This window comes from Paenibacillus sp. 2RAB27, assembly GCF_052115445.1.
In the GTDB taxonomy this organism is placed as follows: domain Bacteria; phylum Bacillota; class Bacilli; order Paenibacillales; family NBRC-103111; genus Paenibacillus_E.
In genome coordinates, this window is sequence record NZ_JBFRGR010000001.1 from 403,701 (window position 1) to 461,371 (window position 57,671).

The window sequence follows — 57,671 nt, forward strand, 5'->3', positions numbered from 1 at the left end:
GGATAGCCAAGCGAACCTTAGTCGTTGGTATACGAAAAACGTTAAAATTCGAGACATCCAAGCCATCCGCCGAATACGCGATACCGATCGCAACAGGCTGCATGGGACATTGTCATTATTGTTATTTGCAAACAACGATGGGTGCGAAGCCGTATATTCGGGTCTATGTCAATATTGACGATATTCTCGGGGCAGCTAAGAACTATATCGCGGAGCGTGAACCTGAAATTACTCGTTTTGAAGCCGCGTGCACCTCAGATCCTGTAGGGCTTGAGCACATTTCAGGCTCGCTCAAACAGTTAATCGAATTTATGGGTGAACAAGAGCACGGCCGCCTACGATTTGTTACCAAGTACCATCACGTAGAGCCTTTATTAGATGCCAAACATAACAAGCATACACGTTTTCGCTTCAGTGTGAATGCAGATTATGTAATCAAAAACTTCGAGCCTGGTACATCTCGATTTCATGAGCGAATCGAAGCGGCAGGCAAAGTTGCCAAGGCTGGATATCCACTTGGTTTCATCATTGCACCTATTATTTGGCATGAAGGCTGGGAGGAAGGTTATGCAACACTAATTGAGAAGCTCTACAACACCCTGCCTGCTGAAGCCACACATGATCTTACTTTCGAGATGATTCAGCATCGTTTCACGAAAACAGCCAAGAATATTATTGAAAAGCGATACCCCAAAACAAAGCTGGAAATGGACGAAGAAAAGAGAAAGTACAAATGGGGCAAATATGGGAAAGGTAAATATGTGTACAAAGATGAACAAGCTACCGCGTTGAGAGAATATATCACAGAACAAATTTTCGAGAAATTCCCTCAAGCGAAGATTGAATATTTTACATGAAACGCCTAAAACTTTAAGAAATCTGGTGTAATGGAGTTCAACCAAAGGGTGATTTGCGTCATTTTACCTGTATAAAGAAGAATGGCGATGACGATCATCAAGCCTCCACCAATTTTCATAAGTAGGTTGGAATAGCGAAGAATCCATTTGGTTGAACCGATGAAAAAGGAAAGAACGAAGAAAGGAATCGCGAATCCAAGCGAGTATGAAGTGGTTAGTTGAAACCAAGTTCCTGGTTCAGTTGCCGCCAAAGCAAGAATGGCTGACAGAATAGGCCCAACACATGGTGACCAGCCTGCTGCAAAACCCATACCAACAAAGACTGAGCCAATATATCCAGCTGGTCGAAATTTGATCGACAGTTTGCGTTCTCTCATTAGCCATTGCGGTTGAAAAATACCGAGTAAAAATAATCCCATTACAAATATTAAAAGTGCAGCGAATTGACGAAGCAAGTCCCGATAGTCAATAAAGAAACTGCCAACAAAGCCTGCTGTCAGCCCTAAAGCATAAAAAATAATGGAGAATCCAACGATAAAACTTAAGGTGTGTAGCATGGTTTGACGTCTAACTTGTACAGTTGTTCTACCTGACTTAAGTTCACTGACCGAAATACCTGTTATGTAGGATAAGAACGAAGGATATAAAGGCAAACAACAAGGTGAAATGAAAGATGCTATACCCGCCCAGAGGGCGATCCATACATTAACTGAATCCATGACTTATATCCTCAATCCTCTTTTTAAAATAATCCCAATTAAAATAGCGATAAGGCTCAGCACAACTGTCCCTCCTGGTGCCAGATCCCAAATCCCAGCTACAACAAGACCAACGATGACAGCAATTTCCGAGAATAAAATCGCTAAGAAAACGGAATGTTTGAAGCTACGAGCAATTAACAGACTGCAAGCGACTGGAATTGTTAACAAGGAGGAAACCAATAAGGCGCCTACAATTTTGATAGCGACTGAAATGACAAGTGCCGTCAGCATTGTAATCATCATATTATAAAATTTCAAAGGAAGTCCACTTACACTCGCTGCATCCTCGTCAAAAAACATCAAGAAAAATTCTTTGAAATGAAAAGCGATTACTCCGATAACTAAAACACATACAACAAGTACCACCCATAAATCAGTGGAATCTAGTGTATAAATACTGCCGAACAGGTAGCTCATGACATTCATATTAAACCCTTTGCCAAGGGTAAAAAGTAATGTTGCCAACGCAACGCCACCTGACATAATAATGGCTATGGAGAGCTCAGCGTAGGTTTTATATGCCTTGCGCAGTCGTTCTATTGCAAATGAGGCCAATAAGGCGAACACAAGTCCCACACCTAGTGGGTACACATTGATCAAGAAACCGAGTGCTACGCCAGCAATCGAAACATGAGCTAGCGTGTCCCCTATCATAGATAGACGTCTTAGAACAAGAAAAACGCCCATTAATGGCGCAGTTAGCCCGATCAATAATCCACCTATTAATGCACGTTGAAAAAAGTACTCTGTAAATATGTCCAAAACGCCCGCTCCTTACTGAACTCCGATCATCTCTCGAATCTGGCCGAGTGAATGGGTTAGATTCGTCTCACGGCAATCCTCGGGATCATGGGTATGCTTCACATAAAACTTGATGCCTCCGCTCACTTGCTGCGGCTCTGTTCCCAGATACGACTGAATCATGTCCATATCATGAGAAACCATAATGAAAGTCATATGATGATGCTGGTGCATATGCTTGATCATTCGGAAGAAACCGATCTGCGTTTCGGCATCAATCCCTACCGTAGGCTCATCAAGAATGAGCAGCTCCGGGTTGTTCACAATCGCACGAGCTAAGAAGGCTCGTTGCTGTTGACCTCCAGAGAGCTGGCCAATACGACGATCGGCTAGATCCTCGATGCGCATCGCCAGCATCGCGTCTTCAGCTTTTTGCAAATCAGCTTTAGAGAGTCGGCGATACACGTTCTTTTTGGTATACATGCCAGAGAGAACTACCTCCCTAACTGTTGCTGGGAATAACGGATTGAAGGCATTCTTCTGTGGTACATAACCGATTCGTTCCCAGTCCTTGAATTGACTCAATGGACGATCAAACAATCGGATTTCTCCACTAGTTGGTTTCAATAGGCCAACTAACATTTTCAGAAGTGTCGTCTTACCAGCACCGTTAGAACCAATCACACCAACAAAATCACGCTCAAACACATCAAACTGGAGATTGTTAATCACTGTCTTATTTTCATATGAAAATGAAATCTGATCGATTGAAACGATTTTCTGATGGCATAACATTTTATTACTAGTATCCATCTGATTACCCCTGACTTACTAAGAATGGTCCTACTTCCTTTATTGTAACGCTAGAAGTAGGTTTTTCAAGTTTTTGTCCATAATCGAAATATAATCTTCGCCTGCATCAATTTGCTTTTCGGTTAGACCTTCTAGTGGATTAAGTACGAGGGTGTTCACCTTTGCATCTTTAGCTAACGTTTTTGCCAGCTTATCCGAGACAAGTTCCTCAAAGAATATATATTTGAGCTGATGCTCTCTAATAAAGGTGTTGATTTGTTTGAGATCTTGCGCTGTTGGCTCTGCATCCGGTGATAAACCCATGATGGACATTTGAATCAAGCCGTAGTCTCTACATAGATATGCAAAAGCATGATGAGATACAGCAATTTCTTTTTTTGTAGTAGTAGCAAGTTCTTTTTTGTATCTAGCATCTAACTCCGATAATTTAGCGTTGTATGTCTGATAGTTTTGCTCATACGCATCCTTATGAACTGGATCCGCTTCGATTAAAGCCGTTTTAATATTATTAGCCATTTTCTGTGCATTTAACGGGCTTAACCAAGCATGAGGATCAAATTCTTTTTTATTATCATCTGTTGTGATCAAATTAGCACCTTGACTTGCTTCTACGACGCGCACTTTAGATGTACTTGATAGACTTCCTAGAAAATCTTTTACCCAACCTTCAAAGCCTGCGCCTTGATATACGAAAACTTGGGCCCCTGACATATTTTTGATATCCCTGCTTTTTGGAGACCAGTCATGTGGCTCCACRCCAGCCGGGACAAGATTTATTACATTTACATAATCGCCACCAATTTGTTTCGTGAAATCATATAAGGGATAAAAACTAGTCACAACATTCACTTTTCCCTCTACTAATCCAGCTTTCGAACTGCTGCAGCCAACAATGCAGCAAGCAACAATTAACAATAAAGCTATGTAAATATATCGCTTCGCATGTCTTGTCATTTGAATAAACACCCACTCTAAATCGTAATTTTTTTTATTAACGTTTTGATTATACGAGGTGGGTTTATTGAAGTCAATATATCTGGAGAGGAAAGTCAAAAAAGCCAGCTGCAACGTTCACAGCATGGCCATTTCTAATTCAACTTTGATTTCCCTATATTTTAATGCGAGATTGATTATTCTTCAGATCCTCCAGAATCGCTTGAATTTCCTGAATCACTCGAGTCTCCGGAGTCCCCAGAATCACCTGAACCTGAATCGCCAGAGCCTTCTTTCCCAACTTTAGCTTCTTTGGCTTTTTGTTTTTCCTCGCTGCTACCTTTTATTGGTTTGTCTGATTCTTCTTTCAACTTCTTATAACGCTCTTCCGATTCCTTAATGAGTTTAGCATCCTGCTCTTTTTGATATTTGATCACTTCGTTGTACATCTGATACTGCTTTTTCAGTTCTTGATCAATCACACTCTCATTTTTAGCATCAGCTTGTTTTTGTTTTTTTTCTTCTTCCTTTTTCTTCTGGCCTCCACCGAATAACGAACAAGCTGATAAAGTGATGATCAATATTACTAGAGTTATCCCTTTTCCTATACGTTGTATAAGCATCTTATTCACTCCGTGGTTAGTTTCCTTTAGCTTGCCCTTTGTCGTCAAAAATACCCTTAACATAGTCACAAAAAGCAAAAGACCCTTTCCCAGAAAATCTGGGAAAGGGTCTTTGTGCATAAAGCTATTATTTCACGATCGCACCGTTCGGCATTGAATCTGGAACGGTCGCTAGCGTGAGCTGATCGCCATGTGAAGCGGCGAGAATCATACCTTGAGACAGCTCGCCGCGCAGCTTCGCGGGCTTCAAGTTCGTGACGCAAATAACTTTGCGTCCAACAAGATCATCGGGCGTGTAGAACTTCGCGATGCCCGAAACAACCTGACGCTGCTCATAGCCGAGGTCGAGCTGCAGCTTAAGAAGCTTTTCGGCGCCTTTCACAGGCTCCGCCGAAATCACTTGTGCCACGCGCAGCTCCACTTTGCCAAAATCGTCGATCCCGATTTCTTCTTTTGGCTCCGGCGTTGGCACAGAAGCAGATGCAGCGGACGCTGGCGCTGCAGCTTTTGGTTCTTCGGTGCTCTCCGAAGCACCGCCACCCATGGCCTCGACGATGTAGGCGACTTCTGCCGCTACGTCGAGTCTGGGGAACATCGGCTCTCCCTTCTGCACCTTGGTGCCTGTAGGGAGATGCCCAAAGGACTGCACGCTCTCCCACGCAGTCAAGCGCGGTAAATCGTCCGCAGCTAAGCCTAGCTGCGCCCAGATCAGTTCTGGTGTCTTCGTCAAGAAAGGACGAAGAAGAACAGAAGAGATGCGCTGAGATTCCGCCAGCACATACATGACCGAGCCTAGCGTATCACGCTTGGCTTCGTCTTTCACCATCGACCATGGCTGTGTTTCGTCGATATATTTGTTCGTGCGGCTAATCATCTGCCACACCGCGGATAGCGCGATGGAGAACTCCATTTTCTCCATGGATTCCTCATACTTAGCTACAGTTGTACGAACTGTCTCCAACAGACTTTCGTCAAATTCAGTAGCTCCGGGAATATAGGCAKGAATTTTACCTGCAAAATACTTATCGATCATCACAATCGTACGATTCAATAAATTCCCCAAATCATTAGCTAGATCATGATTTACACGTTCCACAAAACTCTCAGGAGTAAATGTACCGTCTGCTCCGAATGGCACTTCACGCATGAGGTAATACCGAAGTGCATCCAAACCATAACGATCAATAAGTGTAACAGGGTCCACAACATTCCCCTTGGACTTGGACATTTTGCCATCCTTCATAAGCAACCAGCCGTGGGCAAATACTTTTTTCGGCAGAGGCAAATCAAGCGCCATTAACATAATCGGCCAATAAATCGTATGGAACCGCACAATCTCCTTACTCATTAAATGCACATCTGCTGGCCAATACGTTTTGAAAATCGTCTCATCATCAGAACCATAACCAAGTGCTGTAATATAATTGGAAAGAGCATCAATCCATACATAAATGACATGCTTTGGATCTCCAGGAACTTTAATTCCCCAGTCAAAAGTCGTTCTCGAAACTGCCAAATCCTCTAAACCTGGTTTAATGAAATTATTCAACATCTCATTCTTACGTGATTCCGGTTGGATGAAATCAGGGTTCTCTTCATAATATTGAACGAGTCTATCCGCATACTTACTCATCCGGAAGAAATAAGTTTGCTCCTTCATCTTCTCCACAGGACGCCCACAATCAGGACATTTTCCATCGACTAACTTACTCTCCAAGAAGAAAGATTCATCTGGAATACAGTACCAACCTTCATACTCACCTAAATAAATATCACCTTGATCAAGTAAACGCTGAAAAATCTTAGTTACCGCATCCTTATGTCGATCTTCCGTTGTACGAATAAAATCATCATAAGAAATATCCAGTTTCGCCCAAAGTTCTTTAATCCCAGAAACGATATTATCCACAAAAGCTTGTGGTGTTGTTCCTTTTTCTTGCGCCTTACGTTCAATTTTCTGACCATGTTCATCTGTACCTGTTAAATACCTAACATTATAGCCTTGTAACCTTTTGTAGCGCGCCATTGCATCTCCAGCAACAGTCGAATATGCATGCCCAATATGCAGCTTGTCACTTGGATAGTAGATCGGTGTGGTAATGTAAAATGTTTTGGATTGTTCAGACATTTTTCGTTCCTCCAATAGCGGTTAGTTGAAAACACAAAAAACCCTCATCCATCTTGGGACGAGAGTTGAACTCACGCGGTACCACCCAGGTTCCCCCGCCTTTCACAAGCTCGGGGCTCAGTAAGTCTATTACGACTTGCCCATTAACGCTGGGACACGAGACCAGCTTACTCTCTGGCAAAGTTTGTGTAAGCACTGGCTATACACTCTAATGCTGAGTAGCTCGAAGGCCTATTCTCCGGGACCATATTCCAAACATTCTCCTATACCGGCTTTCACCTACCCCGGCTCTCTGTTCATAGGCATCTGATTGTACTTATCCGTTCATCGAAATAAACAATATTTAGCATCTTAAGCACAATATATCGAAAAAAACAGCCTCATGTCAAGCCGACAGATTCACTATATTAATTTCCGCTCTTTGCTGGCACATGATCCACACCACCTGGGTGAAAAGGATGGCATTTGCAAATCCGTTTCACGGATAACCAAGAACCTTTCATAGGTCCGTGAACCTCAATGGCTTCTAACGCATATTGCGAACAAGTTGGATAGAATCGACATGTTGGGGGTTTGAGCGGCGAAATAAACTTCCGATAAAAATGGATAGGGGCTTGCACAACCCTTTTCATCAGTATTCTCCTAATTCTTTGTAAAGTTGTAACCAACACTACCATCTTGACTGAAAATAAGGATCCCGTCAAATCCTCTTACTATGACTGTGACTTCCAACTCCTTTAGAACTGAAAACACTTCAGGAATCTTGAATATAAATGAATGGATACAAAAGTTTTCATCACTGATTGCTGCGTAAGTTTAGATAATTTGACTTCTATATATGTTTTGAGATCAAATGGATCACACCAATTATCGATGATTTTCGGCATAGGAAACTTTGATTTAGTTGATTCAGAGCGAATAGCCTTCCTTCTCAATTTACGCAATGCAAGTAATCTGCTCTCTTCAACCTTAATTGCAAAACAAATTTTATCAATCAACAGCTTAGCACTTCTATAGTTAATATCCAGAATCTCTGCTAATCCGTATCCAGTAACTTCAACACCGCTCATACATATAAGCTGGATAGCTTTGAACCAGGTTAACAAGGAAAGTTTAGATTTATGCATAATTGTACCCGCGGTTATCGAAATCTGCATTCTACACTCTTTGCACTCCAACAATCTACGAGTACGAATTTGAAAAGCTTCATGGTGATCACACCGAGGACAATGAAACCCATTAGACCAACGCAAGTTCATAAGAAAATCCTCACACGCCACTTCTGTTTCACAAGTTGACGCTTCACTAGCAAGTGATTTAATATTCATCGCCTCTCAACCCCTTACGAGAACCTATGTTCTATGTTTTTATTATATCAAACAAACGTTCGTATGTATATGTTTTTTATAATATTTTCCATATACAGTGTCGTTGTCTAGAGGCTATATATTCGCAATAAAACAAATTCTGTGATATGTACAAGTTAAAATACAAGGAAGTTAAAGGAAGTTAAAGGAATTAAATAGGAAAATAAATAAGTAAATAAAGAAATATGCAAAGAAAAAACATAATAAATATATAAGTAAAATATTTAGTAAAGTTATAAAGATATTTTGACAGAAAGACAGAAAGACAGAAAGTCAGAAAGATAGATAGAAAAATAGAAATAAAAAAAATAGAAATAAAGAAATAAGGATTTAAGGGGATTTAAGGTTCTAAAGAATTATGGTTCAAAGGTTCTAGGGATTTAGGGATTTAGGGATTTAGGGATTTAGGGATTTAGGGATTTAGGGATTTAAAGAAGAAATAAAGAGAAATAAAATAGCTTAGAAAGCACATTTCAACCCGCCGTACTGCGACTTGTAGATAGCACAGAATTTATATTTTGGCGGGATACTCCCCCCTCCCAGATACTAGTGATAATATGTTGGTTTAAATTTTATGCTGCTATCTGTTTTTAATTTAATCGATTGTAGATATTACAGATTCGCATGAAAAAAAATCAAGAGTAGTTTAGCAAAAAATTTTGGTGATGCGTCAGTATGGTTTCGGGGGGCAGGGCTTGGGGCTTGGGGCTTGGGGCTTGGGGCTTGGGGCTTGGGGCTTGGGGCTTGGGGTTCGGCGATCGGTGTTCAGGGCTTGGGATTTGGAGGTTGGGGTTCGAGGTTCGAGGTTCGGGGCTCGGGGTTCGGGGTTCGGGGTTCGAGGTTCGGGGCTCGGGGTTCGGGGTTCGAGGTTCGAGGTTCGGGGTTCGGGGTTCGGGGTTCGGGGTTCGGGGTTCGGGGTTCGGGGTTCGGGGTTCGGCGATCGGCGTTCAGGGCTTGGGATTTGGGGTTGGGGTTCGAGGTTCGAGGTTCGGGGTCGGGGGGGCGGAGTTGTGTAACCGAAATGGGCGCAGTGTGTCGTTCTTCTGATGTTTCAGCTCTCTTGATAGGTCAATTTATTTGAATTCTGTTCGTATTGCAAGTTAGATATCGGTTTGTGTTACATGGTGACATTTATCATCTTTGGGTTATAATGTTGAATGGAGCTAAAGCAATGATTGAAGGAGTATATTCGAGATGATAATTGAGATATTTCAAGATTTAGTATGTCCTTGGTGCCGCATCGGGAAGAAGAATTTGATGGATGCGCTAGAAGATTTTACAGCTGAACCTGTTGAGCTGCACTATCGTGCGTATCAACTTGATCCTTCGACACCGGTGGAAGGTGCAGATTTCGCGACACTTATGCGTACTAAATTTCGTGCTGATGAAAGCAAACTGCAAGCAATGCACCAACAAGTGACTCAGGCTGGACAGGCATCAGGTTTACATTTTGATTTTGGGCAAATCACGAAAATGCCAAATACGTTAAAAGCGCATCAGCTCATTGCGATCGCACCTGAAGAAGTCAAACAGCAGCTTGTTGACGACTTGTTCAAAGCTTATTTTGAGGATGGAAAAGATATTGGTCACATCGACTTTCTACTTGAAGCTGCAAGTCTGCATGGCATGGATCCGCATCAAACTCGTATTCAACTTTCTGCTAAAGAAGGTCTGGAGCAGGTTGAAGATGACCTTGCTTTTGCCAGTCAAGCCGGCGTAACAGGGGTCCCCTTTTTCGTAATAAATCGTAAGTATGCGTTAACAGGTGCTCAACCCRCAGCTACGTTTCTGCAAGCGTTAGAGCAAATTAGTGCAGTGGGTTCGGACGAAACATGATCTAAGGTTCAATATCGCCCGGCATCTCCACGTGGAGAGTCGGGTTTTTATAAGCTGATAACTAGGAGTTTTACGAATGACTATTTTACTGAAGGCACTCAAGCAGCTGCCTACTCGCGCAATGATTTTTATACTTCCTTTTGTATTGATGTGCATGGTTGAATTTTTGGAGAGGGGTACTTATAAGGAATTTCATCATTGGATCACAACGTATCCTTTGGCCATGGTGCTTGCTTATTTCGTTGTTGGATCTTTGTATTTGTTTCTTATTGCTATTACTGGTCGTTCTAGGCTGTCGTTTTGGCTCCTTTGTGCCATTTTGTTGCCCCTTGGGGCGATTAGCGGCAGTAAGTTAAAGGCTATTGGCGCACCTTATTATCCATGGGATCTTTATTTTAACAACCAACTTATGGAGTACAAGAAGTTTTTGAGCGAATACTTTAATAATCGTATTGTTGGTTATACCATGCTGTTTATCGTTATTGTTGCTTGTYTGTTTCACCTCATTTTACGCAATCGCAAAATGAAGTTTCATTGGATCGAACGCAGTGTTTACGGTGTAATCGCTGTTGTAATCGCAACTAGTTTGTACGCGGATAAGCCCCTTTCGTTTACTAAACTATATGGGGTTTACACGGTTCCTTGGGATCAAACGATTACCTATGATGAAAATGGTTATTTGTATGCTACAGTTCAGATGCTTAACTTTTTACATGTAGCGAAACCAGATGGTTATAGTAAGAAAGCAATTACGTCTCTTCTGGATCAAATCCCAGAAAAACCAGCTACAAATGATAAAAAACCAAATATTATCGTTTTGCTAGGAGAGTCCTTTTTTGATCCAACGATCATGAAAAACGTCACTTTTAGCCGCGATCCGATTCCGCATTTGCATGAGTTACAAAAAAAATTCACTGGCGGCAACATGTTATCTCCACAATTCGGGGGTAGTACAGCAAATGTTGAATTTGAGGTTTTATCAGGGAACTCAATGCGTTTTTTCGGAAAATCACCTGATAAAATCATTCCCTATATCGAATATATGAATCACGGTGTTGACTCCTTAGCAAGCATTACAACAAGACAAGGGTACACGGCAACCGCGATTAATCCATTTTTCAGTTATTTCTTTGATAGCAGAAAAGTGTATAAGCATTTCGGGTTTTCCCGATTTATCTCAAGTGAATATTTCCCGAATGATTTYTCAGGACCCAATTATGCGGATCATGCTGTTGTGAACAAAATTATTGAGGAAACAGAAAAAAGTGCTGGACCTGATTTCATTTTTGCTAATACGATGGAAAATCACCATCCTTACCCTCCCAATAAATTCAATACAAATACGATTCAGGTTACTGGTGATATTTCGGCAGAATCGAAAAGTATTCTAGAAACTTATGCACAAGGTATTACAGCTACGGATCAGGCTCTGCAATCTTTGGTTGATTATTATTCGAAAAAGTCAGATCCGACGATTATTTTGTTTTTCGGGGACCATTTCCCTTTCTTTGAGGAAGATTATAAAGTATATCGTGATGCCAAATATGTGGTGCCTAATGACCCCGATCTGTATACGAAAACACATTACACGCCTTTTGTCATTTGGAATAACTTCGTACCTGCTGATCAAGAGAAGCTGAATTTATCTTCAAGTCCTTCTTTTTTGGGGCCGATGCTGCTGCACTTGGCAGGTGTAAAGGGAAGTTATTATACGGATTATTTATATGAATTATCAAAGAAAATACCTGTCATTCCTCCGCAAGACATGTGGTCGTCATTTAACATAAAGGCGAGCGATCTCGCGGATTATGAGAAGATGCAGTATGACAATCTGTTTGGGGCCAGATACGGCTATGAAGCTAAAGGCTACAAAGACACGATAGTACAACCTAAGTATACGTTAGGATACGGTGATCCTATCATTTCAAAGGTCACGATAGCAGACAAAAAAATTAAAGTAACGGGTTCACCATTTTTCTCGTCCTGTAATGTGTATATTAATGGGCAGGAAGTCAAATCTAATTTCGATGGAAAAGATACGCTTTATGTTGATATCGCTTCGAATCCTGTGATTGAATTAGGTAAGCCGCAACAAGTTGAAGTGCGCGTATATGATGATAAAAAGATGAAAATCGGTCAATCAAATCTTTATCCATTGCCATCGTCATGACAAAAGCCCCCTATGAATAGGATGAAGCATATCCTACTCATAGGGGGCTTTCGTGTGATGAGGAGCATTCCACCAGCTCACGTTCATTTCTTCACAACGGTAACTTCGGAAGAATTAGGGCACCATCATCTTTTGCGTCTGTATACTTTCAATGTAAATGGTACTTCTTACGACCAACATGTCCATCAATATCAAGGTATTTCAGGGATAAAATATGGTCACTATCACACTTATTATGGCACTACAGGCCCGCCCATTCCTGTAGAAAACGGAGCCCATATTCATTTACTGCAAGGCGTTGTGGACCCTAATCTATATAACACTGGAAGACGAGGTGCGCTTGCAAAATCCGCTCAAATGGAAGGGATCATTGTAGAGCTCCATCAACATGCCTATCAAGGTTATTCCACAATAGGGTTTGGATATGAACCTTGGTAGATTACTTCGTTTCTATATGAATCGCCCAATGGAAAGTAAAAGTCTCACCTGGCTCCAAGCTTTGAGCACCTGAGATTTCAGCAGGATAGGATTCATTGAACACGTTCATGATGCTCGTGTACGGTTCAAGTGACACTGCGTTGCTCCATGGTGCTGTGAATAGAACGTGAATTGGGAATTTGTCCCCCATTTCAAAGATAAGTTTCGTGTTGCGAGCCTCATACGCAATCTCGCATACTTGAGCCCCAGGCGCGATGCTAAGCATCTGTGAACCGCCAGGATATCCTGGCAACGAGGAAACCTTCTCGCCGCTCTGTAAGGCAGCTGTGAGCGCCGTCGGCACAGGTTCCCCTGCCGCAAACCCACCCGTGGACAGCAGCCATTCTGCCGCCGTGGGAATAGTTACCCGCACGCGGTCGGCTTCGCCCTCCGCGAACGCGAAGTACGGGTGAAAGCCAAGAGAAAGCGGCATGGTATTGCCGCCTCGGTTGGCGATTTCACCGCTGAGCGACAGTGTACCGTCCTGCAGACGGTACGTAAAGCGGAAGCATGCGGCGTGTGGGAAATACGCCAGCATGTCCGGTGTCTCCGCGATGTCAAACTCCGCGGAGACGTAAGCCCCGCCAGCAGCGTCTGCGCCGCTGGCAACGACCTTCCACGCCCGCTCGCGCAGCTGGCCGTGGGCGTGATCAGGCTCCCGATTCGCCGGGAGCCGATATTCGCGGCCACCGAAGGTGAAGGCCGCATTTCTTACACGGCCCGGCGGGAACAGAATGGGCACGCCGTAGCGCGAGGAATTGACGCGAAGCTCCGACAAGTCGTCGGGCTTCGCGATGTAGCCATGGTTCCGCACATCGAAGCGGAACAGGTGTAGACCGACGGCCGGAATGATTTCGGCCACCGCCTCATTCATGTGGTCGACGAGTTTGAGCGTCGACTCCCCTTCCCATTCACTATGTATAACTTCATACTGGCTCACAGATGAATCCMCCTATTTTAAATGTTGTCTTTCAAATTAGGTTGCATTGTATGGCTATAACGATTACGGGTTTGATAATAGTTATAAATCATTATGATGCCAAGTACAAGAATAAAGCTCGTAATTAAACTTCCTTCTGCCCCAAAAGCTCCACCAGACACGAAAATAGCACCTTGCGTTTCTGTCGCAATGAATGACGACATTGGAATCCCTGAAACATCAAAACCGAACACACATCCCTGCATGAAATTCCACGCTAAATGCAGTCCTATTGGCATCCATAGACTCCCTGTCAACTCACGACATAACCCCATCAATAGGCCTGCCAATAGGATATTGATAAAAGGTAGCGCTGTCGTCCACATCCCTGGATTAAAGCTATGCAGGAGGGCGAAAACAATCGTCGACACCCCTACAGCTATTTTCGGGCCGAAACGGCTTTTCACAAGACCCTGTAAATACCCGCGCGCAAATAGTTCTTCGTTGATCGCTACCCCAATAAAGAGAAGAAAGCTCCCGCCTATCGCAGTTCCCTTCGATAAACTCCAATTCACCTGCACAAAATGGATGCCTCCGAATAACCATATCACTAAACTGCTAAGGGTTATCAGCACGGCCCCCCAGAGAAAACCTTCTCCGAACCGACGGGCGAACTGAACAGTTTGCAGCCCTAATTTCCATCCCTTTTTCCGCTCAAATATATAAAAACCCAAACCAACACCAGTTATGAAACCTACAATCTGTGCCMATAATGAGGCTTTAATAAAAAAGGGATTACTCGTAACAGCTTCCATACTCACGATAAGATCAGGATTTAACCTCACGGCAAGTACAGCTGCAGCTATGGATAAAATGACCGTGATGACGATGATGAAAATGAGGGTTAGCAGTACTTTACCTACAATCTGAAGGATTGGAAATGATCTTCTCTTCTTCACTTCAATATCGGCTCACTCCTTTCGTATATCAACAATTCGTGAACCTATGCCCAAATCCTCCCATTTAATTAGAAAGGAAACTCTTGTGCAAACGATTGCGTCATGCCACAATAAGACTATCTATTGACATTACCTAAGGGGGAACATATGCTTTTTGTCCTATTTGCCCTTTGGTTCATCGCATCAGGACTACTTATTGTAGATCCCGGTTCACGTACCATGCGCTGGATGAGCGCAGTGGCTTTTACAGGCGGTTCTGGCGCGTTAGCAGMTGTCATATCCGCGGATATCATCCCCTATTTTCAGGTAACTTCACCAAACCCATCACTAAGTGCATTCTTTTATCGTGTGATGAGTATCTGCTCCTTGCTTTCCTATTACGGCTTACCCTACGCTTTCGCAATGCTATCATTAGCCTATCATTCTACTTGGCAGAAGCCACTCTTGCGTACATGGTTACCGCTTATTTTGCTAGTACCGCCTATTGCTTGTCTGATCTTATTACCAGGGTATACCGAAGAAATGCCCATAGAATTCCGCGTAGTCRCGACCTGGGCCTTCCCATACATCCTCATAGGTACCTTACTGATTGCACTCAAAAAAGAACATCTCCCAGCCATGCGGCGAACACATTTGTTCACCTGCCTTGCACTTTTTCCGCCCATGCTTTGCGTTGGCGTGCTGAATTATGTCATGCCCAGCTTCGGTTTCTATCGATTGTGGATCTATCATGTGTGGATTTTGGCCTTTGTGGTCCCTTTCTTTGTATTTACGTTTTTCAAATACGGCTTTCTTGGTATCCGGCTGCTCATTGAGCGCCGCAAATTGGATTCCACGCTCCGCGCCATTACGTCTGGTACGGCCATTCTTAACCATGCCATCAAAAATGATGTAGGAAAAATGCGGTTATTTCTGGAGAAGATGAACCAACACGCAACAGACACAGGTCAAACCGAGCTTATACAGGACATTCATGTCGTCATGAACGCCTCCAGGCATATTCAGGATATGATTAGCCGTGTACATGAACAAACACAAGAATTGCCTCTGCGTATTTCACAGGTTGACGTACGCCAGTTGCTGCAAGATGTGCTAGAATCCCTTGATGTCTATTTAGGAAAGATCCGAGTACATGTTGAGTTGCCTGATCGGCTCGAACTTCAACTTGATCAGATCCAAGTCACTGAAACACTAACGAACATTCTTATGAATGCCATTGAAGCGATGAGCAGCGGCGGGGAGCTTTTTATTAAAGCTTTTTCAAGCAAAAAAAATATGGTCCTAGAAATTAAAGATACAGGTATGGGTATGGAGAAATCCGTCCTCAAGCAAGCTGTAGAACCTTTCTATACAACAAAAAGCGGCAATCGGAATAACTTTGGTCTTGGTCTAGCTTATTGCTATAGCGTCATGAAAAAACACGGTGGTAGTTTGGAAATTAGCAGTGAACCCGGTAAAGGCACAAGTGTCTATCTGACATTTCCGGGACAGCGTTAGACTTGCAGAGGAGAGGAAGTATCGGAATGGATTCAATTCGCATACTCATCGTGGAAGATGATCTAGACTGGCTGCGCGGCCTGACGGATTATTTGAATCGTCAAGGAGATATGACGGTCGTGGATAGCCGATCTACAGCAGAAGAAGCTCAAGCGTTATTTGGGAATGCCACACCTTCCGCTGATGTCGTACTTATGGATATTATGCTTCAAAATGAACCCGCGGGCATAAGTCTTGCGGAGCAAGCCTTCTTATCTTGGGGAGCCAAAGTCATCATGTTAACCTCGATGGAGGAAAAGGATTTCATTTTCCGTTCCTTTCAGGCAGGGGCAATCGATTATCAAATTAAGTCGCGTTTCGAGGAGCTCCCAGCCATTATTCGGGCGGCACATGCGCGCCAGTCCGCGATTAATGCAGCTGTTTCTGAGCAAATGCGCGAGGAATTCCGTAGACTTAAACGGCTGGAACAGCAATTCAAGATCAAAGAAGTGAGGGATCTCATCACCCCAACGGAGCTTCAAGTTCTTGATATGATCGATCAAGGCCATACGCAGACGGAAATTGCGAACCGCTTCTTCATTTCATTACGAACAGTGAAAATTCATGTTGGGCATATTTTGAAAAAACTCGGAAGCCCGAGCAGCAAGGATGCTGCTCAGCAGCTAAGAAATTTAGGCATTTTCGAGCGAGGTTCTTCACAAAAGGATAAAGAAATCAAGAAGGAGAAATCCGATTAGTGGTTTAATGGATATCTTTCTTCTTGAATCTTCCGCCTTTGACATCGTGGATATTGCCAACTGCAAGAAATGCTTTGGGGTCAAGTCCATCCACGATGGATTTCAACTTGGCTTCTTCCAACCGTGTAATCACACAGAAGATGACTTTCTTGTTATCTCCAGAGAATCCGCCTTCACCTTCTAAATAAGTGACGCCGCGTCCTAAGCGATCCAGAATTGCTCCGCCAATCTCTCTAAAGTGGTCACTAATAATCCATACAGACTTCGACTCATCGAACCCTTCTATGGTGACATCAATCATTTTATAAGCGATAAAATATGCGATTAACGAGTACATGGCACGGTCCCACGTATAGACAAACCCTGCACTTCCAAGAATGAATAAGTTGAAAAACATAACGATCTCGCCGACCGAGAACGGAATTTTTTTCGAAACGAGAATCGCAATAATTTCTGTACCATCCAATGATCCCCCGAAACGAATAACCATTCCCACGCCAATACCAAGAATGATCCCGCCGAATACTGCGGCTAGCAACGGATCGTTCGTAAGTTCTTTCACAGGATGAAGCAAGGCTGTACCTGCCGACATAACAAGAATAGCAAAGAGGGTAGATAAGGCGAAGGTTTTACCAATCAATTTATAACCGATGAATAAGAAAGGGATATTTAATAATGTCAAGAACACACCAATTGGACCTTGGGTCAAATACGATAAAATGATCGAAATTCCCGTAATGCCTCCATCAATAATTCGATTAGGCACTAAAAAAATTTCCAACCCAACAGACATTAAAACGGCACCAATGAATAAGAATAATCCACGTCGAAAAAACGCACTTTTTGTCATTTTCCGGTGTTGTAGCTGCATAACTGCTTCTCTTTTTAGTTGCATTTGTTCTTTAGCCATACGTGATCCCCTCCTAACTTATATCCTCTTTATAAGTATTCTTGATATAGCCACGATTTTCCTGCAATCAATCTATTTTTCATAGAGATACCATCGAATAATGTCGAAAGGCATGGTATAATATCAGGTATTCAAAGGACTTTTAACTTATTTTTGTACAGGAGAATCTATGAAACAACACATTGAACGATTGTTATTGGTAATTCGGCCAAGACTACCACTTTTACTTCTTGCACTAATCCCTGTTCTGATCATGGAAATCTTGAGCCGTGGGAACTACACTGAAATGATGTCTTGGAGCTTCAAGCATTTTATAGAGCTTCTTTTCAACGAATGGATCGTAGTAAGTCTTCTATTGTTATTCGTTGCCATCATAGGGCGAACTCGAATCGCGTATTGGGTGATCGCCGGTTTCCTCATTATTTTGGCCCTTATTAGTGGCGTAAAGCTCAAAATTCTAGGCGTGCCTTTGACGCCATGGGATTTAGTCGTAGCTGGCGAAGCCTCGGATATGGTGAAATATTTATCTAACATTTTGACTTTTAATGTCTTATCTGTCATTCTCCTGTTCCTTGTTGGCAGTTATTTCATCCTCTACCGTACAACCATGTTTATTAAAAAAGCAGCCTTAAAAGAACGTGCAATTCTTGCTGGAATTGGTTTAGTTATGTTTCTAGCTGTTTATACGGATCTGCCTTTGCCTGTTCAGAAGTGGTTTGGCATCGAAGCCGCAGTTTGGAATCAGGTGCAGAACACCAAAACAAACGGATATGCGCTTGCAACAGTACTGAATACCAAAGAAATGTTCTCAAATAGCCGAGAAGGTTATAATGATAAAGCCGTTGAAGCTATCGTGAATGCATCTCCGACGCCACCGATTAAAGCGGGAGATTCCTACACAAAACCAATTAAACCTAATGTTATTGTTATTTTAAGTGAAGCTTTCTGGGATCCAACCCTTATCCCCGGCGCGAAGTTCGACAAAGATCCGATTCCTTTCTTCCATAAACTACAGAAGACTGGAACGAGCGGAACGATGCTTTCACCTCAGTATGGCGGTGGAACAGCCAATGTGGAATTCGAAGTTCTTACAGGCAACTCCATGCGCTTCTTACCACAAGGCTCCATTGCCTATAATCAATATATTTCAAATGAAGTCGATTCATTAGCGAGTATTTATGCACGTCAAGGTTATACTTCGACTGCGATTAGCCCCTTTTATAATTGGTACTTTAATAGTAATAAAATCTATCAAGATTTCGGCTTTTCCAAATATATTCCGATTGAGTATTTCAAACCGACATACTCTGGGCCTTATATTGCGGATAGCGAAGTTGCTGCTAACATTATTCATGCAACTGAGCAAAGCGCAGGCTCTGATTTCGTGTTTGCGAACACAATGGAAAATCATTTTCATTTCTACCCTGGCAAATTCCCGAAAAATACGTTTAACGTAACAGGCAACTTCTCCGCTTCCTCGGTTGGTATGCTTGAAACGCTTGCTCAAGGTATTAATGGGTCGGACAATATGTTGAAGCAATTAGTGGAATACTACGAGAAAAAAGGCGAGCCTACGATTATTGCATTCTGGGGCGATCATCTGCCAGCGCTAGGTGATGATTACGCAACGTATATTGACACGAAGTATATTAGTGGTAAAGATGATCCTGATTTCTTGAAAAAAATGTACAGTGTACCATTGGTCGTATGGAACAATTTCGATACAGAACGTAAAGACAATTTGAATATTAGCCCTTCCTTCTTAGGTCCATATTTAATCGAATTATCGAAGCAACAAGGCAATTATTATACAAATTTCTTAACGGAATTGGCTAAAAAGTATCCAGTCATCCCGCCTAAGGATCATTTTGCTGAAATGAATATTAAAGAAAGTGATTTGAAAGATTACGAAACTTTGCAATATGATATTCTCTTCGGAGATCGACACGCTTATAAGAACTATTTAACACCGATCATCGATCCGAAGTACATGCTCGGTTTCGGTCCAATTAGCCTAGATAAAGTGGAAGCCGACTCACAAGATATATCAGGTCGCACGAATTTAACACTTACTGTCTCCGGTAATAATCTTCCCCCACTGGGTTACGTAACTTTGAACGGGAAAGTGATTCCGACGACTTGGAAAGACGAGCATACGGTTACCGCATCAGTGGAAGGAACTTTACTTAAAACAGGACTTTGGGATATCCAAGTACAGGTTAAAGACTCCAAAGAAACGATTGTCGGCAAATCGAATTCGGTTTCCATCGATATTGGTGGACGTTAAAAAAAATATTGCCAGTCCCTAATTCTCACTTTGAGAATTGGGGCTTTTTCTTTTTAACATGCTGATGAAAATAAGTAAGAGCTCATCCCGTTATAGGATGAGCTCTCGTTACTAATCTATAAATTAAAGATTAATGATTTTACCAGTCGCTTCGGATTCGAATGCTGCCAGAATCACTTTCAATGCTTGGTAACCCTCTTCGCCAGAAATGCGAGGCGGTTTGTTATCTAGAATGCTAGTAACGAACTCGCTGATAACTCCGCTAGATGTTTGTTTCTCATTCGTTGCTACTTGACCTACCTTGTAACGCTCAACTGTACCATTACGAAGCTCAACGATTACTTGATCGTTAGGGTCTGTATCAATTTTGATAACACCATTCTCACACCATAGAACGGTGGAGTTGTCTTGACCTTTGTAATAAGTCCAGCTTGCTACTAGGGAACCTGTAGCTCCACTTTTCATACGAAGCAAGCAAGTCGCATTATCATCAACGTCTGTACCCTCTTTGTGAAGTGTACCAACGAATGCTGCTACCTGAGCAACTTCATCATCAAGCAACCAGCGGATAAGATCTGACTTGTGTACGCCTAGATCGCCCATAGCGCCCATAATGGCTTCTTCCTTACGGAAGAACCAGCTCTCACGACCATCAATGCTCCAGCCCTCAGGACCTGGGTGACCGAACGATGTACGGAATGTAAGAACTTTCCCAAGCTTACCTGACTCCAAGATTTCTTTCGCTTTCACATGTGGAGGCATTAGACGTTGGTTGTGACCAACCATCAAGAATACGCCATTTTTCTTAGCAGCTTCAATCATCGCTTCGGATTCAGCAGCTGTAGTGGCCATTGGCTTTTCAACTAGCACATGCGCGCCAGCATTAGCCGCGGCAATGGAGATTTCAGCATGAAGGTAGTTTGGTGTACAAACGCTAACAGCATCAACTTTCTCAGCTTTTAACATGTCAACATAGTTGCTATAAGCTTTACCGCCATGCAATTCAACGTAGTGCTGAGCTCTTTCAATGATCGGATCAACGAATGCAACTAGCTCAACATTTGAATTGTTTGCGTATTCTGGAATATGTCTATGTTTGGAAATGGAACCACAGCCAATGACGGCTACTTTAATTTTACTCATGTGATAAATGCTCCTTCAATTATAAGAATAAATTAGTTATGAACGTTTAAATAATGCTCTTTAACCCAGTTGAAGCTGTTTTCAATACTAGTTAAAGGTGCTTTCTGGCAGTTATCTTGTTCTACGACAAGCCACTCTACACCAGCTTGCTCGGCAGCAACGATAACTTTATCTAAAGGAACATCGCCTAAACCTAGCTCCAAAGTAACTAGTTTACCATCAGCATCTTTCGTGAAATCTTTGAAATGCACTAATGGAAGACGTCCTGCATATTTGGCAATGTATGCCAGTGGGTCTTGACCTGCGAATTGTACCCAACATACGTCCATTTCAACTTTAATAGCATCGTTATTTGCATACATTGCATCGAAAACGAACTCATCTTCCACTTTGTAATGGAATTCGAAGTCATGGTTGTGATAAAGGAATTGCAAGCCTTGTTTTTGCGTCTCAACCGCAAGTGCCTGGCACTCAGCAATTAGAGATTTCCATTGTTCAACGTTTTCACGCTCTTCTGCACCAACATAAGGGCAAATGGCATATGTAGCACCGATTGTTTTCAAATAATCGATCTCGCCTTGAAAATTATCTCGGAATCTTTGCAAGCTGATATGGCTTCCGAAACATTTCAATCCAAGTTCATCTAGCAAACCTTTAAGCTTATCTGCAGGCATGTCATAATAGCCAGCAAACTCAACACCCTCATATCCTAGCTTCGCAACATGGCGAAGTGTACCTTCCATATCACGAGCCATATCATCTCTCAATGTGTACAATTGAAGTCCAATTCCTAAACGTCCCATTTGTTCTCCTCTTTTCTCATAGTGAAATCATTAATAGTAATCTTGGCATAAGTATAATCGAGATTAGCCTATTATGACCATTCACGATATAATTAAAACATCTCTTATTTGGCTACGAAAGGCGAAATGACATGGAAGCTGAACTATTAACTTGTGGGTATTCTTTTCATATGGACCCGTTTTATAATAATAACAAATCAGGGCTACTTTATTATCTTTTTCGATTACAGACAGAAGGCAGTTGTGAAGCCCTTGTTGATGGTCGTATGATCCCGATTGAAGCAGGCCATCTGCTTTTGTTTAAGCCCGGCGATCCTTACGAGTTGCGAATCGAAAAAGCGAAGACGCAGCCTGATCAGAAAATCGCCAGCGGTGATTACTACTTATTTTGCAAAGGTGATTGGATTGATGCATGGTGGAAACGCAACAACAAACCTACTTGCATGCGCATCGACCTCGACCCCAGATTGATCTCACTATGGCGGCAATTAAGCCTAGAGAAACGCAGAATGGAAGAAGAGAATCCCGAGCTAAGCGGTTATTTGCTCCAAGCACTGTGCCTTTATCTTGAACGCGCTGCGACAGAAACAGTGCAGGGTCGCCCTTTCACCGGCACTCGCATGAAACGATTCATTGAGGCACATGCTACTGCCGCGTTCAAAATTGAAGATGTTGCAGATCATGTAGGACTTAGCATTTCCCGAGCTGTCCATTTGTTCAAAGAATATTTTGGTAAAACAATGATCCAATATGCCACAGAAGTACGTCTATCCAGCGCGGTTGAGCGTATGCATGATAGCTCCATGTCCTTAGAACAAATCGCTCTTAGCTGTGGATTTGGCTCTTACCCTTACTTTCATCGTGCATTTAAACAACGTTTCGGTACCTCACCCAAAGCCTATCGACAAAACATGCAGTACACTTAAACCTATTCATTTAAAATAAATTCACACAATATTCAATTTTCCTAACCAATATATGAAACAATTTTAGCTCCTAAATCGTATTATCTATATACGAAAATACATAGCAATCTCTTATTTGTCTTAAAATTGTAAAACTATTTTAAGGTTCTATTAATAATAATCCGATATGCTAGTACTATATCCAATTCTTAGGATGGTGGAACTCATGAAAATGTTTATAACGATTCATAACAAACCTGTACCCGTATACTCCGATGAGAAAAATAAAAAGAAGTTCAATTTACTGAAGTCAGCACTTGAGGCCAAGGTTACCAAAGGTAGAGCAACACTCAAGAAATGTCTGGATTCAATCATTAGCATCGAAATTGTCGGGTGCGAAGCAATTCTTCATTCCCTGAATGAACGAGATTCGTTAGCTTTATCACTTTACTAAAAAAAGCCTGAAATCCATCCGTGGATTTCAGGCTTTTTTACTTATAAGTACTTCTGCTCTACGATGTTAAGATGATGCTGGGCATGTCCTGCGATCACGAAGGCAATCGCGCGGGCAGAAATGGCGAATGTATTCGCTGTCCCAACGCGTGTCCATGCTGTTTCAGTAATTGTAGGCAATAAGGCCAACGTAGCTTGTCTCTCCGCTTGGAAATCTTTCACCAAATCCGTTAAGGCCATATCGTCGAAAGTTGTATTGGCAATAAAAACATCTTGATCAAAGCCAGGTAAATCCATCGTGTCTCCGCGAGCAATGCGCAGTAATCGATAGCTCATAATGCGCTCTGTATCCGTGATATGAGCCAGCACTTCCTTCAAACTCCACTTCCCTGGTGCGTAGCGAGATAAAGCCTGCTCCTCTGTTAACTGTGAAAATAGAGATACGAGTGCCTTTTCTTGACTGTTCAAAATGGAACCATAGTCCCCTTCGGGCACCAACCCGATATAACCCGTATAGTAGGATGAATATTCGTCATGACTTGGTCGTTGCAGCATGTTAGAAATGTCTCCCTTCACTTATATGATGGTTTGAATCTTTCTATCATATCGCAAAATTCCCGAAAAATGAATCTTCTTCAAGTGTAAGTTCAGCCGAATCATTTTCATACCAGTCCAGTGAACTACAACATCGCCTCATCTATTTCACAGAAACAATTTTCTGTGATATCTACAAGATTATTATTTATGTCTCGCGGCTGAACTACAGCCTGTTTAATTTCTTCACGTTCCCCAAATTTAATAATAGTTGTTGCAAATACGACAGAAGATTATTTTTGCTGAGTTAATCTCTGAGCAAACACGCGATATGCGAAAACCCCCATTTTCCCAAAAAGGGAAATGGGGGTTACTCACTGTCTTATAAATTACTGCTGCTTAGCATTCAGCAGCCAGATTTTGCTTTGGAAGTCGGTATGCAATCCGACGACAGGAATACCGGCGTATAGCAAATGGTCGCCGGGGAAGAGCCCTTCTGAGCCTTCGATTTGATAATCGAAGTCAGGGTTGAGTCCTTTTAAGCGTAACGTCTTCAACGGCGCATATGGTTCAGCAAGCACGCGGATGAACACAACCATGGCTTGTGTCTTGTCCTCGGAGACAATCATCCACGCGGTGTCGTTCCCCTCGAACGGGCTCAACAGGCGATACATATCGCCAAATTGAACAAGCGGTCGAAGTTGTTTGTAGTCGGCAACCTGACGTTTGACGAGCTCCTTCTCTTCTTCCGTGAACTTCGTTAGATCAAGCTCATAGCCGAAGTTACCTGACATGGCTACATGGCCGCGGGTTTCCAAGGACGACATGCGATGTACTTGATGATTAGGAACAGCAGAGACATGCGATCCCATGGAACTAACAGGGTACACGATACTCGTGCCATATTGGATTTTCAAACGGCATACGGCATCCGTATTATCGCTCGTCCACGTTTGCGGCATGTAATACAGAATACCTGGATCGAAACGCCCACCGCCGCCGGAGCAGCTTTCAAACAAGATATGCGGGTATTCGGTAGTAATGGCTTCCATCACGCGATACAAGCCAAGCATATAGCGATGCGCTGTCTCTCTTTGGCGTTCAGGCGGCAAGGCCGCGGAGCCAATTTCGGTCATATTCCGATTCATATCCCATTTGACATACGTGATCGGAGCACTGCTTAGGATTTTTCGCAGCATAGACATCACGCCTTCACAAACCTCTTCGCGTGAAAAATCAAGAATCAGCTGCCCACGTCCTTCCGTGCGGCGACGATCTGGTACATGCAGGCACCAATCTGGATGTTTGCGATACAAATCACTCTCTGGCGATACCATTTCAGGCTCAAACCATAAACCGAATTCCAATCCAAGCTTGTTCACTCGCTCTACCAAATCTTCAAGTCCATTTGGAAGCTTCGCCTTATCGACAACCCAGTCCCCAAGTGAAGTCGTGTCATCATTTCGTTTTCCAAACCAACCATCATCCAATACGAAAAGCTCTATACCAAGCTCTTTTCCGGCACGAGCAATACTCTCAATTTTATCAGCATTAAAATCGAAATACGTCGCTTCCCAGTTGTTAACGAGGACAGGTCGTACACGATCACGGAACTCACCACGGCACAGTCGCGAACGGTAAAGGCGGTGGTAGGATCTGGACATTTCACCAATCCCCTGACCGGAGTATACCATAACAGCCTCAGGCGTTTGGAACTGTTGTCCTGGCTCCAGCAGCCAGCTGAAATCAAACGGATTAATCCCAATGGATACACGTGCTGTTGCAAAAGGATCGACTTCCGCATGCGCTGCGAAATTCCCGCTGTATACTAGGTTAAAACCATACACATCACCGTAGTCTTCATTGGCATCTTTGGCAAGTAATGCGACAAACGGATTATGTGAGTGACTGCTAGATCCACGACGGCTTTCAACGGTTAATTTGCCTGGAGCCAAGGCTCTTCTTTCAATATGACGTTCACGCGCCCAACTCCCTGAAAGCTGCAACAGATCCCAATCAGCATGGGAAAAGTCTACGCTCATACTTAATGCTCGCAAAAGCTTAAGATCAGCAGTTCCTTCATTAATGAAACGAACAGAACGCGTGATAGCAGCATGATTGGCGAAAATCGTATAGGACAGAATTGCTCGCAAGCCAGCAACTTTGTCAACAAGCTCTATTTCTAGCGTTTCAGCTTCATGATCCGCTTCTACATACGTAGATGGTAAGCCATCCAGTACCGGTTTCCCTTGCACGATACGATGCTTGTCATAGACAAGCTCAGTAATCGTCGAGCCATTAGGTTGCGCAACTTGATACGCAGGCTCACGGAAATCGCTTGTCCCATAAGCAGGGTATTCCTGCGGGAGTGTATCAAAAGAGATCGTTTTATTACCCTTAACCGGATTCGGGCTAAAAGAAGCTCGTTCCTTATATTGAATCACCGTGCCGAGTTGACCAGATCGTATAGAGCGGCCCCAGTACACGTGGGCTGGATAGGAACCATTAATAAGTTGAATCACATAGCTCATCTGATTATTTTGCAAATGGAATATACCTTGTACAGGTTCAAAAGAAATCGACATTATAAATCCCTCCTATTCTCTATTATCGTGTCCTGAAAGAAACAAAACTATGGAGAAACTACACCTACATATGGAGGAATGTCGTTTTTTCGCAAAAAAATAGAACCAAGACCTCCAATCGGTCTCAGCTCTATTTTCATCAACATGTCTCAATTAGCCGTACTTATACGTCATTCCATGGCCACCCTTAGGATACACCCAATCGATGTTATAAGAAGGACACGCAATGCGACACGTACCACATTCAATACAATTCTCAAATGCGACAGTCGTGATCTTTAGCTTTTTTTCCCACTCATACACATCGGAAGGACAAAAATAATTACAATCCTTTGTTACACAATTCAAGCAGGTTTGTTTATCTTTAATGACAAGGTGGGATTTATCATCGCATTTGTAACGAATGGTGAACAGTTTATCTGAAATATCACTTTGGCTCATCCGTTCATCGCCCTCCATCCCTTATAGCCCAGCTTCATCAAGTTTACCGTACCGCCTGCGGCATTTTTGATGAGCTTCATGGCCATTCTTTGCTTTTCGGCTTTCGTTATCCCATCCACGAGGAACATATTGTAAGCGGCTTCGTTTACAGCACGTGGCAGTCGATCGAACAATAACTCAGGATCCTGCTCTTTCAAAAATTGGTGCATTCCTTTGTACTTCTGTAGATCTTTGTGCACAAAAGATTCTTTGATTTTATTATCGTAAAGATGCATCGTTGGGGCTGTAAAATCCCCGCGAGCTTTCGCTTCGATAATAGCCTCCCCTGCCAAACGGCCCGAGGTCATAGCGAGATTCGTCCCCTCCCGGTGGACAAAGTTAATCAACTGCGCGGCATCACCACAGACACACCAGCCATCACCAGATAGGGTTGGGATTGAATGAAAGCCCCCTTCTGGAATAAGATGACCGGAATATTCCTTGGTCTCCCCGCCTTGAATCAACTTCCGAATCATCGGATGCTGTTTAACCGCGTCAAGTACAGCGTATGGCTTCACCTTTTTATCCCGCAAATGGTTGACCATCACACCGACCCCTAACGAGATCGTTTCTTTATTCGTGTATAGAAAGCCCATACCCGCCATACCGAGTGACGTTTCGCCCATAAATTCGATGGTGACACCTTCGTCCCCCTCAAGACCAAAGCGGTCCTCAATCTTCTCTCTTGGCAGCGCAATAACCTCTTTGACCGCTAATGACACCTCATCCGGCATCCATTCCTTATGGATCCCCATGGCCTTACCGAGCAAGGAGTTAACGCCATCAGCAATGACGACAACATCTGCATATAAATCGCCGTCATCACGGTCGGTTCGTACGCCTACAACCTTATTTCCTTCACGAATAACATCCAATGCCACCGTTTCATAAATCGGAATGGCGCCTGCTGCTACAGCTTTTTCAGCGAACCATTGATCGAATTTGACCCGCAGACCCGTGAAGCAATTGTAAGGTTCTTTGTAAGCCTCATTGCGATGGCCAAACGTGACCATAGACTCTTTGCCCATCATCCAGATCCGCTGTTCAACAATATAGCGCTCCATCGGAAAATTCTTCTCTGTCCAAAACTCAGGAACAAGCTCCTCGATTTGCTTACGATAGAGGACACCGCCAAAAATATTCTTGGCGCCTGGAAACTCGCCTCTTTCAAGCAGTACAACCGATAACCCCGCTCTGGCCATCGTTAGTGCTGCAGCCGCCCCAGCGGGACCACCGCCAACGACGATCGCGTCGAATTTTTCATTCATTTCGCTTCACTCCTTTCTCGGGCGAAGGTCGCCTCTGACTGCGTCTGTGTAGTGGATATGGAGGCATCAACCACCTGAGGATGAATACCGAAAAGCGTACGTCGTTTCCTGAATTCCTCTGTAATCGCAGGAACAATTTTGAATAAATCCCCAACAAGACCGTAATGGGCAAATTGGAAAATAGGCGCTTTCTCATCTTTGTTGATCGCGACGACGACATCGGCATGACTCATCCCGACCGTATGCTGCACGGCGCCAGAGATGCCGATGGCGAAATAGAGCTTCGGTCGCACCGTCGCGCCCGTCTGCCCTACCTGATGCTCGTGGCTAATCCAGCCCGCATCAACGGCAGCGCGCGACGCGCCAACGACACCGCCTAGCGCGTCCGCTAGCTCGGCGAGAAGCTTGAAAGCATCGGGCCCACCAAGTCCACGGCCCCCAGCAACGATAATCTCGCAGTCCTCGAGATTGAGTTTCCCTGTTTCGCGCAGGAAGTCGAGCACCTGCGCGTCAATCTCTTCCTCCCGCATCGTAGCTTCGATACGGATGATCTCTCCTTGGCGCTCCGCGTCTTTCGGCAGCGCTTGGAATACACCGGCGCGCGCTGTCGCCATCTGCGGCCGGTACTGCTTACAGAGGATGGTGGCCATCATCTTCTCGGAGAAAGCCGGCCGGCTGGCCAGCAACAGCCGCGACGGCGGCGGCTCCACGTCGAGCTGCGTTGTGTCGGCCGTCAGCCCCGTCGGCAGGTGCGTTGCAATCGCACCTGCTAAGTCGCGACCTGTCGCCGTCGCGCCGAACAGCACGATCTCTGGCTTCGCTTCCTCAATCAGCTTCAGACAGACCCGGCTATATGGCCGGGTCCTGTAGTTGCGAAGCTCCGCGGCTTCGCAAAGGTAAACCCGATCCGCGCCGTAGGCCACGGCTCCATCAGCGAGATGTGCGACATTCTCGCCAATGACGAGCGCCATGAGCGGCGCTTCCAGCTTTGCTGCCAGCTTTTTGCCTTCTCCTAGCAGCTGCCAGGACACCTTTTTCGCGATGCCCTCGCGCTGCTCAACAACGATCAAAACCCCACGATATGCCGACCAGTCCGGCATCGACGGATCAATCTGTTCTGTTTCTCTTGCCATCGTGTCATCCTCCGTTCCTAACTATTAAGCCCAATCTAATAGGCTTTGCATGTCCTTCGTCAATATCTTGTCGGCCAGCTGAGCTGCGCCAGTTTCTGGACTATCGAAAGCGATCATTTCCGTTTTCACCGCTTTGATCTCGGGTACCCACGTTTTGGCAACAATCGTTGGCGAGCCTTTGAGTCCAATCTTTGCCCGCTCCAAATCTGGAAAATCTGCCGTAGTCCATACAGTAGGCTTATATCTAGCCGCTCGAATCATGCCCGGCAATGATGCTCGTCGCACTTTATTCAGCTCTTTCAGTGCGGTGATCAGTACTGGCATGCTTGTCTCTACCACTTCAATGCCATCCTCCAGCAAACGATGAACACGTACTTTGCGTTTTTCTTCATCGACCTTAACCACTTTATTGACATAGGTAAGTTGTTCCAAATCCAATCGGCAGGCTACGCCTGGGCCAACTTGTCCAGTATCACCATCTAGCGTTTGTTTTCCACAAAATACGATATCCACCGGCCCCCACGTTTCCGCAATTTTGCGAATTGTTCGAGCAACAACGTACGAGGTCGCTAGCGTATCCGCTCCAGCAAAACCACGATCCGTCACCAACACGGCGTCATCGGCGCCTAAAGAAATACATTCCTTAAGTCCTTTTTCTGCGGGCGGCGGTCCCATAGTAACAACTGTAATGCGCGCACCTTGCTCATCTTTTATGCGCAACGCTTCTTCCAAACCATGCATATCGTAGAAATTCACAATACTGGGAACACCTTGACGAATGAGCGTATTATTCTTGGGATCAATGCGAATTTCTCTAGAATCCGGTACTTGTTTAATACAGACGACAATATGCAGCATCTCTGCACCCTCCTATTTCTGCGGGGAACTGGCTTGCATGTTAAACAACTGTTCTGAGTGGGCCTGTCATCATTGTGAATTTTGTCACGTAAATGTCGATGCGTAATCGCTTTCAGCTCATTCTGTGACCTTTCGAACAAGCATATGGATAAGAATCTAAAACAGTATATGCGCGAAGATAAGGAACTTGACTAAACCGTTGAAAAAATTCAGTTACTTGCTCTCATTCGACGAGCTATTTCACTGAAAGTCATTTTCTGCGATATCTACAAGAGTCATTGAAGTAATTTAATTACTGACTTAACTGACTTAAGAGCAACTAGAATCAATCTTTTATTGAAAACCCTGTTCTCCCTCCCGTTCGAAAAAACTCATAGTGTGATTTCCCTTAATGAGAATTTTGAATCTATTTTTTATTGTAGATACCACAGAAATTGTTTTTCTCGATAGATTAGGGGGAGCACAGTGGGTGAGTCTGCAAAGTTGCGTGAGTTGAGTTAGAATGAGCAGATTATGTTGAGGGTGTGGTGTGCTTGGAGTAGTACACGGGGTAGCGTGGATTGGGTGAATTTAGTGAAAAGAGTAGAATGCGTGAATCGAGTGAATTGGGTGAATTAGTTGTGGATTGAGTGAATTTCGTTGTTTGAGTAGATTGACCGGATTGTTTCACGCGTATCGTTTGGGAAGGGATTGAATKGGATGTATGGTTAAGTTAGCTGCTATGTTTTGGATACGTTAATTGTACTAAAAAACTGCCCACTGGCTTTTCAGCCATATGGACAGTCTTACAGATACCTAGTGAAACAACGTTAATATACTGTGATGAATCGATCAATGTGCATAGTGTAGACAAGGGGGAGTACTTACGCCTCCACATTCACCTTGGTATATCGATTCGCTGGAACTGGTATACCTAGATTCCCGCGAAGCGTATCTGCTTCATACTCTGTTCTATACAATCCGCGCTCTTGTAGAATGGGTACTACGTAATCAACGAAGTCGTCCAATCCTTTTGGCAAGGCAGCGGCGATGATAAAACCATCAGCGGCATTTTCTTCGAACCACGCTTGCACACGATCTGCAACGTATTCAGGCGTGCCTGTGAATTCGTTACGAGGCGTAGCTACATTTAAAGCGACTTGGCGCAGTGTTAGGTTTTTCTCTTTGGCTGTTTGCTTAATTTTATCGGTTCCGCTACGGAAGCTATTGCTGCCAAAATCACCTAGGTCAGGGAATGGCTCATCCAACGGATACTGAGAGAAATCGTGATGCTCGAAGAATCTCCCTAGATAATCGAGCGCTTTGTCAATTGTGACGAGGTTCGCGACTTCTTGATATTTGCGCTCGGCTTCTTCTTCTGTGAGTCCGATTATCGGGGCAATGCCCGGTAGAATAACGACTTCATCCGGATTGCGGCCTTCCGAGGCTGCTCTTTTTTTGATATCAGCATAGTAAGCTTTCGCTTCGTCAATCGACTCATGTCCTGCAAAAATCGCATCCGCCACTTTCGCAGCAAACGCTCGGCCATCCTCTGAAGCGCCTGCTTGGAAAATGACCGGTTGCCCTTGTCTTGAACGAGCAATATTCAAAGGCCCCTGGACGGAGAAATATTCACCTTTGTGGTTCAAGGTATGAAGCTTGCTTGGGTCAAAAAACACACCGCTCTCCTTATCACGCACAAAAGCATCATCTTCCCACGAATCCCATAGCCCGCGTGTCACTTCCAAATATTCATTAGCGATCCGATAGCGCTCGGGATGTGAGGGGTGCTCCGCTTTGCTATAGTTTTTGGCTGAACCTTCCAGTGGAGAGGTAACTACGTTCCAACCGGAACGTCCGTCACTGATTAAATCAATGGATGCAAACTGACGGGCCACGGTGAAAGGCTCACTATATGACGTTGATAACGTCCCCACCAGGCCAATGTGCGAGGTGACCGATGCTAACGCGGAAAGAATGGTAATTGGTTCGAACCGATTAAGAAAATGTGGAATCGATTTTTCGGTAATATATAAGCCATCAGCAATAAATACAAGATCGAATTTACCGGATTCGGCTTTCTGTGCTTGCTGTTTATAAAAGCCAAAATTCACACTGGCATCCGTAATCGCCTCAGGATGTCTCCAGCCTGACACATGACCACCTACCCCATGAATGATGGCACCTAGTTTGATTTGCTTTTGTTTTGTCATCGTTTCTCTCCGTCCTTTCACAATATCGCTGCAGTCTGTATGTGCAGCCGATAGCTTTTCACGAGTATTTCACCTTTTTGGATATCCTTATCGTAAGCACGTTCGAAGCCTAAACGTTCATAAAGCTTCACAGCCGATTCCATCATATCCGAAGTGTGCAAATGAAGTGTAGCAGCACCTAACTCGGCAGCGCGTCTCACATTTTCTTTTATTAGTGCGGTAGCGATTCCCTTGCCTCTGGCACTTGGCGAAACCGCTAGCAAACGAAGGATAGGTGACTCAATCTCAAGCTCAGGCGCTCCGTATGCGGCTTCGGAGGATTGAAACAACTGTGAGCTACCCACAACTTCATCATCGATTAGTGCAATAATACGCGCGATTGGCTTGCTACTATCCACGGAGGCGATAATATTTTCCTTATATTGATCCCATCCTTCAGGAGGTAGTACATCCCGATATTGACCATAGGCATCTTCCAGAACTCTGCGGATCGCTTCGCGGTCACCATCATTGGCTTCCCGAATGTGAATGTCTTTTGCATCCGTCATACTGAATCCCTCCCTAAACGCGCGCTTCCAGCGCATTCTTGATTCGTGCAATTTGTGCCAAATGAACCTGCACATGTGCGATAAAGGAGTCGACCACATCTTTGAGTGTGAGTGTTTGTCCTTTGAAATTAACGCCTGTTTTCTCCCAATCATCGGGTGTTAATCGTCCAAAAAGCTCATGGTTATATACGAGTAAAGACTGAAATAAAACTAAAATATCGGAAGCTAAGCCTTCATTGGCTTTGGCGCTGCTGACCCATGGATCTTGATCAAAAGCCGGCAATATGGCCGATGCACCCGAAATAATAGCGCGGATTCGGAAGGAAACGACAATATTATGGTCAGCCAAATGAGAGAGAACCTCCGTTACACTCCATTTATCCAGCGCTGGCTTCCAAACTAATTGCCCTTCGCTCAGTCCCTGGATAGCTTCCTGAAGTTGTTGATGCGTATGCAAATAAGCTGATAAATCGGGAGTCGTTGTGCTCATATGGATACCTCCACTGGGTTGTCGGATGATAGGTCTTCTAAGGCTTTCTGAGCTAAAATAGCAAAATATCGCGCACTAATTGGCAAAGCTCTTTCATCAATATCAAAACCAGGATGATGCCACTCTTGTGGACCTGATGTGCCCATAAATACGAAGACTCCAGGAATTTCCTTCTGATAAAAAGCAAAATCCTCGCCTGCTGGTGACGGTACAGGAGTAATAATATCCAGACCAGCTTGATCTGCAGCTTCTTTCGCCAACTGAGTTAATTGTTTATCATTGAACACAGATGGTGGTCCTTTGATCCATCGAACAGCAGCTTGCGTCCCATAAGCAGAGGCTACACCATGCACAACCTGCTCCAATCGCTCGATCACTAGTGCGCGGACATTCTCATCAAATGTGCGCAGCGTACCATCCAGAGTGGCTTTATCAGGAATCACATTCCACGCAGTTCCACTATGAATGCGTGTCACACTAATGACTGCACTTTGCAATGCACTAACATTGCGGCTAACGATAGATTGAAGTGCCGTGATGATATGTGCTCCCGTTACAATCGGATCGATTCCCGCTTCCGGGACAGCCGCATGGGTGCCGCGTCCTTCCACTTCGATCACGAATCCGTCAGCCGCTGCCATCAGAGGCCCATCTTTGATCCCTATCGTCCCGACAGGAAGATCAGGCTTGTTGTGCATGCCATAAATCGCGCGAACCCCTTCTAGTGCGCCGCTGCTTATCACCTGCTCCGCGCCTTGCGCCTTCTCCTCCGCTGCTTGAAAGATGAATCGAACTGTTCCCTTTAGCTCACTCTCGTGTTGTTTGAGCAATATCGCAGCGCCTAGCACAGCAGCCGTATGAAAATCATGACCACAAGCATGCATCTTACCTGCTACTTGCGACGCATACGGAAGCCCAGTATCTTCTTGAATCGGAAGGGCATCGATATCAGCCCGTATAGCAATAATCGGCCCTTCCTGCAAGCCGCCGACCTCTGCAATAAGCCCCGTTTTCAGCTTGAAATCCGCAATACGAATCCCAGCTTCCGAGAGCCAGCCACGAATCGCAGCCGTTGTTTGTATTTCCTCATGCGATAGTTCAGGATACTGATGTAAATGACGTCGGATCCCCACCAGCTTTGGTGCCAATGTTGATGACGTCTGTTGGAAAGTTGTTGCACACATATCACATGCCTCCTTCGAACCTACACCAACAATTCCGCGAAAGCTTCACTCAACAGTTCAAAGGAACGCAGACGTTTGCTAAAATCTTTCACGGATGTCGTTACAATAAATTCATCGATGTTATATTTTTGTTGAATCTCGAGCAGTTTCTGACGTACGATCTCTTTGGTACCCTTCGTAATTTCCGCCTGCTTCTCTTCAACGGTAAACTTGGCCTGCGTTTGGCGACCATATTCCTCCGCTTGCTCAAGCGTGCCGACGGTTAACGTCTTGCCATTTTCCAAATGAATTTTGACATTCTTGTATTCGCCTGCAAGCTCGGCAGCTTCTTCTTCCGTATCAGCTACGATAAGCGAGAGTGCCAAGAGAAGCTTGGGTTGTGTGCCTTTTTCGGTGTTAAAATGTTGATGATAAGCTTCAAAAGCTGCTTCAGCAATTGCATGATCCCCATTGATGAATTGGGCAAAAACATAGGGTAAACCGGCCTCAGCAGCGGACTGTGCGCTCGCGGCACTTGCGCCGAGGATATAAATATCCACAGGCACTGTAGGAATTGGCGAGACTTTCAATCCCTTCAAGGGATGCTCATCATGCAGTTGATTTTTTACGAATTGCTGCAGATCCTCCAACTTATCCGACAAGGTAGCTGCTTCTGTAATTCCCTGTTGCAATGCTTTCGTTGAACGAGGTAATCCGCCTGGAGCACGGCCGATGCCGAGATCTACTCTGCCTGGAGCTAGAGAAGCTAATACATTAAAGTTCTCAGCCACCTTATAGGGGCTGTAGTGCTGCAGCATGATGCCGCCTGAGCCAATGCGAATGCGCTCTGTTTTGGCCAATAAATATGAAATTAAAACCTCGGGCGAAGAGCCCGCTACTTGTTCGGAATCGTGATGCTCGGATACCCAGAATCGGTTATACGAGAGCGACTCCGCCTTCTGTACAAGCTCAATCGTATGCTGAAAAGCGTCATAGGCTGTTTCGCCTGGAAATACGACACTTTGATCTAAAATGCTCAATTTAATCCCCATGTTCCTACACTCCGTTTCCATAACTGAGTTGATGCTATATGTTGTAGCTCCATTCAGGCGTAATGCGCTTCAGGAATTGTTTCGTACGCTCTTCTTTGGCATTGCCGAAAATATCCCTCGGTTTGCCTTCCTCCACAATGACACCTTCATCCATAAAGACCACATGATTGGCCACTTCTCTGGCAAAGCCCATTTCATGGGTGACGATAATCATCGTGATACCTTCCTTCGCAATCTTCTGGATCACGTCCAGCACTTCACCAACAAGTTCAGGATCGAGTGCGGATGTCGGTTCATCGAATAAAATGACTTCAGGATTCAGTGCCAGCGCACGTGCAATACCTACACGTTGTTGCTGTCCGCCGGATAGTTGACTTGGATATGCGTCTAACTTGCTTCCCAACCCCACTTTCTCCAACACTTTTACACTGGTCTCTCTCGCTATGTCTTTCGATTGCTTTTGCACAATGACAAGGCCTTCCATGACGTTTTCGAGGACCGTTTTATGCTTGAACAAATTGTAATGTTGGAACACCATGGCCGTTTTTTGCCTGAGCGTATGAATCTCACCTTTGCTGGGACGCTTGCAATTCACGGTGAAATCCCCGATTCTCACTTCACCAAGACTCGGCTTTTCCAAATAGTTCAAGCAACGGAGCAGCGTTGTTTTACCTGAACCGCTGGGGCCAAGAATACAGACGACTTCTCCTTTTTGCAAGGTAAGGTTGATCCCTTTCAGCACTTCGTTTTTACCAAACGATTTGGTGATATTCGTCAGTTGAATCATGACACGCCACCTCGGTTATACAGATTGATTCGTTTCTCTAGTAAGCCTGTGGCTCGTTCGATCAAGAAGGTGATCCCCCAGAACAGCAAGGCTGCTGCAATGTACGCTTCGAAAAATTTCCAATTCGTCGTTGCGACAATTTGTGCTTTGGCGTTGATTTCCACTACAGATACGGTAAAAGCCAGTGTGGAACCGTGCAGCATGCCAATCAACGTATTGGATAAGTTCGGTAAACTTACGGCTAATGCTTGTGGCAAAATAATTCGTCGTAATGCCTGTGTCGTCGTCATCCCGATTGAATAAGCAGCTTCCATCTGCCCTCGATTAATCGCCACGATTCCCGATCTGACTACCTCCGAAAGGTAAGCACCAGCAGTGATGGAGAAGGAGAGAAAGGCAAAGCCGATCATAGGTATAGACACAGAACGGAAACTCCAACCGAAAGCAACCGCAATCGAGTCAATGATCATCGGCAATCCGAAATAGATAAGCAGCAGATGCATAAGCATCGGTGTACCTCGAACAAATGTCACATAAGCTGTTGCGATATAATGAATATAAGGCACGCGGTATAGTCGGATTAAGGCTACGGAAGCACCTATTAGAAATCCAAAAAAGACAGAAACTACGGTAATAAGCAGTGTAGTAGGCAGTGCAGAAAGCAATTGAACAAAAGCCGTCCATATGAATCCAGGATCGATACTCATGCTTGGAAGCCCCCTTTATCCGGCTGCGAGGACCATACACCTTTGAACCATCGGCGCGATAATGGTTGACGTTCTTCCGTCACAAGCGGTTGCTCGTGTTGGAGCAAACGTTTCTCGATATAGATAAACAGCTTTTCTAGTCCAAAGCAGATCACGAAGTAAATGATGGATAACGAAATGTACGTTTCCATAAAATGCTGTGTGGCCGCTCCGAGCGTTTGTGCTTTCCCCATCAATTCCATTGCACCAAGCGAGAAGGCCAATGAGGTATCTTTCAAGTTGGCAATCAACAGGTTCGTAAAGTTGGGCAGCGAAATCGCAAGTGCCTGCGGCATAATAATGCGGGTAAATGCTTGGTAGCCCGTCATGCCTACAGAATAGGCAGCTTCTACTTGCCCTTTGTCTACAGCTTTGACTGCTGCACGGATGACCTCAGAAATATAAGCGCCAGAGTGTAAAGCAAATGTGAGAATAACAAATGATAAGACTGGGGCTTTGGAGACATCCACATGGATCGCCTTCAGCAGTTCAGGTAAGCCGTAATAGATCAGAAATAACTGGATCAGAATCGGTGTTCCGCGAAAAAAGGAAACATAGATCTGAGATAGTCTTTGCACGATCGGTATTTGATAAAGCCGGGGCAATGCAATGAGAAATCCAAAGACGACCCCGAGCACCATCGAGCAAGCTACGATGAAAAGGCTAATATGGATGTAATTCAGCAATTTAGGCAGGAAATCAAATACATAGGTGATATCGAATTGGGTTGCCATGATGGTGATCTCACCTTTCTTAGAATCATGGAATGCTTAGCTATTTCGCATCATCTTTCTTGGTATAGTCTCCGCCTAACCACTGTGTACTCAACTTCGAGAGCGTACCATCTGCTTTGACGGCTTTTAAAGCAGTGTCAATTTTGTCCGCAAGCTCTTGCCCATCTTTATCATTTTTGCGGAATAAGAAACGTACTTCAGCTTCTTCAATGATCGGTCCAACTACTTTTAATTTACTTTGCGGATCTACGAGTGGAAGCAAGAAATCCGCTCCAAGTGCTCCATCTGCACGTCCGGTTGTAAGCTGGGTGACCAAGTCGTTGGCTGCGCCACTCTGATAAACAATTTTGATCGCATTGTCATTGGCTTTGTTATAGTTCTCCAGCAATGTTGCCTCTGCACTTGTAGCCGTCGTTAATGCTTTCTTGCCTTTCAAATCATCGATCGATTTCACGGTCGTGTTATCTTTGGCTACAATAACTTTGGTTTTCCAATACGCATAGGGTTCGTTATTGAACAAATATTTCTGCTCACGCTCTTTGTTCTTCTCAATTTCGTGTGCAACAAAATCAATTTTGTTCGTTTCCAAGCTAAGCAGCAGATTAGCGAAGTCCATTGTTTTAAACTCGAACTCGTATTCTGGCAACCGCTTATCGATTTCTTTCACTAATTCAATATCGTATCCTGTTAGTTTTCCGTCCTTATCGAGAAAGGCTACATTCGGAAATTGTGTCCCAGTGCCTACGATGATTTTCTTTACTTTCACAGGTGCAGCCGTTGCTGCCGTTGAGGCTACTGGCGCTTTTGATGCATCGGCAGCTCCTCTAGAAGAAGCATTCGTTGTCTCGCTTTTCGCACCGCAGCCTGCCGCTACCAAAGCTAATGCTAATGTTGTAACCGTAAGTGTTGTGAAATGTCTCATTGTGAACCCCTCCGATTTTCTCATGTATTTAATCCTTATAATTCCTACTTGTTTTGTATGAATTATTACTATGCCTTTAATTTATCATCAAGTTGTCGAACTGGATAATAGAGTTTTTCTATATGCATATCGAGAAGTTAGATCGTATCCCGAATCGACTGAGCGATTCCTTTACATAATTCTAAAGCAGAGTTGAAAAATAAGGTGTTCTCACCATTTAACACGATCATGTTGGTTTGCAGGGAAATACCTGCAATTTCCGGAAACTGAATCGGGAACAGCTTCCCCTCCTTGACTTCCTGTTCGACGCATAGACTAGGAAGAAACGCAATACCCACACGTCCAAGTACTAATTTCTTCGCCGTCTCCAACGTATCCGTCTGAAATTCAATGTTCGGCGGTTGCTTCATACTCGCGAATAGGCGGTGTATTCGCATCCAATCGAGTGATCCGCATTCAAAGAAAACAAGGGGATATTCACCTATTTCATCAATAGTAATGGCTTCGTTACCTATAAAGGGATGGCCTTCGTAGACATAAAGGTGAATAGGATCTTCATACGCTTTGGCTGAAAGTAGATTCGGGTGACTAATGTTTCGTACAAATCCGAAATCAAGCTCTCGATTCAGCACCTTATTAATGATCTCCTCGGACGAAGCCGTAGTCAGCTTATAGTTCACATCTGGATATTTCATTTTGAGCTTTGGAATAATGGTTGGCATGATATAGTTCGAAACGGATACGGTACAACCTACACGCAACTCGTTTGGCAGGGTACGTTTCTGCTTCAATTGAATTTTACTTTTCTGAAAAGTTTGCAAGAGTTGTTGGGCATACGGCAGAAATTTCTTCCCATCATCCGTCAACGAAATCTGCTTCCCAATCCGCTCAAAAAGTCGGCAATCCAGTTCACGCTCTAGGGATTGTATGCGTGCTGTGACGGATGGCTGGGATAAAAAAAGCACTTCCGCCGCTTTGTTAAAGCTGCCATAATGAATAACATAGACGAAGGCTTCGATATTCTCAATGTTCAATTTGAAACCCTCCTTTCAGCAATCTTCCGTAAACTTATTATTCCGATTAACTAACTTGGTTTTATGTTGGTATAACTATAGATCAACACCTAAAATGTGTCAATACCAAAAAAAGCTGATCTCCCTTTCTTACTGGGAGCAGCTTTTTTCATGTTTCAACCCTATTCAACTGTTCGATTCAATCGCCTGATTAATTCGCTCTCGTATCTCGAGCATCCATTCCGTGCTGCGCGGATACACGGAGAATGTGAGTGGCTCTGACAATTCTTCTTCAATTAAGGCAACAGTTCGTTCCTTACCGATCATCGTCTCGAGCAATTGTAAAGCTCTCAAATCCTGCAGCGCTTCATGAAATACTTCCAACCGAATCGACTCAATTGGCCCCGCTTCACCTGGATAAACGAGGAAGCTGTCTCCTGAAGGAAACCCGTGTAAAGCATCAGTCACTTTGAAAGGGTCCAATGGTTTTATGGAATATTGGGAGTAGTAGAAGTTATAGCCCCAATGTAGAAACCCTTGTATGCCAAACTTGTACAACTGCAAACCAATGATTCTATTGCGTGCAGACGGCATGTTAAAGAAGCGGTTCGACACCTCTTTGAACTGTGAACAGCAATAATAAGTCCACAAATCAGGGACGCCTGCCTGGAGGAAAGGCTCGATATGATTGTTCGATGGGATCGGCTTCTGGACGATGCCTTGCTCGTAGAAGGAGATCTCCGTCAGTGCGTCGATAATCGGGTAATCCGAAGGAAGGAGCTTCTGAACGAGATCACTCGCTTTTTTATACGACGCCAAGTGTTCCTTAGTAGGCTCATCTGACACATGGAAATAACTGCAAGACGCGATGCCCAGACGACGAATGGCCCGATCAAGTTCTGGTATGAGTTGTCCCAGGAAATGAGCGTAAGCTTCCCCGGTGGCATCTGTATCCCAACCAAAAATCCGGTGTTCTACACCACCAATACTCGCTATAATCTTCGGTGTATGTTTAGCCCCCCATTGGGTGAACAGATGCGAGAATTCAAAGTACTCGACACCTTTCTCCTGACAAAGTGCAACCCAACGCTCTAACTTTGTGAACTCAAAAGCATACGTCGTGCTGATATCGATTTTACTTCCACCAACACTGACATCGATTAACTGCACGGTTGGGCGCTCACCCCCAATTACGGTATCCAGCGGTGGGGTAAAGATCGGCGTCAGAATCATATTGATACCATGTTTGACGGCAGTTTCTAGAAACTGCCCTATGCGTGACCAGTGCTCCTCACTGAATACATCAATGTTGTAATGTGTCGCAAGGCAATCCGTGTGAAACCATTCCGTATGGATGAGTTTTTGCTTCGGAAGTGTTGCTGAGAGTACAGTGAGTTCCAACACTTCTTCACTTAGCTTCTCTCCTTCTGGCGAAAGGAAACCTACATGCACGTTATACGTACCCGCAAGAACAGAGGAATCTAATTCAACGTGAATCCAGACAGATCTCCATTGGCCAGGAAGTGCGGTTACGGTTGAATCCTCAAGAGGATACAAGGGATCGGGATACAACCCCGCCGTCGTCCGCAGAACATGCCCATCATGGTCCGCATAGCAAGGCATTTCAGAAGGAACGAGACCCACAGCACGAATTGTAAAAGGAATCCCCAGTGTCGAATAGACCTCTACACCGATGTTTTTCAATAGTTGATTAGAAGTAAAAGCAATTTGGAAACCAAAGTGCTCTCCTCTTAGTACCGATGCTTGTTTGTAAGATGCTTCTTGTGGAGCTTCATCTGCAAATACTTTGGATAACGAGCTCAAGCAAATGGTTTGAAAAGTAGCCTTGGGGTTCATGTGCATATCCTCCACCGTTTAAAATTTCAAATGGGTTACTTAATCCCAATTTAACGCTTGGAACGTCCCGGTTCGTGCAGACTCTTGCGCTTTGATACACATCAGAGCGCTCATCAATCCATCATCAAGCGTCGAGATGGAACTAGCCGTCCCCTTCATAATTTCAGTGAAATTCCGAGCCAGCTTCTCATCACCGCCAAAATGATTACTCCCAGCCCCGATCTCATAGGTCTCCACCCTTGCTGTATGATGCATATGCACTTTGACAATACCTGTGTAGAAATCAAAATCTACCGTACCTTTGTACCCCATAAATCGTGCTCCACGTGCAGCAGCACCTTTTCGAATAAAGAAGTTTTGCGAATAGGACATATGCATACCGCTTTCATATTGGAACAGGGCACTGCCTGAATCTTCATTCCCTGTATCTTTGGCGTAGCAACAATACTGCCATGTTGGATCTAACTGTTCAGACGTGTTGACTGTGCTCTCCAAGCAGGTGCGATTATCTTCACAATCGACACATTTGAGCCCCGCGGATTTATTTCCTTTGAAAATTTGCTTGGATGTCATCGCACAGACAGTGATTGGTCTCTGCCCTAGTACAGCTTGTATATAATCAAGATCGTGCGTTGCTTTTTGGAGGAAAAGCCCTCCTGTTTCTTGCTCGTTTCGGTACCAGCTTTGAAAATAAACACGGCCATAAGGTACATTATTTATCGCTTGTACATGTTCTACCGTACCGATTTTACCCGATTCAATGATTTCCTTAACCAACTCCACGATGGAGGTTACTCGTAATGGGAAGGATACCACGACAGGCGATTTAGATGCCTCGTAACCTTGTTTCAAACGAAGAAGATCTTCATAGTTCGTAGCTACTGGCTTTTCGATATAAAGAGGTAGATCATGTTGTAACACTTTCAACCCCATTGTTGTATGCAGATTACAGCGAGTGCCAATCATGGCCCCATCTAGCTGCTCCGTCTCCAACATTTGTTCCGGTGTATCATAGTACTTAATATGATCCCACCCTTGCTCAAGCAACTTGGCTTTAATCTGATCTTTACGTACATCAACAATCGCTTCAATTCGGCAGTCCGCATCTGCCTTCAATACTTCTTTAATCACATGCTCAATCCTATGTCCATAACCAATAACGCCTATCTTCATGCTAGCTCCCCCTCGAACTTTGCGATACCTTGATTATAAAAGATGCACCGAAGCTTTTCTTTGTCTTGAAAGCCGATTTTTTTGTTATTTCTGCTGTGTTATGATAGACATATAGGCATTGCATCGAAAGATCAGGAGTGACACCCATGACGATAAGCAAAACGAAAACGACCGAGTATCAACGGACACACTTGAAAATGAGTCTGGTCATCCAAAAAGTCATTACGATGCATTACTTCGAGTTTGGCAAGGATTATTCGTTTAATGGGGAGAAGCATGACTTCTGGGAATTTCTCTATGTCGATCGCGGCGAAGTGGAAGTTCATGCGGATGATCAGCGCTATTTACTGAAACAGGGATCTATCATTTTTCATAAACCCAATGAATTTCATAGCTTCTATGCGACCAAAGGAAAAGCGCCTAATTTGATCGTCATGACGTTTGATTGTCATTCGAAAGCTATGCAATTTTTTGAGCAAAAAGTGCTGCATTTAGAAGATGAGGAACGCAATCTCCTTGCCCAAATCGTACGCGAAGGACAACAAGCCTTCGAATTCCCATTCGGTCATCCCCTTGTACGCAGGCAAGATGCGCCTGTAGGCAGTGAACAAATGATTCAAAGCTACCTAGAAATTCTGTTGGTGCGTCTGCTACGGAAATCTGCTCAGGTAGAGGCCGATACGCCGCTCTCTACAGTTGCCAAGGAGAAGTCAGTTCATGATTTGACTAGTAGAGTCATGAGCTACATGGAAGCGCATATCGATGCTCATCTTACTCTTAACGAAATTAGCCAAGTGTTCTGTGTAGGCAAAACACAGCTCAAGGATCTTTTCAAAAAACATACGAACTATACGCTCATGGAGTACTTCGCCAAATTGAAAATCGAGCAAGCCAAAATCCTAATTCGCGAAGAATCGTATAATTTTACTGAGATATCCAGGCAACTGGGCTTCAGCTCAGTTCACTATTTCTCCAAGGCTTTTAAGAAAGCAACGTTAATGAGTCCATCCGAGTATGCAAGGACGGTCAAATCCCGCATGTAAGCACTTATCTTTCTAAAAACCAATAATCCCGAGAAGCTGCAGTTCGCAGTTCCTCGGGATTTCTCTTTGCTCGCCTATGATAATTACTCTTCGTCTTCTTCCTCAACCTCGTACGTGCACAGGAACCGCTCTACGCCCGGGTATTTCTCACCCAGACTACGAATCACGAATCCAACGTTGCGATAAAATTGTACAGCCTCTTCATCGGTTTCCACCGTAATGCGAACTGGCTGCATATCCTCAATAATTTCAAGCAACATGCCGCGTCCAAAGCCTTCTCCTCTACTCTCAGGCTCAACTGCGAGGTGGCGAAGTATCATTTCCTGCTTCTCATTCAGCTCGAAGCCGATAATGCCAACGGGTAAACCTTCCGACTCATAAGCAAATAACCATGTGTTTTCATTATTTTCATATTGGCTGAGGGCTTCTTGAAGACTATCTGGATCTGGAAACACGCTGTAGCCAAGTAATTGTTGAATATCACCTTCATGAAGGCGGGATTTCACATTCAGTAACACGTACACTCACTTCTTTCTATATTCATATAGCTCTAATTTTCCACTAATGCTTGCAGACTGTCAACTTGCGAGTATTTGAATACTCTATCCTGACAAGGCATCTTGCTTCACAGTTCGAATCGCTAAAGGTACTGCAAAAGCAACAATGCTTGCTATTAACCCATAAACGAACATCCCGTGAATCCCCGTATAGAAGACATCCGATTTTGTTACAATCGAGCCCATCACCGTGACGCTGACCGCTGTACCAATATTCCGTGCGAATAGCTGCAATGAGGTTGAAATCCCCTTCTGATGGGCCTCGACTAACTGCTGAGCACCGATCGTTGACACCGTAAACAGAAGTCCAAATGAGAGTCCGAGCATGGTTAGCGTGCTGAATACATACTCAAAAGAGGTGCCTTCACGGATGAAGAATAGTAAAACGGCTGTGACGACAAGTAAGGCATTCCCCGCTAGCAGCAACGGCTTATAACCGAAGCGTATCACCCATTTACCACTCGGGACGGCAACAACCATCCACCCAATGGATGTACCTAGGAGGGCAATACCGCTGATGAACAGAGAGTGCCCTTGATTCTGCAAAAACAACGGAATGAAACTGGACGTCCCGAAAAGCGCCGCACAACTGAGAAATGATCCGCCAATCATCAAGGCCACGGGCCGATTTCGCATCAGCGTCAGTGGAACAAGCGGGGCTGCATGCCCTTTTTCATACAAGAAGAAGGCAACAAGCAGGAGAACACCAACGACTCCATACAGATAGGTATATGAATCGACCACCGTTATGAGTAATAAAGACGAAATCCCTGCGGCAAATAAGAGTGCGCCCCAATAATCAATGACGGCTTTCTTCGGCTGATACACTTCTTTGTATGGCATCAGAGCTAGTAAGGCAATAAGGCATATCGGAATGTTCACGAAGAAAATCCAGCGCCAGTTCAAATACGTTACAAAAAATGTGCCTAATGTAGGTGCTAAAATTGCGGATAACCCCCACATGCCTGTGAAAAAAGCTTGCACCTTGCCACGCTGCTCCACCGGGTAAATATCACCGGCAATAATGGATGGGAATGGCATCATCACCCCAGCACCGATCCCTTGAATCGCTCTGAAAATAATGAGTTGCACCATGGTGTCTGCTAAACCACAGAGTACGGAACCGCCAAGAAATAGGAGAATACCCGCGGCATATATGCGTTTGCGCCCAAATAAATCCGATAAACGGCCTGCTAGAGGAGCTAGAACCGTAGATAGTACCATATAAGAGGTAAACGCCCAGGCATAGAGGCTGTTTCCACCAATGTCATTCACAATGATCGGCATCGTTGTATTGGCAATTGTCGTGTCCATAGACGCGACTAACATGGCCAGTACGATACTGACCATCACGGTAGTTCGATTACGCATGAATTGTCCTCCCTAAACTGACTTTGACACATCTATCCATTGTACCTGATTCCAGAATTGATGAATAGCAAGCGATTTACTCGGGATAGAGACGAGCTTGGAAAATTTCTCTTTACAAATGCCTTTCAGGGGAATAAAATTAATCCAATATGTTTAGTGGGTAATGAAAAGAGGACATGACAACATGACTTTGAGTATTATTCTAATGGGTGTAATTGTTGGATTTCTGGTCGGAATGACAGGTGTAGGCGGCGCTTCCTTGCTGACTCCCATATTAATTTTAATTGGCATTCATCCTTCCATTGCTGTAGGAACAGATCTTCTTTATAACTCGATCACGAAACTTTTCGGTACTGTCCAGCATTGGCGGCAGAAAACAATCGACTTTAAACTTGTGAAAATGCTTGCTATGGGTAGTATTCCAGGTGTCGTACTTGCCGTTGTATTCCTGAAATTATTTGATTCTTTCTTCGACAATCAAGAAGTAGTCATTAAGCACGCACTCGGCTATGTGTTGATTCTGGTATCCTTCGCAACGTTGTTCAAAGTATTCTTCGGACATCGGATGAAAGAGAATCGTTGGCAGCTCAAATCTTTAGAAGAGAAGCGTTGGTTGACGATTACGATTGGCGGCGTTCTTGGCTTCATTGTTGGACTAACGTCTATTGGCTCTGGCTCCTTATATGCGATTGCCATGCTCTACTTTTTCCGAATGATTCCCGTACAGCTCGTGGGCACGGATATCGCGCATGCTTTTCTACTCTCTTCGACAGCAGGAATTCTGCATGCCAGTATGGGGAATGTCAATTATTCGCTCGTTATTAATCTGCTTATCGGTTCGATCCCTGGCGTACTCATCGGCAGCATGCTCGCAACGAAAGCACCAACAACTGTACTTCGTACGATTATTGCCACCTTAGTATTAATTAGCGGTCTTAAATTAATTTGACGTTGAAGCAGAGCCCTAGGCTCTGCTTTTTTTTCTCATGGGACTCGACTTCCCTGTCGTATTCTGCGGTTGCCCAGGAAATAACCAGTTCATTTCCTGCCATCAAGTGCCCATTTTTCCATACAATAGGCTTTAACCTACACCGTGAGACTAGTCTCACTCATACCCTGTGAAGAACACCATGTGATCATAAAGGAGCGCTACTGCACATGCAGCGACTAATGTGTAAAGGGAAGATACATCGTGCGACTGTAACGGAAGCCGATTTGGATTATGTAGGCAGCATCACGATTGATGGGCTATTGATGCGCAAGGCGAATATCCACCCGTATGAAATGGTTCAAGTCACAAGTCTTCGCAATGCAACCCGCTGGAAAACGTATGCCATTCCCGCTCCAGAAGGCTGCGGCAAAATCGGATTAAACGGTCCGCCTGCCCATCTCTTCTCTCCCGGAGACCTCGTAATCATTCTCAGTATGGGACTCATGGATGAAGAGGAAATACGCGCACTCAAACCACAGGTTGTTTTCGTTGATAGTCAGAATCAACTACTTCACGTGGAAGAACATGATCTCGTCATTCAAAGGCAAGAAGAGAAAGCGAATGAGTAATCTATCCACGAGTAAATGGACGAAATATAAACTACTGCGCAAATCAAAAAAACTTCAAGCGTTTCTGCCTGAAACAGATTGGTTGAGTGAGAGCAGCTTCTGGCGCATGCTGACCAAATATGGTCAAATCATTCTAAAACCGACCGGCAGTTATGGCGGGAATGGCGTTATTCGGGTCAAAACCGTAGGAAGCTCTTCCTTTGAGGTCCATGATGGTGCCAAACGCCGAACGTACACGAAGCTAGATGAGATCAATGCATTTGTTAAGAAGAAAGCAAATAAAAACTACATCGTCCAACAACGTATCCGCCTTGCCACCAAGAATGGCCGTCCCTTTGATATGAGAGTGATGGTTCAACGACACACGAAGTCTAGTTGGCAAGTGACAGGGATGCTCGCGAAGGTGGCCGGCAAAGGCTTTATTGTCACGAATATTCGCATGAGCGGCGGTCGTGTAGTTACTGTAGAGAATGCTATCCGTGGCTCTGAGCTTAAGGACATGCAGAGTTCTGAGCTCCTTGCTCAGCTGCATGCCGTTGCACTCCGTTCAGCTGATCAGTTAGGTCCTTCCTATCGTTGGGTCAAAACGATGGGGATCGACATGGCCTTCGATAAGCAAGGACATGTTTGGATTATCGAAGTGAATTTCGCGCCTATGCTCGAATTATTTTTAAAGCTGCCTAATAAAGCTACCTTCCGTACAATCAAATCATTTCATGCACGTAGGAAACAAGCATGATCATTCCTACTAGAGACGCCGAGGAGGTCCAGATATGAAACAATGGGAGCTGCATTGCTCACGATGTTCTGCAAAACTGCCCTTCCGCTATCAAGACATGAAATGCAAATGCGGCGGCACTTTATTGGTTAACTATGATCTTGAGCATGTTGCACAAACGTTAACGAAAACATCGCTTGCGCTTAGATATCCATCTATGTGGAGATATCACGAACTGCTCCCTATTCACGATCCGTCCCATATCATTTCCCTAGGTGAAGGCTGGACACCATTGCTGCGTCTGCCAGAATGGGAAAGCAAGCTATCGCTCAAACGTTTGATGATCAAACGTGAGGAACAAAATCCAACAGGCAGCTTTAAATCACGCGGATTTTCGGTGGCGGTTTCTTTATTGAAACAAGCCGGAGCAACGAAAGCAGCAGTTCCATCGAACGGGAATGCAGCAAGCGCATTAGCTGCTTATGCAGGAAGAGCCGGCATTCAAGCGTTTGTTTTCATCCCTATGGACTGCCCCTCGCTCATTGTCGATGAATGCCCGATGTACGGAGCTACGACAGTACTCGTTGATGGCTTTATTCATGATGCTGCCGCGATCATCGAGTCAGGCCGCATCGAGCAAGGCTGGGTGAATGTCGGCACATTGAAAGAGCCCGGCCGTGTAGAAGGCAAAAAAACGATGGGACTTGAACTTGCGGAGCAATTAGGCTGGACATTCCCCGATGTGATCATCTATCCCACGGGCGGCGGTTCAGGTATTATTGGCATGTGGAAAGCATTCCTGGAGTTGAAGGAATTAGGCTTCATTGATTGCGACATGCCGAGATTCGTTTGTGTACAAGAGGAAGGCTGTCAGCCTATTGTGGATGGTATGAAGAGATCGTTGGGGGAAACACCTCCGATTGAAAGTAACACGGCTTCGCCTGTTGGAGACAGAATTATTCCCAATCCAACAGGGATGCGTGTTCCGAATCCGCCGGATTTGGAACTGCTTCTGTCGATTGTCGAGCAAAGCGGTGGAACGGCCATCGCGGTGTCCAAAGCGCAAATTTCCCAAGCCACGCATAGTTTAGGCTCGGAAGGCATTTCCTCTTCTCCCGAAGGCGCGGCCACTTGGGCAGCGATGCTTGCCCTTTGTGACCAAGGCTGGCTTCGCCCCACGGACTCCGTGGTACTTTTCAACACTTCGCATGCGATGAAATATGCAAAGCTTGGGGCGAGTGCGGCTATTCCCATCATTCGGACGTATGATGACTTTATGATTTATCGGAACTTATAGCCGGTTTGATGGTGGGTAGGAGATAGTCTATTTTTCGGACTATCTCCTCACTTTTGCCTCACTTGCTGCGATGCAAAAGTGCTATGGCTTTTTCAGTGATCAAGAATTGATAACTTCTTATCAGACTTCCACCACTTGGGCTGAGTAAGCCCTTATCCACCAATTCTCGTAATATTTTGCTACAAGTTACTCACGCAAACTGCAACCAGTGACACACTTCCTTCACACTAAATGGCTTACATGTTAAAGCAAACCTCAAAACCTCCCGCTCATAAACCGGCAACTCGTGCCACCCAGCTCCCAGCGCATTGCCGAATCTGCCTATCCATTCAAATAGATTTCTTTGGCAGAAACTCGGCTTTTTCTCAAGCTCATCCCGGCTATATGGAAAATAGGTATATCCGAGCATCGCAACACTTCGAGCACGTGCCCTTTCGAATGAGAAACGGTCTCTCGTAATTTTCTCAGCGGCGTAATGAAGCTGTCCTCCTCGAACACGATCCGCAATATAGGATGGCAGACGTCCCCATATATCTTCACACCTGACAAACTTATCATTTCATATTCGAGTTCCAACCCATCAAACGAACCCAAAACAGGCAACAGCACCTCCTTCAAAAGTATCTTCGTTCCCGTCAAATCCCTTCGCAGCATATCCAGCCTTTGTCCTTGTGCATCTCGAACTTGGTCATTCCAAAAGACCTCATACTCCTTCTCAAACAATTCAATCCCCCCTAAACAAATAAAMACGCCGCCAACTCCTACAAACAGGAGCTAGCGGCGTGTGCTTCACGCATGAATCGTTGCTATCTTATTGACCTAAATTATTTTCCTCATACAATCGATACATCGCTTGAATCAACGGTTCTGCTGGATCACGATTCAATAAATATAAAGTCATTAAGTATTGAAGCGGAAGTGCACATGTGTTATTGCCATCTTCGACAGCAACAAATCCTGCTTCAAGTACAGGACCATGTTCCTCATGAAGCTCTAGATCTACGTAAATCTTCTGTTCAGGGAACTCCTCGCGAACGGCTGCCGCACAATAAGGAACAATATGCTTGTCCAGCAGTTCTTTGGCTTCATCTTCAGATTGAGGCGGATTCGGAAGAAGGTGACTCTCTTCGCTTCTCAACAAATCAACGAAGAAAGAGGACATCCACAGTCCTGCATTTGGATTCGTTTGGAAATTTCGCATAATTTCATTCAAGAAAAATCCGCATGCTGTGGACTTTTCGTCTTTTTTGAGTGTAAAAGCAAACATTGGACCGTAGGTTGGGTTATTGCCAATTTGCCCATCCACTTCATACTCAGGGAACTGTTCTTTCACAATTTCTTGGATATGTTGAAACCATGTAATAATGACTTGGGCCTGATCACGTTCTGGATCATGTTCAATCTCTTCGGTTGCTTGTGTTTCGATATCTTTGTCTGTCATTGTGGTATAGCCTCCTGAATCATTCTTAATGGCACGAATAATTCTATTGTAACGCATTTACGCCTGTTCAGAAAGTATATGTTGTAATTTACATGCCGACATGCAATCTCAAGAGGCAACTAACTTCATCATAAGGATGCCAACCATCGCAATCGCTAAACCAGATTGTTCTAGTTTCGAGAATTTATCCTTCAAAATAAATCGCGTATACAACAGCACGATCAGTACATTCAGCGCGACAACCGCCGAAACCAATCCGGTAATTCCGTTCGCAAATCCATGAATGATAAGAATCATTCCCATGACATTTGTTATACCAACAGCCATACCAAATAGGAACGTCTTGCGTTCTGTCCAAGTACTTCTCTCTGTTTGCTGGGCAGCACCCTTCTTCTTATCTTTCCACCACCAGATGGCGAAACAAATCGTGCCTGTTGCAAACATAAAGAACAAGGTCGGAAATAAGGAAGCATGCACGAGGGTTGTCCATTTACTGGACAAGTCGTTCGCTGCAAATAAGAGGAGCGCGATCACACCCCAGCCAGCACCTTGTAAGTTACTCAACGTAATATCATTGGAATACCTAACGAATAAAATACCAATGACAATAACAACAAAAGCAAACAGCTGAAGCAAGTTCAGCCGTTCACCCCATAGGATATATGCAAATAGTACAACTACAACCGATGGCAATCCTGTCAAAATAGCAACTAAGGAAGCTTTGCCGACTGCGAAGCCTTTGAACATGCTGGCATTGGCTCCGAAGGAGAACAACCCCATTTGAATCCCAATAAGCGCCGATGTTTCCCATTCCGACTGCCACACTAGGGCACATGCTAAACTTACGACCGCACCCATTGCAAAAGTGCCACAGAGCAGTACGTTTCGATTCAGTGATTGCTGACTAGACCAATGATATAAAATTCCTCGCAGCCCAAAACAGAGAGCCGCAAGGACGGAAAATAGTAGCCACATGATGTTCTTTACCTCATTCTTTCAATTTCTTAACATGCTAATTTATTTTTCTGTTAATCGTACTAAGATCGCATCCCCGTTAGCGGATACTTTCACTTCAGCAAACTTAGCATTCTGTTCATACGTTCTCCCGGTGCCTTCTGGGATAAAGAAATTCTCGATACCATATTTAATTCCTTCATACCCTTCTCGTTCACCATTCAAGCGGACTTCATCAGGGGCAAGTTGTTCGCCAACCTTATATTCCCGACGGAATTCATAAACATCAGATGTACTGCCAAGTGCAAGAACAACGCTAATTTTCCCTTTAGACTTCAGATCTTCCACGTGCTGATAGATCTCAGGCTCTGAAATCGTGTAGCGTAGACGAACGTAGTCCCCTTGAATCAAGGAACGCGGGTCCAATGGTTGCAGCTGCAACTTGATCAGCTTCCCATGACTGAGAAGATACTCGCTCTTGCCAATTTGCAAAGACATAGCCGCTACTTGAAGTAAGACTAATAAGGCGATGATCCAACGATTCGATCCAAGCCCAAGTTGTGGTTGCGTTGCATCGTCTGGTTCGAGTCCGTTCTTTTTCTCAATCCACACTGTGATTCCTATGATCAGAATACCGATAATCGCGAAGCTGATGGATTTATGCAAGAGCTTCCAAGCTAAATCGTAATATTTGTAGACGAGGAAAGCGATCCAGAACCCCATCGACCAATTAAATATCCATTTGATATGAAGCTGTCGACTTATCAGAATTGCCGCTAGAACGAGAACGAAGAACAGCACATTCGTAGTATAGTACCACGCTGACTCTGTCATAAAGGTTAAGGCAAACAATGCTAATAAGAAAGCTGGGAAGCTGCTATAAAGGACGGGCTCGCGGAATGTTGACAGTCGAATCACCTGACCACCAGCGAAAAGCACGAAGAGCAATCCCGCAAGAATACTAAGCACGGCAACGCCACTATGGATCCAATCAAATAAGACAAATGCCAAGATAATGATAGATGTTAGGAAGAAGAGAATCCGTGTCATCAATCCCTGTAAAAAAACAAAAGCCACAAGTGTTAAAGCTAAATAGATGAGCAGCATCAACGATTTGTCCGTAACAACTGCAGCACCAGTACCCAACATGAGTCCGCTGATTAAGATGGTAAAGCGAGCTAATATATTAAATCCTCGCGCCAATAGCATCCCAATCACAGCTAGAAAGCCATRGCCGATTAAAATATTAGCAGGCTCATCAAACCCTAACACGACAGTCACGAGCCCAATCAGCGTGAAACTTCCTAACAGTGAGCCAATGATAATGACAGAAATCGTAAGAACACGTACGATCCACTTCGTGAAGTCTCCGTCACCATTGGTTTCTGTCGTTTCTTCCGTATCAATACCCTCTTCTAACTTCTCAGAAGATGGCTTCCAAGCACGCACATAGTTCATAAACATCACATTCGCACCGATAAACACGATCACGAACAACAAGCTTAAGATAAAAAAGAGTTCATTATGGTACTCAATTATCAATTCAACGTACTTCGTTGTGATCGCGGCTGAAATCCAAAGCCCTGCGAACAGCAGATAAACTTTACTCTGTGTCCGATGTGCATACAGGACAGCTGCTGCCAGCGCGGCAATCAGTGGCAAGTTCATCCAAATCCCATAACTCTCGAACATATGGGATACGGACAAGATAACGAATATACAAATTGTCGCTTGAAAGGTCACCCATTTGAGGAATGGGGACTGTAAGCGACCTTTCTCAAATAAGACGAACAAGGTACCGTTCACGATCGCAAGCCCTAACCAGATAAGGATTGTAGCACCTTCGGATTCGGAATAACTGCCCCATTTTGGAAAGAAGAACAGTCCATAGGCTAAATGTCCAAGTATATAACTCAAGACATAATAGGGCTGCCATCGGGTTAAGATCGCAAATAGAAGGGCTGGTAGAAACCACACTAGAAACAAACTATAACTGTCTGCGTGTGAATTATAGGTTTGACCGATCAACCCAACCCCAACTCCGAAAGAAATACAGCTGGCAAACAAGCTTAACTTACTTAAAAACTCTCTTCCCACCTGGCGCGAAAGCCAAACGGATAATCCGTAAAACCCCAATATAAGGACAAATATAGGAATAAATTTCTCTAATCGGTTCAACTTCTCCCAGTTAGAAGCAAAGAAGTAACCAATAGCAGTTAAAAGAGCACTAGCCCCCAGTACATAACCAAGTTGGACCATGATTTTGTTGGCTTTCATGCTGTTCATCTCCTCTCTTACTATGCTTCTAATTCTACAGGAGAACACTGATTTGAGAAGTACTATCTATTCCTAGTACCTGATCATTAGCCTATGGATGAAATACGACCATCTGCTTCATTCTCTTGAGCATGACTTCCTTGTGAATGATGCACGAGTTGTTCATAAATGCCTTGCATGGCAAGCAACTCGGTGTGTGTGCCTTCTTCAACAATTTCCCCATGACTCATTACGATAATACGGTCGGCATGCATAATGGTTGATATCCGATGGGCAATCACGATGGATGTTCTTCCTTCAGCAACAATGTTCAAGGCCGTTTGAATAAGCTGCTCGGTTTGTGAATCCAAATTAGCCGTAGCTTCATCTAAAATAAGAACCTTGGGTTGAAATACGATGATGCGGGCAAAAGAAATCAATTGCCTTTCACCAGCCGACAACCCGCTGCCTCTTTCTGAAATTCGTGAATCATACCCGTCCTTCATCCTCGTGATGAGCGCATCTGCTCCGACCAATTTGCAAGCTTCAATGACCGTCTCACGTGAAATCGTGGGGTCGAACATCCTTACATTTTCAAAAATACTTCCGGCATATAAATAAGGTTCTTGTTGGACCAAACCAATCGTTCGATGGAGATCCGCCTGGGAGATGTCTCTAATATCAATGCCATCTAAACGTATGGCGCCTCCCTGCACATCATAAAAGCGGCAGAGCAGACTGATCAATGAGCTTTTGCCCGCACCAGTAGTACCTACAACCCCAATCATTTCGCCAGGTGCGATATGTAAGTCCAAATCTTCAATGACCGCGGTATCCTTCTGATACCCGAAATGCACATGATCGAACTGAATGTCACCTTGAACATTAACCAGCGGAACCAGTTCTGAAACCTCTTTATCCTTGACTTCCGGTTGCGCCGAGAAAATATTCCAAATCCGACTCATGGATACTTGTGTGGATTGTAGTGTATTCCATTGCTGTGTGATGTTATTAATAGGCTGAAAAAACTGTCTAATATACGTAATGAACGCGTAAAGCACACCAAACTCTATCGCTTTATCGAAGACGGCAATACCGCCCACCCAAGTAATAAAGGCTATGGATAAGTTCCCCAAAATGTCAAAAGAGCGGTTAAATAACACACTAGTTCGGATCTCTCTTAGATTCGCTCGGAAATAACCTGTGTTCTTATCCGTAAAGCGACTCATCTGCTCTTTCTCTTGATGGAACGCTTGAATAAGGTGCATACCCGATAAGTTTTCAGCTGTGAACGCTACCATCTGGGACAACTTGGAACGTGATAGCTGATACGTTTTGCGCATATATTGACGGAAACCTACCGCGATGAGAGCGATGATGGGAATGACGATCATACTATACAACGTTAGCATCGGATCCAAATGATACATGAGCACGATAATGAAAACCAACGTCATGCTATCACGCACAAGGCTTAGGAGCACTTGGGTGAAAAACTGGTTCAATGTTTCCGTATCACTAGACACATGCGTGATCAAGCTTCCACTCGGCGTTTTATCATAGTAGGACATCGACTGCCTGAAAATATGTTGAAATAAATCTTTGCGGATTTTGGCTACAATGCTTTGACCTGCGAATTGCAGCAAATTATTTTGTAAGTAACTGAAAAACATGCTAGAGATAGATAATACCCCGTACAGCAAGCAGATCTTAATCAGTGCATTGAAATCATTTTTCCCGATCATGAGATTGTCGTCGATTGCAATTTTGACCAAATATGGCTGAAATAGATCTGCCGCGATACCCAATAAGGCACATACGACAACAACAGCAAACGTGAGCTTGTGCGGTTTGGCGTAAACAGCTAACGAACGTAAGGAAGCTTTCGATTGACTGAGATCTTGTGGAAGTTTATTCCGCTTGAACATCGTCGTTACCTCCTTCTTGAATGGCATACAGCTCCGCGTATAAACCGTCTTGTGCTATCAGTTGATGATGGGTGCCCCGCTGAACTATTCTTCCTTCATGCAGCACGATGATTTCATCGGTGTGCTTAAGCGCAGAGATCCGATGTGCAATCCAGATCGTCGTCTTATTCGTTCGTTCTTTCCGAATCGCATCAATAATGTGCTTTTCCGTTACCGAATCTACAGCGCTTACGCTGTCATCTAGAATCATCAAAGGCGAATCTTTAATAATACCTCTTGCTAAGCTCGTTCGCTGACGCTGACCACCTGACAAGGTTACTCCTCGTTCACCTAACTTTGTCTCAAACTTTTCTGGAAATGTCACGATGCTGGACAATATTTGTGCTTTATTGGCAGCACGTTCCACTTGTTCTATGGAGGATTCCCTTTTGAAGAAGGCAATATTATCCCGAATCGATGTACTAAACAAAAAGCCCTCCTGTGGCACGTAAGCGATTTGATTCCGCAGACTTTCAAGTGTCACATCACGGATATCGCTATCTCCGATCCAGACTGTTCCTTCCGGCGGATCGTAGATTCGCAGCATGATTTTCATCAACGTAGACTTCCCGCTGCCCGTTTTACCAATGATACCGATCGATTTCCCTGGTTCAATGGTCAGTGAGATATCATGAAGCACTTCATCTTCATCATCCGGATAAGCAAATGACAGATGCTCAATCCGAATCTCTTCCTGATCTAGGTGCGTAGGCTGAGCAAGCTCATTCTGCTTAATGTCTGATTCCTTCGCTAGCAGCTCATTGACTCGTTCTAAGGAAGCTCGTGACCGCTGCAGCGCATTAATGACACGCCCAATTTGTTGTAAGGGATTCACCATCATCCGAATATACAACGTTAATTCAACGAAATGCCCAATCGTAATACGCCCATGAATCGTCAAATAGCCCCCGAAGGCAATCGCAATAATAAGCGATACCGCACCCAGAAACGGAATTAACGCTTCAAATAACGAGGAAAGTCGTACTAACCGAAGCTGATTGTCACGAATCCGATCAACCGTTTCGCTAAATCTGCTAATCATGATCGGTTCTACAGCGAATTTCTTAGCAACACGAATGCCTCCAAATTGCTCCTCGGCTGATTCTGTCATCGTTCCCAATGCTTCCTGAACTTGTAAGGAACGCTGCTTGATGACTGGCTGAAACTTAGCAGATAACACTGGAATGAGCAATAAGGGCACGATACAGATCAGAATGACATAGAGCGGAATGGAGCTAAACAACATCGAAACAATTGCGGCTGCTATTAAAATGACGGAGTTCGTAATCTGGTTGATTCCCAAAGAGATGGACTCTCGAATAACCGTCACATCATTCATCACATAACTCAGCAGCTTACCGACCCCATTTTGGGAATAGAACGTTGCTCCAAGCCGGGTAAAATGATCAAATAACCGATTTCTCGTTTCGAACTCAAATCGTCTTCCGCTCCGCATAATCATGTACTGTCCAATCGCGCACAATACACCAAACGTAACACCTATTATGAGTAGCTGCACGCTGTACTGCGCAATTAAACTTTTACTGAGTCCACCCTTCTGGAGCTGGTCCGTAAACATGCCTAGCAATTTGGGATAGTACGAGTGAACAATATTCCCTACCGAAATCAAGAGTGCGGCGATGACATACACCG

53 protein-coding genes (2 of these 53 cut by a window edge) are annotated in these 57,671 nt (G+C 44.3%); 14 read left to right on the plus strand and 39 right to left on the minus strand.

The features are described from left to right. Positions 1 to 857 carry the 3' portion of a spore photoproduct lyase gene (gene splB / locus AB4114_RS02000; protein WP_441986869.1) on the plus strand. 205 nt of this gene lie to the left of the window's left edge, so only the last 857 of its 1,062 coding nucleotides appear in the window; its start codon lies beyond the left edge, outside the window; it ends in the stop codon at positions 855 to 857. 5 nt (positions 858 to 862) lie between these two features. Here the strand turns inward: splB and AB4114_RS02005 are convergent, their stop codons facing one another. From AB4114_RS02005 to AB4114_RS02040, 8 genes are all read right to left on the minus strand, one after another. Further along, the gene (locus AB4114_RS02005) at positions 863 to 1,576 is read right to left on the minus strand and encodes a cytochrome c biogenesis CcdA family protein (protein WP_441986870.1); all 714 of its coding nucleotides are present in this window, start codon (positions 1,574 to 1,576) and stop codon (positions 863 to 865) included. A gap of 3 nt (positions 1,577 to 1,579) precedes the next feature. Further along, the gene (locus tag AB4114_RS02010) at positions 1,580 to 2,380 is read right to left on the minus strand and encodes a metal ABC transporter permease (RefSeq protein ID WP_056614758.1); all 801 of its coding nucleotides are present in this window, start codon (positions 2,378 to 2,380) and stop codon (positions 1,580 to 1,582) included. Positions 2,381 to 2,392: 12 nt separating this feature from the next. After that, positions 2,393 to 3,172 carry a metal ABC transporter ATP-binding protein gene (locus AB4114_RS02015; protein ID WP_441986871.1) on the minus strand — a complete coding sequence of 260 codons (780 nt, stop codon included), beginning with the start codon at positions 3,170 to 3,172 and terminating at the stop codon, positions 2,393 to 2,395. Between the two features lie 39 nt (positions 3,173 to 3,211). After that, the gene (locus AB4114_RS02020) at positions 3,212 to 4,126 is read right to left on the minus strand and encodes a metal ABC transporter substrate-binding protein (protein ID WP_441986872.1); all 915 of its coding nucleotides are present in this window, start codon (positions 4,124 to 4,126) and stop codon (positions 3,212 to 3,214) included. A gap of 176 nt (positions 4,127 to 4,302) precedes the next feature. Continuing rightward, positions 4,303 to 4,728 (minus strand): hypothetical protein, encoded by a 426-nt coding sequence (locus tag AB4114_RS02025; protein ID WP_441986873.1) that lies wholly within the window; start codon positions 4,726 to 4,728, stop codon positions 4,303 to 4,305. A 127-nt stretch (positions 4,729 to 4,855) separates the two neighbouring features. Further along, positions 4,856 to 6,856 (minus strand): methionine--tRNA ligase, encoded by a 2,001-nt coding sequence (metG, locus tag AB4114_RS02030; protein WP_441986874.1) that lies wholly within the window; start codon positions 6,854 to 6,856, stop codon positions 4,856 to 4,858. A 407-nt stretch (positions 6,857 to 7,263) separates the two neighbouring features. Next, positions 7,264 to 7,488, minus strand: coding sequence for a membrane protein insertion efficiency factor YidD (yidD, locus tag AB4114_RS02035; protein WP_216626085.1), 225 nt, complete (start codon positions 7,486 to 7,488; stop codon positions 7,264 to 7,266). 105 nt (positions 7,489 to 7,593) lie between these two features. Continuing rightward, positions 7,594 to 8,184, minus strand: coding sequence for a transposase (locus tag AB4114_RS02040; RefSeq protein ID WP_441986875.1), 591 nt, complete (start codon positions 8,182 to 8,184; stop codon positions 7,594 to 7,596). Between the two features lie 1,233 nt (positions 8,185 to 9,417). Here AB4114_RS02040 and AB4114_RS02045 point away from each other — a divergent pair. From AB4114_RS02045 to AB4114_RS02055, 3 genes are all read left to right on the plus strand, one after another. Further along, entirely contained in the window at positions 9,418 to 10,059 is a 642-nt protein-coding gene (locus tag AB4114_RS02045) for a DsbA family oxidoreductase (protein WP_441986876.1), read from the plus strand. Positions 10,060 to 10,135: 76 nt separating this feature from the next. After that, on the plus strand, positions 10,136 to 12,229 hold the full coding sequence (locus AB4114_RS02050) for an LTA synthase family protein (RefSeq protein ID WP_441986877.1): 2,094 nt from the start codon (positions 10,136 to 10,138) through the stop codon (positions 12,227 to 12,229). A 57-nt stretch (positions 12,230 to 12,286) separates the two neighbouring features. Beyond that, entirely contained in the window at positions 12,287 to 12,667 is a 381-nt protein-coding gene (locus AB4114_RS02055) for a YmaF family protein (RefSeq protein ID WP_441986878.1), read from the plus strand. Between the two features lies 1 nt (position 12,668). Here the strand turns inward: AB4114_RS02055 and AB4114_RS02060 are convergent, their stop codons facing one another. Together AB4114_RS02060 and AB4114_RS02065 are read right to left on the minus strand one after the other, a co-directional pair. Continuing rightward, positions 12,669 to 13,580 (minus strand): aldose 1-epimerase, encoded by a 912-nt coding sequence (locus AB4114_RS02060; protein WP_441987050.1) that lies wholly within the window; start codon positions 13,578 to 13,580, stop codon positions 12,669 to 12,671. Between the two features lie 83 nt (positions 13,581 to 13,663). After that, a complete protein-coding gene (locus AB4114_RS02065; RefSeq protein WP_441986879.1) occupies positions 13,664 to 14,584 on the minus strand; it encodes a CPBP family intramembrane glutamic endopeptidase in 921 nt (306 codons plus the stop codon). 147 nt (positions 14,585 to 14,731) lie between these two features. Between AB4114_RS02065 and AB4114_RS02070 the strand changes: the two genes are divergently transcribed. Both AB4114_RS02070 and AB4114_RS02075 read left to right on the plus strand, forming a co-directional pair. Beyond that, complete coding sequence (locus AB4114_RS02070; protein WP_441986880.1) at positions 14,732 to 16,081, plus strand: sensor histidine kinase; 1,350 nt, start codon at positions 14,732 to 14,734, stop codon at positions 16,079 to 16,081. A gap of 26 nt (positions 16,082 to 16,107) precedes the next feature. After that, on the plus strand, positions 16,108 to 16,818 hold the full coding sequence (locus AB4114_RS02075) for a response regulator transcription factor (RefSeq protein WP_441986881.1): 711 nt from the start codon (positions 16,108 to 16,110) through the stop codon (positions 16,816 to 16,818). Positions 16,819 to 16,822: 4 nt separating this feature from the next. Here AB4114_RS02075 and AB4114_RS02080 read toward each other — a convergent pair whose 3' ends face one another. After that, positions 16,823 to 17,689 (minus strand): YitT family protein, encoded by an 867-nt coding sequence (locus tag AB4114_RS02080; protein ID WP_441987051.1) that lies wholly within the window; start codon positions 17,687 to 17,689, stop codon positions 16,823 to 16,825. 208 nt (positions 17,690 to 17,897) lie between these two features. Here AB4114_RS02080 and AB4114_RS02085 point away from each other — a divergent pair, with 208 nt between their 5' ends. Next, on the plus strand, positions 17,898 to 20,015 hold the full coding sequence (locus tag AB4114_RS02085; RefSeq protein ID WP_441986882.1) for a sulfatase-like hydrolase/transferase: 2,118 nt from the start codon (positions 17,898 to 17,900) through the stop codon (positions 20,013 to 20,015). Positions 20,016 to 20,138: 123 nt separating this feature from the next. Here the strand turns inward: AB4114_RS02085 and AB4114_RS02090 are convergent, their stop codons facing one another. Beyond that, positions 20,139 to 21,158, minus strand: a complete 1,020-nt coding sequence (locus AB4114_RS02090) for a Gfo/Idh/MocA family protein (RefSeq protein ID WP_441986883.1) — start codon at positions 21,156 to 21,158, stop codon at positions 20,139 to 20,141. 32 nt (positions 21,159 to 21,190) lie between these two features. After that, the gene (locus AB4114_RS02095) at positions 21,191 to 21,961 is read right to left on the minus strand and encodes a sugar phosphate isomerase/epimerase family protein (protein WP_441986884.1); all 771 of its coding nucleotides are present in this window, start codon (positions 21,959 to 21,961) and stop codon (positions 21,191 to 21,193) included. A 131-nt stretch (positions 21,962 to 22,092) separates the two neighbouring features. Between AB4114_RS02095 and AB4114_RS02100 the strand changes: the two genes are divergently transcribed. Further along, on the plus strand, positions 22,093 to 22,887 hold the full coding sequence (locus AB4114_RS02100) for an AraC family transcriptional regulator (RefSeq protein ID WP_441986885.1): 795 nt from the start codon (positions 22,093 to 22,095) through the stop codon (positions 22,885 to 22,887). Between the two features lie 205 nt (positions 22,888 to 23,092). Continuing rightward, positions 23,093 to 23,320, plus strand: coding sequence for a hypothetical protein (locus AB4114_RS02105; protein ID WP_028554145.1), 228 nt, complete (start codon positions 23,093 to 23,095; stop codon positions 23,318 to 23,320). 41 nt (positions 23,321 to 23,361) lie between these two features. Here AB4114_RS02105 and AB4114_RS02110 read toward each other — a convergent pair whose 3' ends face one another. The 18 genes from AB4114_RS02110 to AB4114_RS02195 form a co-directional block, all read right to left on the minus strand. Beyond that, a complete protein-coding gene (locus AB4114_RS02110; protein ID WP_441986886.1) occupies positions 23,362 to 23,874 on the minus strand; it encodes a DinB family protein in 513 nt (170 codons plus the stop codon). A gap of 368 nt (positions 23,875 to 24,242) precedes the next feature. Beyond that, positions 24,243 to 26,438 (minus strand): alpha-galactosidase, encoded by a 2,196-nt coding sequence (locus tag AB4114_RS02115; protein ID WP_441986887.1) that lies wholly within the window; start codon positions 26,436 to 26,438, stop codon positions 24,243 to 24,245. 153 nt (positions 26,439 to 26,591) lie between these two features. Further along, a complete protein-coding gene (locus AB4114_RS02120; protein ID WP_028554142.1) occupies positions 26,592 to 26,879 on the minus strand; it encodes a ferredoxin family protein in 288 nt (95 codons plus the stop codon). Next, positions 26,876 to 28,186: an FAD-dependent oxidoreductase gene (locus tag AB4114_RS02125; RefSeq protein WP_056614817.1), complete on the minus strand. Its 1,311-nt coding sequence runs from the start codon at positions 28,184 to 28,186 to the stop codon at positions 26,876 to 26,878. The genes AB4114_RS02120 and AB4114_RS02125 overlap by 4 nt, the downstream gene beginning before the upstream one ends. Then, entirely contained in the window at positions 28,183 to 29,319 is a 1,137-nt protein-coding gene (locus AB4114_RS02130) for an electron transfer flavoprotein subunit alpha/FixB family protein (RefSeq protein ID WP_441986888.1), read from the minus strand. The genes AB4114_RS02125 and AB4114_RS02130 overlap by 4 nt, the downstream gene beginning before the upstream one ends. Before the next feature lie 24 nt (positions 29,320 to 29,343). Next, positions 29,344 to 30,177 (minus strand): electron transfer flavoprotein subunit beta/FixA family protein, encoded by an 834-nt coding sequence (locus AB4114_RS02135; RefSeq protein ID WP_441986889.1) that lies wholly within the window; start codon positions 30,175 to 30,177, stop codon positions 29,344 to 29,346. Positions 30,178 to 31,040: 863 nt separating this feature from the next. After that, the gene (locus AB4114_RS02140) at positions 31,041 to 32,369 is read right to left on the minus strand and encodes an LLM class flavin-dependent oxidoreductase (RefSeq protein WP_441986890.1); all 1,329 of its coding nucleotides are present in this window, start codon (positions 32,367 to 32,369) and stop codon (positions 31,041 to 31,043) included. A gap of 17 nt (positions 32,370 to 32,386) precedes the next feature. Then, positions 32,387 to 32,917, minus strand: coding sequence for a GNAT family N-acetyltransferase (locus AB4114_RS02145; RefSeq protein WP_441986891.1), 531 nt, complete (start codon positions 32,915 to 32,917; stop codon positions 32,387 to 32,389). 13 nt (positions 32,918 to 32,930) lie between these two features. After that, the gene (locus AB4114_RS02150; RefSeq protein WP_441986892.1) at positions 32,931 to 33,407 is read right to left on the minus strand and encodes a DinB family protein; all 477 of its coding nucleotides are present in this window, start codon (positions 33,405 to 33,407) and stop codon (positions 32,931 to 32,933) included. Then, a complete protein-coding gene (locus AB4114_RS02155; RefSeq protein ID WP_441986893.1) occupies positions 33,404 to 34,591 on the minus strand; it encodes a M20 peptidase aminoacylase family protein in 1,188 nt (395 codons plus the stop codon). The genes AB4114_RS02150 and AB4114_RS02155 overlap by 4 nt, the downstream gene beginning before the upstream one ends. Positions 34,592 to 34,611: 20 nt before the next feature. Next, entirely contained in the window at positions 34,612 to 35,622 is a 1,011-nt protein-coding gene (locus tag AB4114_RS02160; protein ID WP_441986894.1) for an LLM class flavin-dependent oxidoreductase, read from the minus strand. Between the two features lie 34 nt (positions 35,623 to 35,656). Next, a complete protein-coding gene (locus AB4114_RS02165) occupies positions 35,657 to 36,409 on the minus strand; it encodes an amino acid ABC transporter ATP-binding protein (protein ID WP_441986895.1) in 753 nt (250 codons plus the stop codon). After that, positions 36,406 to 37,116, minus strand: a complete 711-nt coding sequence (locus AB4114_RS02170) for an amino acid ABC transporter permease (RefSeq protein WP_441986896.1) — start codon at positions 37,114 to 37,116, stop codon at positions 36,406 to 36,408. The genes AB4114_RS02165 and AB4114_RS02170 overlap by 4 nt, the downstream gene beginning before the upstream one ends. Continuing rightward, positions 37,113 to 37,889: an amino acid ABC transporter permease gene (locus AB4114_RS02175; protein WP_441986897.1), complete on the minus strand. Its 777-nt coding sequence runs from the start codon at positions 37,887 to 37,889 to the stop codon at positions 37,113 to 37,115. Before AB4114_RS02175 ends, AB4114_RS02170 begins: the two co-directional genes overlap by 4 nt. 40 nt (positions 37,890 to 37,929) lie before the next feature. Continuing rightward, positions 37,930 to 38,811 (minus strand): transporter substrate-binding domain-containing protein, encoded by an 882-nt coding sequence (locus AB4114_RS02180; RefSeq protein WP_441986898.1) that lies wholly within the window; start codon positions 38,809 to 38,811, stop codon positions 37,930 to 37,932. 137 nt (positions 38,812 to 38,948) lie between these two features. Further along, positions 38,949 to 39,845: a LysR substrate-binding domain-containing protein gene (locus tag AB4114_RS02185; protein WP_441986899.1), complete on the minus strand. Its 897-nt coding sequence runs from the start codon at positions 39,843 to 39,845 to the stop codon at positions 38,949 to 38,951. A gap of 165 nt (positions 39,846 to 40,010) precedes the next feature. After that, a complete protein-coding gene (locus AB4114_RS02190) occupies positions 40,011 to 41,681 on the minus strand; it encodes a DUF4091 domain-containing protein (protein WP_441986900.1) in 1,671 nt (556 codons plus the stop codon). A gap of 39 nt (positions 41,682 to 41,720) precedes the next feature. Further along, the gene (locus AB4114_RS02195; protein ID WP_441986901.1) at positions 41,721 to 42,854 is read right to left on the minus strand and encodes a Gfo/Idh/MocA family protein; all 1,134 of its coding nucleotides are present in this window, start codon (positions 42,852 to 42,854) and stop codon (positions 41,721 to 41,723) included. 146 nt (positions 42,855 to 43,000) lie between these two features. Here AB4114_RS02195 and AB4114_RS02200 point away from each other — a divergent pair, with 146 nt between their 5' ends. Beyond that, positions 43,001 to 43,897, plus strand: coding sequence for a helix-turn-helix domain-containing protein (locus AB4114_RS02200; RefSeq protein ID WP_441986902.1), 897 nt, complete (start codon positions 43,001 to 43,003; stop codon positions 43,895 to 43,897). Between the two features lie 83 nt (positions 43,898 to 43,980). On the opposite strand, the gene AB4114_RS02205 is transcribed toward AB4114_RS02200, so the two are convergent. After that, positions 43,981 to 44,415, minus strand: coding sequence for a GNAT family N-acetyltransferase (locus AB4114_RS02205; protein WP_441986903.1), 435 nt, complete (start codon positions 44,413 to 44,415; stop codon positions 43,981 to 43,983). An 84-nt stretch (positions 44,416 to 44,499) separates the two neighbouring features. Then, the gene (locus AB4114_RS02210) at positions 44,500 to 45,825 is read right to left on the minus strand and encodes an MFS transporter (protein ID WP_441986904.1); all 1,326 of its coding nucleotides are present in this window, start codon (positions 45,823 to 45,825) and stop codon (positions 44,500 to 44,502) included. A 184-nt stretch (positions 45,826 to 46,009) separates the two neighbouring features. On the opposite strand from AB4114_RS02210, the gene AB4114_RS02215 reads away from it, so the two are divergent. The 4 genes from AB4114_RS02215 (at position 46,010) to AB4114_RS02230 (ending at position 49,400) form a co-directional block, all read left to right on the plus strand. Beyond that, on the plus strand, positions 46,010 to 46,774 hold the full coding sequence (locus AB4114_RS02215) for a sulfite exporter TauE/SafE family protein (protein ID WP_441986905.1): 765 nt from the start codon (positions 46,010 to 46,012) through the stop codon (positions 46,772 to 46,774). Positions 46,775 to 46,983: 209 nt separating this feature from the next. Next, the gene (gene panD, locus AB4114_RS02220) at positions 46,984 to 47,385 is read left to right on the plus strand and encodes an aspartate 1-decarboxylase (protein ID WP_441986906.1); all 402 of its coding nucleotides are present in this window, start codon (positions 46,984 to 46,986) and stop codon (positions 47,383 to 47,385) included. Continuing rightward, positions 47,378 to 48,124 (plus strand): YheC/YheD family protein, encoded by a 747-nt coding sequence (locus AB4114_RS02225; RefSeq protein WP_441986907.1) that lies wholly within the window; start codon positions 47,378 to 47,380, stop codon positions 48,122 to 48,124. Before panD ends, AB4114_RS02225 begins: the two co-directional genes overlap by 8 nt. Positions 48,125 to 48,158: 34 nt before the next feature. Beyond that, positions 48,159 to 49,400 carry a threonine synthase gene (locus AB4114_RS02230; protein WP_441986908.1) on the plus strand — a complete coding sequence of 414 codons (1,242 nt, stop codon included), beginning with the start codon at positions 48,159 to 48,161 and terminating at the stop codon, positions 49,398 to 49,400. A 321-nt stretch (positions 49,401 to 49,721) separates the two neighbouring features. Here AB4114_RS02230 and AB4114_RS02235 read toward each other — a convergent pair whose 3' ends face one another. The 6 genes from AB4114_RS02235 to AB4114_RS02260 all read right to left on the minus strand — a co-directional run. Beyond that, positions 49,722 to 50,123: a hypothetical protein gene (locus AB4114_RS02235; RefSeq protein ID WP_441986909.1), complete on the minus strand. Its 402-nt coding sequence runs from the start codon at positions 50,121 to 50,123 to the stop codon at positions 49,722 to 49,724. 88 nt (positions 50,124 to 50,211) lie between these two features. After that, positions 50,212 to 50,841 carry a hypothetical protein gene (locus AB4114_RS02240; RefSeq protein WP_056614876.1) on the minus strand — a complete coding sequence of 210 codons (630 nt, stop codon included), beginning with the start codon at positions 50,839 to 50,841 and terminating at the stop codon, positions 50,212 to 50,214. Between the two features lie 108 nt (positions 50,842 to 50,949). Beyond that, entirely contained in the window at positions 50,950 to 51,816 is an 867-nt protein-coding gene (locus tag AB4114_RS02245; protein ID WP_441986910.1) for an EamA family transporter, read from the minus strand. Positions 51,817 to 51,858: 42 nt separating this feature from the next. Beyond that, on the minus strand, positions 51,859 to 54,072 hold the full coding sequence (locus tag AB4114_RS02250; protein ID WP_441986911.1) for a GDYXXLXY domain-containing protein: 2,214 nt from the start codon (positions 54,070 to 54,072) through the stop codon (positions 51,859 to 51,861). Positions 54,073 to 54,158: 86 nt separating this feature from the next. Continuing rightward, positions 54,159 to 55,979: an ABC transporter ATP-binding protein gene (locus tag AB4114_RS02255; RefSeq protein WP_441986912.1), complete on the minus strand. Its 1,821-nt coding sequence runs from the start codon at positions 55,977 to 55,979 to the stop codon at positions 54,159 to 54,161. After that, positions 55,963 to 57,671 carry the 3' portion of an ABC transporter ATP-binding protein gene (locus AB4114_RS02260; protein ID WP_441986913.1) on the minus strand. It continues 46 nt past the right edge of the window, so the window shows 1,709 of its 1,755 coding nt (coding positions 47-1,755); its start codon lies beyond the right edge, outside the window; it ends in the stop codon at positions 55,963 to 55,965. Before AB4114_RS02260 ends, AB4114_RS02255 begins: the two co-directional genes overlap by 17 nt.

What these genes read in the sequence shown, in the direction of transcription:
- AB4114_RS02005 (WP_441986870.1), bottom strand. Translation starts at nt 1,576, where the DNA reads ATGGATTCAGTTAATGTATGGATCGCCCTCTGGGCGGGTATAGCATCT.
- AB4114_RS02015 (WP_441986871.1), bottom strand. Translation starts at nt 3,172, where the DNA reads ATGGATACTAGTAATAAAATGTTATGCCATCAGAAAATCGTTTCAATC.
- AB4114_RS02025 (WP_441986873.1), bottom strand. Translation starts at nt 4,728, where the DNA reads ATGCTTATACAACGTATAGGAAAAGGGATAACTCTAGTAATATTGATC.
- yidD (WP_216626085.1), bottom strand. Translation starts at nt 7,488, where the DNA reads ATGAAAAGGGTTGTGCAAGCCCCTATCCATTTTTATCGGAAGTTTATT.
- AB4114_RS02040 (WP_441986875.1), bottom strand. Translation starts at nt 8,184, where the DNA reads ATGAATATTAAATCACTTGCTAGTGAAGCGTCAACTTGTGAAACAGAA.
- AB4114_RS02055 (WP_441986878.1), top strand. Translation starts at nt 12,287, where the DNA reads ATGAGGAGCATTCCACCAGCTCACGTTCATTTCTTCACAACGGTAACT.
- AB4114_RS02060 (WP_441987050.1), bottom strand. Translation starts at nt 13,580, where the DNA reads ATGAATGAGGCGGTGGCCGAAATCATTCCGGCCGTCGGTCTACACCTG.
- AB4114_RS02075 (WP_441986881.1), top strand. Translation starts at nt 16,108, where the DNA reads ATGGATTCAATTCGCATACTCATCGTGGAAGATGATCTAGACTGGCTG.
- AB4114_RS02080 (WP_441987051.1), bottom strand. Translation starts at nt 17,689, where the DNA reads ATGCAGCTACAACACCGGAAAATGACAAAAAGTGCGTTTTTTCGACGT.
- AB4114_RS02085 (WP_441986882.1), top strand. Translation starts at nt 17,898, where the DNA reads ATGAAACAACACATTGAACGATTGTTATTGGTAATTCGGCCAAGACTA.
- AB4114_RS02090 (WP_441986883.1), bottom strand. Translation starts at nt 21,158, where the DNA reads ATGAGTAAAATTAAAGTAGCCGTCATTGGCTGTGGTTCCATTTCCAAA.
- AB4114_RS02095 (WP_441986884.1), bottom strand. Translation starts at nt 21,961, where the DNA reads ATGGGACGTTTAGGAATTGGACTTCAATTGTACACATTGAGAGATGAT.
- AB4114_RS02100 (WP_441986885.1), top strand. Translation starts at nt 22,093, where the DNA reads ATGGAAGCTGAACTATTAACTTGTGGGTATTCTTTTCATATGGACCCG.
- AB4114_RS02105 (WP_028554145.1), top strand. Translation starts at nt 23,093, where the DNA reads ATGAAAATGTTTATAACGATTCATAACAAACCTGTACCCGTATACTCC.
- AB4114_RS02110 (WP_441986886.1), bottom strand. Translation starts at nt 23,874, where the DNA reads ATGCTGCAACGACCAAGTCATGACGAATATTCATCCTACTATACGGGT.
- AB4114_RS02115 (WP_441986887.1), bottom strand. Translation starts at nt 26,438, where the DNA reads ATGTCGATTTCTTTTGAACCTGTACAAGGTATATTCCATTTGCAAAAT.
- AB4114_RS02120 (WP_028554142.1), bottom strand. Translation starts at nt 26,879, where the DNA reads ATGAGCCAAAGTGATATTTCAGATAAACTGTTCACCATTCGTTACAAA.
- AB4114_RS02125 (WP_056614817.1), bottom strand. Translation starts at nt 28,186, where the DNA reads ATGAATGAAAAATTCGACGCGATCGTCGTTGGCGGTGGTCCCGCTGGG.
- AB4114_RS02130 (WP_441986888.1), bottom strand. Translation starts at nt 29,319, where the DNA reads ATGGCAAGAGAAACAGAACAGATTGATCCGTCGATGCCGGACTGGTCG.
- AB4114_RS02135 (WP_441986889.1), bottom strand. Translation starts at nt 30,177, where the DNA reads ATGCTGCATATTGTCGTCTGTATTAAACAAGTACCGGATTCTAGAGAA.
- AB4114_RS02140 (WP_441986890.1), bottom strand. Translation starts at nt 32,369, where the DNA reads ATGACAAAACAAAAGCAAATCAAACTAGGTGCCATCATTCATGGGGTA.
- AB4114_RS02145 (WP_441986891.1), bottom strand. Translation starts at nt 32,917, where the DNA reads ATGACGGATGCAAAAGACATTCACATTCGGGAAGCCAATGATGGTGAC.
- AB4114_RS02150 (WP_441986892.1), bottom strand. Translation starts at nt 33,407, where the DNA reads ATGAGCACAACGACTCCCGATTTATCAGCTTATTTGCATACGCATCAA.
- AB4114_RS02155 (WP_441986893.1), bottom strand. Translation starts at nt 34,591, where the DNA reads ATGTGTGCAACAACTTTCCAACAGACGTCATCAACATTGGCACCAAAG.
- AB4114_RS02160 (WP_441986894.1), bottom strand. Translation starts at nt 35,622, where the DNA reads ATGGGGATTAAATTGAGCATTTTAGATCAAAGTGTCGTATTTCCAGGC.
- AB4114_RS02165 (WP_441986895.1), bottom strand. Translation starts at nt 36,409, where the DNA reads ATGATTCAACTGACGAATATCACCAAATCGTTTGGTAAAAACGAAGTG.
- AB4114_RS02170 (WP_441986896.1), bottom strand. Translation starts at nt 37,116, where the DNA reads ATGAGTATCGATCCTGGATTCATATGGACGGCTTTTGTTCAATTGCTT.
- AB4114_RS02175 (WP_441986897.1), bottom strand. Translation starts at nt 37,889, where the DNA reads ATGGCAACCCAATTCGATATCACCTATGTATTTGATTTCCTGCCTAAA.
- AB4114_RS02180 (WP_441986898.1), bottom strand. Translation starts at nt 38,811, where the DNA reads ATGAGACATTTCACAACACTTACGGTTACAACATTAGCATTAGCTTTG.
- AB4114_RS02190 (WP_441986900.1), bottom strand. Translation starts at nt 41,681, where the DNA reads ATGAACCCCAAGGCTACTTTTCAAACCATTTGCTTGAGCTCGTTATCC.
- AB4114_RS02195 (WP_441986901.1), bottom strand. Translation starts at nt 42,854, where the DNA reads ATGAAGATAGGCGTTATTGGTTATGGACATAGGATTGAGCATGTGATT.
- AB4114_RS02200 (WP_441986902.1), top strand. Translation starts at nt 43,001, where the DNA reads ATGACGATAAGCAAAACGAAAACGACCGAGTATCAACGGACACACTTG.
- AB4114_RS02210 (WP_441986904.1), bottom strand. Translation starts at nt 45,825, where the DNA reads ATGCGTAATCGAACTACCGTGATGGTCAGTATCGTACTGGCCATGTTA.
- AB4114_RS02215 (WP_441986905.1), top strand. Translation starts at nt 46,010, where the DNA reads ATGACTTTGAGTATTATTCTAATGGGTGTAATTGTTGGATTTCTGGTC.
- panD (WP_441986906.1), top strand. Translation starts at nt 46,984, where the DNA reads ATGCAGCGACTAATGTGTAAAGGGAAGATACATCGTGCGACTGTAACG.
- AB4114_RS02225 (WP_441986907.1), top strand. Translation starts at nt 47,378, where the DNA reads ATGAGTAATCTATCCACGAGTAAATGGACGAAATATAAACTACTGCGC.
- AB4114_RS02230 (WP_441986908.1), top strand. Translation starts at nt 48,159, where the DNA reads ATGAAACAATGGGAGCTGCATTGCTCACGATGTTCTGCAAAACTGCCC.
- AB4114_RS02240 (WP_056614876.1), bottom strand. Translation starts at nt 50,841, where the DNA reads ATGACAGACAAAGATATCGAAACACAAGCAACCGAAGAGATTGAACAT.
- AB4114_RS02245 (WP_441986910.1), bottom strand. Translation starts at nt 51,816, where the DNA reads ATGTGGCTACTATTTTCCGTCCTTGCGGCTCTCTGTTTTGGGCTGCGA.
- AB4114_RS02255 (WP_441986912.1), bottom strand. Translation starts at nt 55,979, where the DNA reads ATGTTCAAGCGGAATAAACTTCCACAAGATCTCAGTCAATCGAAAGCT.